Genomic DNA, 54093 nt, shown 5'->3' on the forward strand with positions numbered 1-54093 from the left:
CTGCACCCTGAACGAAGCGGCTCATACCCACCTCCTGAAGACCTCAGCAGGCTAACCTAATTCGCTCGAACGGAAGCTGTTTTCACACAGCCTCGGTCGAAAGCCGTCTTTGATGATTTCGGCCCGTTGCAGGTGGCTAGCCCAACATCACGCTGCCTTGGCGATGATGGTGCGGTTGCGGCCTGCGTTCTTGGCGTCGTAGAGCGCCTTGTCGGCGGTTTCGATCAGCTCGTTATAGTCGGGGTGGTCCTGGAAGGCGGCAAGGCCTAGCGAGGCCGTGACGCGCACGGAGCCGCCAGCGGGCAGGCGGATTTCACGGCTGGCCAGTTGCTCGCGGATGCGTTCGGCGACGACATGGGCTTCTTCTGCCGAGGTTTCGACAAGCACGATCAGGAATTCCTCGCCGCCATAACGGAAGACAAAGTCGCTGAGGCGCACATTGTCCGAAATGATTTCGGCCACCTGTTTCAGGACGGCATCGCCGGTGGAGTGGCCCCACTGGTCGTTGATGGCCTTGAAGTGGTCCACGTCCAGCATCATCAGGCTGAGCTGGGTGCCATTATTGGTGGCCAGCGAGATTTCGCGGCCCAGAATGGTGGGCAGGAAGCGGCGGTTCAGGGCGCGTGTTAGCGGATCACGGCCATTCTCTAGGCCCGAAACGCTCTGGAACAGGTCGGTCAGCAGGAATTTGATTTCCTGCACACTGTTCTTGAGTTCACCCAGAGGGACGGACAGGTCGTCCTTGGCTTCGTGGCTTTGTGTCAGGCGCGGCAGGATGTCGCTATCGACACGGGCGATGCTGGCCTCGATGGCGGCAAGGCTGGGCGAGCCTTCAAAAATCAGACCGGCGCGGTGCGTCAGCCACAGCCCGAAGGGCGAGCTGGACAGCGGCGTCAATTGCAGCAGGCAGCCGTCAAACATCTGGAACAGCACATTTTGCAGCCACTCGAACAGGGCGGCGATCTGGCCGTCGCGTTCGTGGGCGATGTCCTGACCCAGTGCGAACAGACGGTAGGATTCATCCACCTGTGCGCGGCGCATCGAGCCCTGCATATAGGCTTCGCTCATAATGGCGATGGCCTGATCGATAAGGCCGTCGATCTGCATGATGGCGAGGGCCATATCGGCGCGGTCCAGATCGCTTTGCAGCACCAGTTCGCTCATGCGGCTCTTGAGTACGAAGGCCCCGTGCATGACCAGACGCAGCGGCACCTTGATGCGCGCATGGACCTCGCCGATCTTGCGTTGCTGCTGTTCGAAAAGGGCCTTCTGCTCGCCTTCCTGACGGAAGATGTCCTGCACCCACTTCATCAGCGAGGCTTTCAGCCGCTCTTCGACAAGGCTGGAGCTCAGAAAGGTCTGGGCTTCCTCGTCGGTCAGCAGGACGTCGTAGAAGCGGTCAGCCAGATCGGTGGCGTGGGCCTGTGAGAGATTACGGAGCAGATGCTCGATGTGTTCAGAAAGCGGGGGGAGGACGCTATACATGTAGAACTCGAAAATCCGGGTCTAAAAAGGCTGGGGGAGAGACGCTAAAATAAGGTGCCCTCCCTACAGCCAAGTTACAGCAGGGTCACTTTAGACGTGACCAGGTTACGGATACGACGGGTATTTGCGACATTTATGCTTCTGGAAGCGGAATGAATTCCTGATCGTCATCGACAGGTAACTTCATGCGTCCGGCCTGCCAGTCGGCCTTGGCCTGTTCCATGCGGTCCTTCGACGACGAGACAAAATTCCACCAGATCAGACGCTCCCCGAGAGGCTCGCCGCCCAGAACCATGACGCTGGACGGTTGCAGGGCCGTGACGGTGGGCTCGGCTTGCGCGGACAGGACGATCATCTGGCCTTCGTGGAAGGGGCGACCATCAACCTCGATCACGCCCTTGGCGACGAACAGGGCGCGCTCGGTATAGCCGCCCTTGGACTTGGGCGGCGGGGGCGCAGCGCGAACACCTTCGGCCATTTCCCAGTGGATGTAGAAGAGCGGGGATTCCACCGGCGTTCCGGCCTTGGCCCCGAAGGCCTCGCCGGCCACCAGACGGGCAAACAGGCCGCCATTCTCGTAGGTCGGTTGTGCGTCCTCGCCCAGATGGGTGAAGGAGGGCGCAATCTCTTCTTTTTCGACGGGCAGGGCGACCCAGGCCTGCATGCCGTGCATGGCTCCGCCCTGAGATTTTTTCAGCGGATCGGTGCGCTCGGAATGCACAATGCCCGAGCCGGCGGTCATCCAGTTGACCTCGCCCGGTCGAATCGCCTGCGTGTAGCCCAGACTGTCGCGGTGCATGATCTCGCCCTCGAACAGATAGGTCAGGGTCGACAGGCCGATATGCGGGTGCGGGCGCACATTGATGGCATCGCTACCCGGTGCGAACTCTGCCGGTCCCATCTGGTCCAGAAACACAAAGGGGCCAACCATGCGCTTTTGGGCATGCGGCAAAATGCGCGAAACTTCGAAACCGCCCAAATCGCGGCGACGTCCCTCGATGATCCGTTCAATCATGGGTAGCTCCTTGGTTTTATTCAGGAGAGGGGGATAGGACCAAGATAATGCAAAAACGCCGCCCCGAAAGGGCGGCGTTTGCGACTTTATGTCAAACTTGGTGAAGTTTGATCAAGAAACCGTTCAGCTGACGTGCGGGGTAATGATGCTGAGCGGCAAGGTGGTCACATTCTTCACGCCGCGCGTCACGATATGGCTGGCGCAGTCCGAGACGATGCCCAGGGTCAGCAGCTTGTCGCGCAGGAACTTGTCGAAGGTGTGCATGTCGGAGGTAATCACCCGCAGCACATAGTCTTCACGGCCGGTGATGGTCGCGCATTGCACAACCTCCGGCCATGTGGCGACGGCCTTCTCGAAGATGTCGAGGTTCTCGCGCGTCGGCAGAGACAGCTTCACAATGGCATAGACTTCAAAGTCCAGCCCCAGCAAACTGGCATCGAGCAGCGTTACGCGCTTGCGTATCAGCCCGCTATCCTCCAGTCTCTTGATCCGGCGCCAGCAGGGCGATGCCGACAGGCCGACGCGGTCTGCGACTTCGGCAACCGACAATCCGGCGTCTTGTTGCAGGATGTCGAGGATGCGAGCGTCGATAGGATCAAGTTCGTCGGCCAAAGGCGTTCTCCAAAATACGTTTCTGCGCAATAAAATACCCTATTTCACATTATTGCAAGGGTATATTTGGAAGAGCGGTCAGGCATGAGCCATGCTATGCCTCTCTTCCTGAGGAAACGCGTGCGGTTAACCGGACGGGATTAAAATGAAAAATACGCCCCCTTTGTCGCTTCGAGTACCGGAGCCAACAGGTCGCCCCGGTGACAAGCCGGACTTTTCGCATCTGCAGCTGGATGATGCGGGTGCTGTAGAGCGCCCGGAAATCAGCACCGAGCCGTCGCAAATGCGCGACATGGCTTTCCGGCTGATCCGCGTGCTGGATGATAATGGCGAAGCTGTCGGACCGTGGAATCCCAAGCTGGACCCCGACACGCTGCGCCGTGGCCTGAAGGCCATGATCCTGACGCGCACATTCGATGACCGGATGCACCGCGCCCACCGTCAGGGCAAGACCAGCTTCTACATGAAGTGCACCGGCGAAGAAGCCATTGCCGTGGCACAGGGCATGGTCCTGAGCCGCGAAGATATGGGCTTCCCCACCTATCGCCAGCAGGGCCTGCTGATCTCGCGTGGCTATCCGCTGGCGAGCATGATGAACCAGATCTATTCCAACGCTGCCGACCCGATCAAAGGCCGCCAGCTGCCGATCATGTATTCGGCCAAGGACTATGGGTTCTTCACCATTTCGGGCAACCTCGGCACCCAGTATATTCAGGCTGTGGGCTGGGCGATGGCCAGCGCCTATCGCGGTGACAACAAGATTGCCGCCGCATGGATCGGTGACGGCTCGACCGCTGAAAGCGACTTCCACTCGGCCCTGACCTTTGCTGCTGTCTATAAGGCACCGGTGGTGCTGAACGTGGTCAACAACCAGTGGGCCATCTCGTCCTTCCAGGGCGTGGCCGGTGGCATGGAAACGACCTTTGCCTCCAAGGGCATCGGTTATGGCCTGCCTTCCTTGCGCGTTGACGGTAACGACTTCCTCGCCGTCTGGGCGGCGACGTCGTGGGCCGAAGAGCGTGCGCGTACCAATCAGGGCGCAACCCTGATCGAAATCTTCACCTATCGCGGTGCCCCGCACTCGACCTCGGATGATCCGAGCCGCTACCGTCCGGCCGACGAGCACGAGCAATGGCCGCTGGGCGATCCGATCGAGCGCCTGAAGCAGCACCTGATCAAGATCGGCGAATGGTCCGAAGAGCAGCAGACCGCTGCCGAGGCCGAGGCCGTCGAGCAGGTGCGTGCCGCCGCCAAGGAATCCGAAGCCATCGGTACGCTGGGCCAGTCGCGCCCGAGCGTGAAAGAAATGTTCGAAGAAGTGTTTGCCGAGCCGGACTGGCGTCTGGTCGAGCAGCGTCGCGAGGTCGGAGTCTGAGTATGAGCACCACCCCGATGAACATGATCCAGGCCCTGAACTCGGCGCTGGACAACAAGATGACCGAAGACCCGACCGTTCTGTCGTTCGGCGAGGACACCGGTTATTTCGGCGGCGTGTTCCGTGTGACGGACCACCTGCAAAAGAACCACGGCCTGACCCGCAGCTTCGACACCCCGATTTCGGAATCGGGCATTGTCGGTGCCGCTGTCGGCATGTCGACCTATGGTCTGCGTCCGGTCGTCGAAATCCAGTTCGCCGACTACATCTATCCGGCCTACGACCAGATCGTCTCCGAAGCGGCCAAGATGCGTTACCGCTCGGGTGGCCAGTTCACCTGTCCGCTGGTGGTGCGCTCGCCCTATGGCGGCGGCATCTTCGGTGGCCAAACGCACTCGCAATCGCCCGAAAGCCTGTTTACCCATATTTCGGGTCTGAAGGTTGTGATCCCGTCCAACCCGTATGATGCAAAGGGTCTGCTGACCTCGGCCATCGAGGACGACGATCCGGTGATCTTCTTCGAGCCCAAGCGCCTTTATAACGGCCCGTTCGACGGCTGGCACGAAAAGCCGGTCAGCCCGTGGAAGGCGCAGGAACTGGCTCAGGTTCCGGCTGAAAAATACAATGTGCCGATCGGCAAGGCCCGCGTGATGCGCGAAGGCAATGACGTGACCATCCTCGCCTATGGCACCATGGTCTGGGTCGCTCTGGCCGGTGCCGAACATGCCGGTGTGGATGCCGAGGTGATCGACCTGCGCACGCTCGTGCCGCTGGATATCGAAACCATCGAGGCCAGCGTCAAGAAAACGGGCCGTTGCGTCATCGTTCACGAAGCGCCGAAAACCTCGGGCTTTGGCGGCGAGCTGAGCGCACTGGTACAAGAGCGCTGCTTCTATCATCTTGAAGCCCCTGTCGCCCGCGTCACCGGTTGGGATACGCCCTACCCCCACGCGTTCGAGTGGGAATATTTCCCCGGCCCGCAACGTGTGGCCGATGCTCTGAAATCTGTCATGACGGGAGGCCGTTAAGATGGGTCGTTTCGTATTCAAGCTGCCGGACGTTGGTGAAGGCACCGCCGAGGCCGAGCTGGTTCAATGGCACGTTGCCGTCGGTGATGTGGTCACCGAGGACCAGATCGTCGCCGAAGTCATGACCGACAAGGCGACGGTGGAAATCACCTCGCCGGTCGATGGCAAGGTCACGGCTCTGCACGGCGAAGTCGGTGGAATGCTGCCGGTGCGCGGCGCTCTGGTCGAGTTCGAGGTCGCTGGCGAAGGCAATGCCGCCGCCGAGGCTCCCGCTGCTCCGGTCGTTGAAGCCGCTCCGATCGCCGTCGAAGCACCGAAGGCGGAAGTCGCCTCCGAAGTCCCCGCTGTCGCCGTCGCGACCGGTGCGAACCATGTGTTCAAGCTGCCGGACGTTGGTGAAGGCACTGCCGAGGCCGAACTGGTGGGCTGGCACGTCAAGGTGGGCGATATGGTCGAAGAAGACCAGATCGTCGCCGAGGTGATGACCGACAAGGCCACGGTTGAACTGACCTCGCCGGTTGCTGGCAAGGTGGTGCAACTGCATGGCGAGGCGGGGCAGGCCCTGCCGGTCGGTGGACCGCTGGTCAGCTTCTTCGTTGAAGGCAAGGGCGAGGCGGCTCCGGTTGCTGCGCCTGTGGCTGCTGCTGCTCCGGCTCCGGCTAAGGTGGAAGCGCCCAAGCCTGTGGTGGCTCCGGCATCCAAGGCATCGGCCAAGCCGGTTGCTGCTGTCACTGGCCGCAAGGCAGGCGAGCGTCCGCTGGCCTCGCCAGCCGTGCGCCAGCGTGCGCGTGATCTGGGTATTGATCTGGTCTTCGTGCCGGGTACCGGCCCTGCAGGCCGTATCGAACACGCAGACCTTGATGCCTTCGTGGCACGCGGCGGAGTGATCGCGCCGAGTGCAGGTGCGGCTTCGTCGCCTTATGCCAAGGCGGAAGGCACGACCGAGGTCAAGATCATCGGCCTGCGCCGCAAGATCGCGGAAAAGATGGCCGAGAGCGTCCGTCGCATCCCCCACATCACCTATGTGGAAGAGATCGACATGACGGCTCTGGAAGAGCTGCGTGGCCACCTGAACGCCCAGAACAAGGGTTCGGACAAGCCCAAGCTCAACGTCCTGCCGTTCATCGCGCGCGCCATCATCGTGGCGCTGAAGGACCAGCCGAACATCAACGCCACCTATGACGACGAGGCGGGTATCCTGACCCAGCACGCCGCCGTGCATCTGGGCATTGCCGCCCAGACGCCGAACGGCCTGATGGTGCCGGTGGTCCGCCACGCCGAGGCGCGTGATGCCTATGACACCGCCCTTGAAATCACCCGCGTGTCGGGTGCGGCCAAGGACGGTTCGGCCAAGCGCGAGGAACTATCGGGCTCGACCATCACCATCACCTCGCTGGGTACGCTCGGCGGTGTGGTGCACACCCCGATCATCAACCATCCGGAAGTCGCCATCATCGGTCCGAACAAGATCGCCGATCGTGTGGTGGTCAAGGATGGCCAGATGGTCGTGCGCAAGATGATGAACCTGTCCTCCAGCTTCGATCACCGTATCGTCGACGGCCACGACGCGGCTGTCTTCGTTCAGAAGATCAAGAACCTGCTGGAAAATCCGGCAACTCTCTGGATGTGATGCGATGAAGCGCGGCGCGGCTATAGCAGTAGCAGTGGCCGCGCTGTTCGCGGCGTGTGGAGCTGCGGCGTGTGAACCCGTTGAAGCGGGAATGATGTTCCAGACGCCACCTGCTGCATTTCAGGCAAAGATCACTAAGGTCCGTCGCATATGGGATTGGCGAGCTATCTTCGCCAAGAGTTACGAAGCTGAGGTTCAGCTTTTAGGCCCAGTCCGTCCCCGCTCGGTGCTGTATCGCTGGGATGAAGGTAACCATTGCGGTAGAGATTATCCTGTAAGGGAAGATCAGCTTATTGTTGTGTTGCTCGAAAGTGACCCTGCAGGAGCTAAGCGAAAATATGCGGGCATGCTGGGAGATACTGGAATGCTAACTCCCTCGCAGGCCGTAGAAGATTTCGGAGCCGTGATCGCTTATCCCTACACAGATAACCTTTCGGCGCTACGGGATCTTCTCCAAGATTATATGCCTTACGATCTTCGACAATATCCGATGCCACCGCCTCCTCCTCTGAGAGAGCTTGATAACGCGCCCGAGATGACACGATGAAACACGGTGCCGCTATAGCATTAGCAGTGACCGCGCTGTTCGCTGCGGGTGAGGTGGCTGCTTGTACAGTAGACGTCGAGCTTTTTGGGTTGCCAGAGACGCTTCAAAAAGAGCGGCAGTTACAGCAAGCCCTTTGGGATCGCTCCCAATGGGTTTCTCTCGCGAAGGTTGATAAGCAATCTTGGTATTTCGGCCGCGTTTTTAGAATTCGCTACCGAACGATAGTGCCTCTTAAAGGCGAAAATCACCCGAAGTTTTTTAGCAAGACAATCTGGCTAAGCGATTGGGATAGAGAGTGCGGGTTTTTCCCTCCCGAACTCAATACTCACGTAATTATGTACTCCAACCCCAAGAGCGGATTTCAAAAATATTTGCCTTGGGTTCGTCCGGCTTACACTTGGTACGGTACCGAATATGTCACTGATCGGCGCGTAGCCACCAGTTTGCGGTCCGCAGCCAATAGACTGAAGAGTTCGAATAAATGACCCAGAACCTGAAAACAAAAGTCCTGATCATCGGCGCGGGCACGGGCGGCTATGTGGCCGGTATCCGTTGCGGGCAGCTGGGTCTGGAGACCGTACTGGTGGATGCGTCTGCTGGTCTCGGTGGCACCTGCCTGAACGTGGGCTGCATCCCGTCCAAGGCCATCATCCATGCGGCGGGCAAGTATGAAACCGTCGCTAAGGCGGCATCGGACGCTGGCACGCTGGGCATTACCGCGTCCGCTCCGGCCATCGACCTGAAGAAGACGGTCGAGTGGAAGGACGGCATCGTCAAGAAGCTGAACGGCGGCGTTTCGGCCCTGCTGAAGAAGGCCAAGGTCAAGGTCATCAAGGGCTGGGCGACGTTCGAAGACGCCAAGACTTGCATCGTGGCGACCGAGGATGGCGACATCCGCATCAGCGCCGAACACGTCATTCTGGCCACGGGTTCCGAGCCGGTTGAGTTGCCGTTCCTGCCGTTCGGTGGTGACGTTATCTCCTCGACCGAAGCTCTGTCCCTGCCGGAAGTGCCCAAAAAGCTGGTCGTCGTTGGTGGCGGCTATATCGGTCTGGAACTGGGCATCGCCTTCCGCAAATTGGGCGCGGAAGTCGCCATTGTGGAAATGGCTGACCGCATCCTACCGCTGTACGACAAGGCCCTGACCGATCCGGTCGCCAAATGGCTGGAGCGTCACGGCGTCGAGCTGATGCTGGGTGCCCGCGCTGGTGGTTTCGGTGACGGCAAGCTGAACGTCACGGACAAGGACGGCAACCCGCTGCAACTGGCCGCCGACAAGGTGCTGGTGACCGTGGGCCGCCGCGCCCGCACCAAGGGCTGGGGTCTGGAGAATATGGGCGTGGCTATGGACGGCCCGTTCGTGAAGATCGACGACCGCTGCGCCACCTCGATGAAGAACGTCTGGGCCATCGGTGACCTGACGGGCGAACCGATGCTGGCGCACAAGGGCTCGGCGCAGGGCGAGGTCGTGGCCGAGATCATCGCGGGCCACAACAAGCGTTTCGATCCGACCACCATCGCCGCTGTCTGCTTTACCGAGCCGGAAATCGTCTCGGCGGGTCTGGGTGTTTCGGACGTTGAAGGCCGCGACGATGTCATTCAGGCGGTGTTTCCGTTTGCTGCCATCGGCCGTGCGCTGGCCATCGAGGCAGGCGAGGACGGCGGCTTCGTGCGCGTGATCGCGTCTAAGTCCGATCACCGCCTGTTGGGTATCCAGGCCGTCGGCCAGCACGTTAGCGAACTGTCCAACAGTTTCGCCCAGATGCTGGAAATGGGCGCTGTGCTGGAAGACGTCGCCGGCACCATCCACGTCCACCCGACGCTCGGCGAAGCCTTCCACGAGGCCTCCCTGCGCGCGCTGGGCCACGCGATCCATATCTAACCCTTCGCCGTCATCCTCCGGCTTGACCGGAGGATCCAGCGGCGCGCGATAGCGCGAAACCCACGGGCAAGGCGGCGAAAGCTCACCTTCCGGTGCCGTTGGATCCCCCGATCTACGCCCGAAGACGGGCTTCGTCGGAGGATGACGACTGTTTCTCCTCCCTCGCAAGCAGGGGGTGTTGCGATTGCCAAGGGCTGGCAATCATGTTCACTGACTTGAAATGTCGGGGGATGGCTATGTGGCGAAGTGTGTTGGCGGCTCTGTGTCTGCTTGTGCTGGCAGCCTGCGGTCAGGGCACGCAGGGAGCGTCGCAAACGGGTGAGCAAGTCCTGATCGCATCAGTCGCTGTTGCGCCGTATCCAGATGCGGTGGAAGTGCGCGTATTTGTGTCTGATCTTCAAGGTGGTGAGCGGGTCGAGGCGCGTAAACTCTCGCTGCCAGAGCGTCAGGCCTTTGAGCAGACGCTAAAACTCAATAACTACGACCGTGGCCCTGAGTACGCGGCAGCCTGTTTCGTCCCGCACCATTTCTTCCGCTATTTTGACGCGGCGGGCAAACAAGTGGGCGAAATCAGCGTGTGCTTCTGCTGTGGCGGCACCGCGAGCACACCAAACATTGCTGCCCCCTTACCGAAGGACGCAACCTATCAAGTCCTTGGCGTGAAATATGATGCCCTCGAAACCCTGCTCAAGAGCTGGGACGTTGAGAGCGAGATAGGCTGCTAGGGGCATAGAAAAAGCCGCCGGGGTTTCCCTCGGCGGCTTTTCTGCATCGGGCTTGGGCAACCTTAGACGTCGTGTTCGACGCCGTCGCGGATGCGTTTCAGGTCGGGGGCCAGAGCTTCGTCGGTCAGCATGGCGATGGCTTCTTCGATCGTGACGATCGTTTGGGCCTGTGAGCCGAGGCGACGGATGGCGACCTTGCCTTCTTCGGCTTCCTTGCGGCCGACGACAGCGATGACCGGCACCTTGTTCACCGAGTGCTCGCGGATCTTGTAGTTGATCTTCTCGTTGCGAAGATCGATCTCGGTGCGCAGGCCAGCGGCCTTGAACTTGGCGAGAACTTCCTCGGCATAGCCGTCGGCGTCAGAGGTGATGGTGGTCACCACAGCCTGCGTCGGGGCCAGCCACAGCGGGAAGGCACCGGCATAGTTCTCGATCATAATGCCGATGAAGCGCTCGAAGCTGCCTAGGATCGCGCGGTGCAGCATCACAGGACGGTGCTTTTGGCCGTCTTCGGCGATGTAGGTCGCATCGAGACGTTCCGGCAGGACATAGTCCAGCTGGATCGTGCCACAGGTCCATTCGCGGCCGATGGCGTCCTTGACGATGAAGTCCAGCTTCGGCGCATAGAAGGCACCGTCGCCCTCGGTGACGACCGGCTCGGTGCCCGCGGCACGGGAGGCCTCGAGCATTTGAGCCTCGGCCTTGTCCCAGAACTCTTCGGTGCCAGCGCGCGTCTCGGGGCGGGTGCCGAGCGAGATGTATTTGGTTTCCATGCCGAGGTCGGCGTGGACTGAACGGGCCAGCTTGATGAAGTTGGACGTCTCTTCGACGATCTGGTCTTCACGGCAGAAGATGTGGGCGTCGTCCTGCGTAAACCCGCGCACGCGCATCAGGCCGTGCAGCGAGCCGGACGGCTCATAGCGGTGGCAGGCACCGAACTCGGCCATACGCAGCGGCAGTTCGCGGTACGAACGCTGGCCCTGATCGAAGATCTGCACGTGGCCCGGGCAGTTCATCGGCTTCAGCGACAGGGTTTCACCCTCGACCGTTTCGCACACAAACATGTTGGCGCGGTACTTGTCCCAGTGGCCCGAGGCTTCCCAGAATTTGCGGTCTAGAACCTGCGGGGTCTTCACCTCGACATAGCCGGCATCATCCAGACGGCGACGCATATAGGCTTCCAGCACACGCCACAGCACCCAGCCCTTAGGGTGCCAGAAGACCATGCCGCGGCCTTCTTCCTGCATGTGGAACAGCTCCATCGAGCGGCCCAGCTTGCGGTGGTCGCGCTTTTCGGCTTCTTCGATACGCAGCAGATAGGCGTCGAGGTCTTCCTTGGTGGCCCATGCGGTGCCGTAGATGCGCTGTAGCTGCGCACGGTTCGAGTCACCGCGCCAATAGGCACCGGCCAGCTTGGTCAGTTTGAAGGCCTTGCCGACGAACTTGGTGGTCGGGAAGTGCGGACCACGGCACAGATCGGCCCACTCGCCTTGCTTATAGACGGTGATGGTTTCCGATTCCGGCAGGTCGCGGATCAGCTCGGCCTTATATTCCTCGCCGATCTTTTCGAAGTGGGCGATGGCTTCGTCGCGGTTCCAGACCACGCGTTCCAGCTTGGCACCGCGATCAATGATCTCGGCCATCTTCTTTTCGATTTTGGGGAAATCGTCGGTCGAGAAGGGCTCGTCGCGGGCGAAGTCGTAATAGAAGCCGTCTTCGATCGCCGGACCGATAGTCACCTGCGTACCGGGGAACAGTTCCTGAACCGCTTGGGCCAGAACGTGCGCGGCGTCGTGGCGGATGGTTTCCAGCGCCTCGGCATCGTCGCGCATCAGAAGGCGGAAATCACCGTCGCCCTCGATGACGCGGTGCAGGTCGCGCTGTTCGCCATTCCAGACGGCCAGAGCCGCCTTTTTGGCCAGAGACGGGGAGATGGCAGCGGCAACGTCAAAGGCCGTGGAGCCTTGCGGATACTGGCGGACGGCGCCGTCTGGGAAGGTCAGATTGATCATGGTTTGGTCTTAACTGGTGGGACGGGGTCGTAACCCGACCCGCCGAATGGATGGCATTTACAGAGACGGCGTACAGTCAGCCACCCCCCGCGAACCGGACCGTGCTGGATCAGCGCATCGCGTCCATAGTCCGAACAGGTCGGAAGGAAGCGGCACTGCTGGCCGATCAGGGGTGACAGCGTGACCTTATAGCCCCGATGGGCTGCGCGGACGCCGCGTTCATAGAGAGACATATGTCCCTTCGCCGGGGGCTGGTGAGGATGGTTGCCGATCTTATCCCCTTTCAGAGCAGGGGTTTCAACCGCGCATGGCCTCACGCCGCACCGGCGATGTTAGTTCGTGTATCTGTGTGGTGTTTCAGCGCCTGCCGCACAGCGTCCAGCAAAGCCTCGATGGCGACCATCGAAGAGGCATGGCGGGCGGGATAGTCGGCCACCTGTTTGAGGATACGCAAACCCTCGAAGCGGCCCTCCGGGCCTTCGCCGCCGGATTTCAGCATGGCCAGCATGGCGTCGCGGGCGGCTTCGATCTCTGCAAGGCGGCTACCTATGGCCGCTTCGCCGACCACGCCCGCGCCGGCTTGGCCGAGGGCGCAGGCTTTGACGTCCTGTGCAAAGCGGACGACATGGCCGTTTTCATCAAGGTCGACATCGACGATCGCGCGCGATCCGCACAGCTTGGCGATCTTTTCACCCGTACCTTCGGGCGCAGACAGACGTCCTGCATACGGCAGGTTGGCCGCAAGCGACAGGATACGGGCGCTGTAAAGGTCGTCGATCACGGATGAACAGATAGGCCTTTGGGCAAGAAAATTAAAGCCGTTACGGCCTTAGCGGTTTAGCGAATCCCAACTGCGGGCGGTGGAGGGCACCGAGGCCGCGGTCACGGGCGCTTGCGTGCCTTGCGCGGGCTCCTGTGCCTGCTGGGTGCGCTGGGCCAGCCAGGCCAGATTTTGATCGACCAGTTCGGGCGGCAGGTCACGGCGCAAAATGGTTTCGGCCTCCTGCATCTTGCCTTGCAGGCCAAGGGCCAGAGCCAGATTTTGGCGCACCTGAAGCGATGCATTCGGTTGGGCAGCGGCACGGCGCAGCAGGGTCTCGGCCTCGGCCATATTGCCTGATCCCATGCGGGCAATGGCGATATTGGTCAGGACTTCGGGCTGTTCGGGCGACAGGGCCAGCGCGGCGTGCCATGCGGTATTGGCGTCGTCAAAACGGCGGACCTGCTGATAGGCAACCCCCAGAAGCGACAGGGGCTGCCAGTCCCGACGGGTGGCATCGCGGGCGCGTTCCAGTGCGGCAATGCCATAAAAGGCCTGACCGCGGGCAATATGGGCGCGGCCGATTTCCATCATAGCGGCGGTGTTTTGTGGCTGGACCGTCAGTACGCTTTCGGCGGTCTCGGCGGCGCGGTCAAACTGGCCGAGTTCGCGAAGGGCCTGTGCCATCTTCACACCGGCCACGGGGTCCATCGGGTTGATGGCGTGCTCGTTGCCCCAGAAGACCGAGCGGCTGAGCGCATCGGTGCGTTCATAGGCGGCGCGGGTGGCGGCATCGGCAGGCAGTCTGGGCGCGGGGGCTTCGGGTGCCGGTGCGGTTTGCGTGACGGCACGGCTATGGGCCGCAGGTGCAAATGCGGCGGTGACAGCCAGACTTAAGGTTGCAGCGAGGCAGAGTGTGCGCGACATGGAGATGTTCCGGAACCTTGAGGTGTCCAAAGTGCTGTCTGCAAACTGCGGCCACGGGCGCTAAGGTCTAGTTAATGCCCGTTAAGGGACGAAAGAGATGCCAATGACCGTAGATCGTCACCACAACCTTGTGTCCGCCTCGGATCAGGCGCGTCCGATCTGGCGTGTCGAAAGCGATGCGTCCCTGACGGATGCGCATGCGGCATGGGCCACAGCCAATGGCTTCAAGGGCAGATCCGGCCAGTTGCTGGTGGTGCCCGATAGCGCAGGGGCCCCTGAGGGTGCCTATGTGGGAACCGGCAAGGCGTTTGATCCGATGAGCCTTCGCAGCCTTGCGGCCCGTCTGCCGCAGGGAGATTGGAAACTGCTTGGTGTTCCGTCCGATGCCGAGGCTGAACTGGCAGCGGTGGCCTTTGGGCTGGGGGGTTATGTCTTTGATCGCTACAAGCCGTCGAAAGAAAAGCCGCAGGCCCGTCTGGTGGTCGATGAAAGCGTCGATCTGGACGCGGTAAGGCGCATCGTGGCTGCCTGTGCCCTGACGCGTGAAATGGTCGATACGCCGGCGCAGGACATGGGGCCTCTGCAACTGGAAACCATTGCCCGCGAGATCGCCGAGGAAAGCGGTGCGGCTTTCAGCGTGATCATTGGCGATGACCTGCTGGAGCAGAACTATCCGGCGGTTCACGCCGTGGGCCGTGCGGCAACGCCTGCGCGAGCGCCGCGTGTGATCGAGATGGGCTGGAACCTCGACAAGACCGACTGGCCGCTGGTGGCGCTGGTGGGCAAGGGCGTGGTGTTCGACACCGGCGGGCTGGACCTCAAGGGGGCCGCCGGTATGCGCAATATGAAAAAGGATATGGGCGGGGCGGCCCATGCCCTGTCGCTGGGCCGTCTGGTGATGCAGTCGGGTCTCAAGCTGCGGCTAGTGGTGCTGGTGGCGGCGGTTGAAAATGCTGTGTCGGGTGATGCCTTCCGTCCCGGCGATATCTTGTCCAGCCGCAAGGGACTGACCATCGAGATCGGCAATACCGATGCCGAGGGGCGCCTGATCCTTGCCGATATCCTGACCCGTGCGGGCGAGCACAACCCCGATCTGACGGTGGACTTTGCTACCCTGACGGGCGCGGCGCGTATCGCCTTGGGGCCGGAACTTCCGCCGCTTTACACGGCAGACGATGAACTGGCAGCGGGCGTTATGGCGGCGGCGCAGGCTGTGCGCGATCCGCTATGGCGTATGCCTTTGTGGGATGGCTATGCGGCGGCCTTGGATAGCGAGATGGCGGATGTCCGCAATGACAGCGCCGCATGGGCGCAGGCCGGATCGGTGACGGCGGCCCTGTTCCTGCAAAAATTCGCGCCTGAAACCGGATCATGGGCGCATATGGATGTGTTTGCGTGGAATCCACGCAACCGCGCCGGTCATCCCGAAGGCGGCGAAGCCCAGACTCTGCGGGCATGGTTCCATTATCTGCAGCATAGTTTTGCAAATCGCGGGGCGCGTTAACATCCGATTTGTTTTCGGGGCTTAGAAAGGCAGCTCACCTGTGTGAGCTGCATCAGAGTTTCGTTTGTCCGATCTCCAGTCCCTTGTGCCGCCTGGTCCGGCCCTGATCCTTCGGGACGGGGAGAGGACTGTGCTGGCTGAACAGGCTCTTGAGGGACTGGTGCGCGCCGAGGCGTACCGCCACACGACCACCATGTATTGCCGACAGGCGATTGCCGATATTTTTGCCGATGACGGCGAACGTATCGACCAAATCCTGCATGGCGAGATTTTCGACGTGCTGGAATATCGCGGCGATCGCGCTTTCGGGCGTGCGCGTCGTGACGGCATTGTCGGCTGGGTGGCTCTGGAACATCTGGACAAGGGTGCGCCCCTGGCCACGCGACGTGTGGCGTCGGTTTCGGCCAAGTTGCCGCTCAATGCGCTGGTGACCGAAGCAGTCGAAGGCGTTGAGGATCACGACCTGCAACCGGTCGGTGATTTCGAGCAAGAGCCTGTGGCTGTGGCCGAACGCCTGCTGGGCCGACCGCATGCTCTTGGGGCGCGCTCGTCCGTCGAGACAGATTGCTCGGGTCTGGTGCAACAAGCGCTGCTGGCCTGTGGTTTGCCGGGGCCGCGCCGTTCGCATGCTCAGGCCGATCTGGGCCGTGCGGTCAGTCGCGAAGAAGCGGCTCGAGGCGATCTGGTGATCTGGAAAACGATGACCACAGACACGTCATGGACGGGACACTCGGCCATTATGGTGGATGCCGATCAGGTCATCCATGCGACAGACATTCACGGTGGCGTGGTGATCGAGGCCCTTTCGGACGTCGAGACACGTCTGGTGGCAGATGGCTTTGAAAGCGCGATCTTCCGCCGCCTCTAGACATTTTTCACATTTATCACAGGCACAAAAAAGGCGACCCGCAGGTCGCCTTTCTCATAACTGGTATCTGGCTTAAGCCGCCGGAGCCGCTTCCGCAGCCGGAGCTGCCTCGGCAGCCGCGCCTTCGGCCGGAGCCGCAGCAGCATCACCTTCAGCAGCCGGAGCCGCTTCACCTTCAGCCGGAGCCGCAGCGCCCGGTTGACGTGCGGGGTCCGGAGCCGGAATAGCAAAACCAGCCGAACCTTCCGAACGCAGATAGGCGATCAGGTTGATACGGGTCTGCTCGTCACGGATGCCGGCGAACGACATCTTGGTGCCCGGTACATAGCGGCCCGGAGCGGTCAGGAAGTGATCCAGCTCGTCATAGTTCCAGGTCGGTGCCTCGGCCTTGTGCTTGGCCATGGCGTCCGAATAGGCAAAGCCCGCAGCATGCATGACCGGACCGCCGACAACGCCGTGCAGGTTCGGACCGGTGCCCGTTGCGCCACCGGCATTGACCGTGTGGCAGGCCACGCAGCGCGCAAAGGCCGCTTGACCAGCCGCGACGTCAGCCACCGGCAATACAGTTCCCCAGTCGATGGGCAGCACGACTTCGGCGCCAGCGGCGGCCTCGTCGGGCGCATCAACAAAATAGCCCATCTTTTCAGGCGCCTTGGTGTGATACACCGCGCTCGAAACCTGCTGGACTACCAGGATCGCGAAGGCCGTGCCGAGGCACGCGCCCATAATCTTGTTCCACTTCAGATCGCCGCTCATACGCGTCGTCACATCCCGTATTAGATGAGCCCCCCGTCCGCATTGCGGCGTTCAGGCGTTTTCCCTACTTTAGGCGTCTCTGACACGCTAGCGCAGCCTTATCAACCTGTCCGACGACATTGTCGGACCAATCTGGACTTCTTTTTGTCGATGACACCGCTGATTTTGATCCCCGCACGATTGGCTGCGACCCGTCTGCCGAACAAGCCACTGGCGGATATCGGGGGCAAGCCGATGATTGTTCGGGCATGGGAAGCGGCAAGCCAGTCCGGCTTTCGTGTGGCTGTCGCTGCCGGAGATCAGGAAATTGTCGATATAGTTCAATCGGCTGGCGGGGAAGCGGTGTTAACCGACCCCGAACTTCCCAGCGGTTCGGACCGTATTCGTGTGGCCGCAGACCTTCTGGATGCCGAAGGCCGGCACGATGTGATTATCAATGTGCAGGGCGATATGCCGTTCGCCTCGCCCGATCTGGCAAAAATTTGTGGGGCATTGCTGGCAAAAGAATCATCTTGCGACATCGCCACTCTGGTTGCGCCCGAAGCCGATGCCAGCGAGCGGGCCAATCCGGATGTGGTCAAGGCGGTTCTGGCGCTGGACGAAACGGGCCGTGCGGGCCGCGCCCTCTATTTCACCCGCTCGCACCTGTATGGCGAAGGCCCTGTCTGGCACCATGTCGGCATCTATGGCTATCGCCGCGAAGCCCTGAACCGCTTCTGCGCCGCTCCGCCGTCCCCGCTGGAAAAGCGCGAAAAGTTGGAACAGCTAAGGGCGCTGGAAATGGGCATGCAGATCTGGGCCGGTGTCATCGATCACGCCCCTGTCTCGGTCGATAATGCCGAAGACCTAGAGGCCGCCCGCGCCTATGCGGCCTCGCTCTAGCCTCTAGGGCCTATTCATAGGCCCATGTGCGGATCAGCTGATGGGCGATGGCATAGGGCGGCGGGGCCTTGAAAGTGGCATGGGTGCCGGACAGGACAGCCTGTGCCTCTTTGCGGGTCAGCCAGATGACGGCTTCCAGTTCGGTCTGGTCGGGGGTGGCATTGTCATCGGCCACCTCGGCGATCAGGCCGATCATCAACTGGGCCGGAAATGGCCAGGGCTGGCTGGAATGATAGCGCACATCCACCACGCGCAGGCCTGCCTCTTCCTTGACCTCGCGGGCGCAGGCCTCCTCGATGGTTTCGCCCGGCTCCATAAAACCGGCCAGAGCCGAGTGGCGGCCCTCTTCCCAGTGGGCCTGACGCCCCAGCAGACAGCGCGGCTCGTCCCCGCCATTATAGACGGGCAGCATGATGGTGACAGGATCGACGCGCGGGAAATGCTCGGTCTGGCAACTGGGGCAGACGCGCTTCCAGCCGCCCGATGCCTGTTCGGAGGCTTGGCCACAGGCCGCGCAAAAACCGTGACGACGGCGCCAGTCGAACAGACCCTTGGTTTCGCCCGCCATGGCCGCTTCGGCCCCGCTCAGGACAACAGCGGCTTCGCGTAGTTCGATAAACCGCCCCATGCCGTGACAGGGGCCATGCGTCGGATCAATCGAGCCTTCGAATTCGACGGCAAAGACGGGCACGTCTTTCCACAGGCCCAGAAACAGATCGCGGTCACGCACCATGTCCAGCGCGTGTTTGAGCGACAGCCAGACGATTTGTTCCCCGTTGGCGACCGGCTCGACCAGCGGGCGGCCTTCCCAGACCACCATGGCCATGGCGTCGGGGTGATCGCGCTGGGCACCCAGCCATGCGAAGTCATTACGCAGGTCGCCTGCGCGGTCGAGGGGATTACCGGAAAACGCATTTTGAAGAACCATGTCCGACTACATAGTCCCAACCGGTGATAACGGGAATGGTGCATCCCCTCTTGATTTGCGCGCGATCAGGCGTCATATCCCGTCTCGGAGATCGCGGGCGAAGGCTTCGCCAATCTGGTCAGGGCCGGAAGGCAGCAGCCACAACGAATTCACCTTCGGGTCGCGGTCTCCACCCTTTCAGCTTTTAAAGCCGCAGCGGCGTCCTGATTTCGGGGCGCTTTTTTGTTGCCTAAAGCCATTGCCCGAGCGGTGCTGACGCCTCTGTGACCGAGCGTTGCTATATTTACGGGAACTGACTGCCTCCGATAATCGCTTGTGTGGTTCTGACTCCAACCGGATGGGACGTGAACCATGAGCATTCTCGGCAAGATTTTCGGCGGTATCTTTAAAAAGAAGGAAGAGGCGGCCCCTGCGGCAACGGCTGCGCCCGCGCCGACCGCTGCGCCTGCGGCCACACCTGCGCCTGCGGCGGCGGCACCTATTCAGGATGTCGATGTGGCCGGCATCCTCGATTTTATGAACGAGCAGCGCAGCCAGAAACTGAACTGGCGCACCTCCATCGTTGATCTGATGAAGCTGGTGGGCATGGAAAGCTCGCTGTCCGAGCGCAAGGAACTGGCCGACGAACTGGGCTATACCGGCGACAAATCCGACAGTGCCAGCATGAATATCTGGCTGCACAAACAGGTCATCCAGAAAATCCGCGACAATGGCGGCCAGCTTCCGTCGGACCTGTAAAAACTTCTCTGGTTTAAATGCGCGAAGGGGGCTGCGAAAACCGCCGCCTTCGCGCTAAGACTGGAAGTATGAGCGACAACGATCACAATCTGGATGCCCCCCCGTGGGACGTGGACACTCCCGAAGCGGAGGTCGAAGAGCGTGATCCCAATACCGACGACATGTTCGGTGCGCCGCCCGCTGCGGCCCCTGCGCCTGAAGTTGAGCCGGTAGCCGCGCCCGAGCCTGTAAAGGCTGCGCCCAAGCCTGTTGTCGAGGAAGCGCCCGCTGAAGATGGCGAAGCCTATACGGTGCTGGCGCGTAAATATCGCCCGCGCACCTTCGAGGACCTGATTGGCCAGGAGGCTATGGTCCGTACCCTGACCAATGCCTTTGCGACGGGCCGTATCGCCCACGCCTTTATGCTGACCGGCGTGCGCGGGGTGGGCAAGACCACGACCGCCCGCCTTCTGGCCCGTGCGCTCAATAACCAGACCGATACGATCGACCGTCCGTCGCTGGAACTGTCGGCCCATGGTCGCCACGACAAGGCGATCATGTCCGGCCAGCACATGGACGTCATCGAGATGGACGCCGCCTCGCATACGGGCGTCGGCGACATCCGCGAACTGATCGAGAGCGTGCGCTATGCGCCGGTCGAGGCCCGCTATAAAGTTTATGTGCTCGACGAAGTGCACATGCTCTCGACCGCGGCCTTCAATGCGCTGCTGAAGACGCTGGAAGAGCCGCCGCCCCACGCCAAATTCATCTTTGCGACGACCGAAATCCGCAAGGTGCCGGTGACCATCCTGTCGCGTTGCCAGCGGTTCGACCTACGCCGTGTCGAGCCGGATATTCTGTCCGGCCACCTTGGCCGCGTGGCCGAGCGCGAAGGCATGAAGATCGAGCAGGAAGCGCTGGCCCTGATCTCGCGTGCCGCCGAAGGTTCGGTGCGTGACGGCCTGTCCTTGCTGGATCAGGCTCTGGTGCAGGCCGAAAGCGGCCAGACCGTCGAGACGACGACCGTGCGCAACATGCTGGGCCTTGCCGACCGCACCCAGACCATTGCCTTGTTTGAATCCATCATGGCGGGCCGCACCGCCGAGGCGCTGGAAAACTTCCGTACCCTTTATGGCTATGGGGCCGATCCGGTTCAGGTCACCAACGACCTGCTAGAGCATTGCCACGCGGCGTCTGTCTCCAAGATGCTTGGCCCGAATGCCACGCGGCTGCCCAATGATCAGGCGCAGAAGATGGCGGCACTGGGCGCGGCCATTTCGGCGGGCACCCTGTCGCGTACATGGTCGATGCTGCTGAAGGCGCTGGACGAGGTGCGCCGTGCGCCCAATCCGGCCGATGCGGTGGAAATGGCCATTGTGCGTCTTGCCTATGCGGCGGACCTACCTTCACCCGAGGACGCGCTGAAAACCATCCAGAATGGTGGCGTACCGGGCGGTGGGTCGGGTGGCGCTGGCGGTGGTCCGCGCGGCGGCGGCGGTGGCGGTGCCTCGGCCATGTTGGCGACACAGCCTGTAGCGACCCCCAAGATCCCCAACCCGCAGACCTTCGAACAGGTCGTGGCCCTGATTGGTGAAAAGCGCGAAATCACCCTGCAGATGGATGTCGAGCGTTTCGTGCGCCCCGTCAGCTTCAAGCCGGGTGCCATCACCTATGAGCCCGTTGACGGTGCGCCCTTTGACATGGCGCGGCGTCTGGCCTCGCGGCTCAAGGAATGGACGGGCCGTACATGGCTGATCGCGGCCAATGGTCAGGGCGGCGGCGAGACCCTGATCGAAAAAGAAAAGAAGGCCCGCGCGGCCCAAAAAGAAGCGGTCAATAGCGACCCCTTCATTGTCGCGCTGATGACCGCCTTCCCGGGGGCCGAGATCAAGGACATCCGTATTCTTGCACCGGCCATCCAGACGCCGGTCATTCCCGATGATGACGAAGCCGTAGAAGACGACGATTGATACAAAAAAGGCCGCTCCAACCGGAGCGGCCTTTTCATTTGGTTGGGGCGCAGATCAAACGATCTGGGCGGCCTTTTCAAAGCTCAGGCGCGGCGAGCGCGCGAACAGGTTCTCGTCGGTGCCGTAGCCGAGGTTGATGATCATGTTCACCTCGATATCGCCCTCGGGGAAGAATTCTTTCTTCACGGCGTCGAAGTCGAAACCGGTCATCGGGCCGACATCCAGACCCAGAGCGCGAGCGGCGCTGATCAGGTAACCGGCTTGCAGGGTCGAGTTCTTGTGCGCGTTTTCACGACGGCCTTCGCGGGTCGGGAACCAGTCCTTGGCACCCGGAGCGTGCGGGAACAGGTCGATCAGGGTTTCGTGGAAATCGACGTCGAAGCCGACGATCACAGCCACCGGAGCCTGACGGGTCTTGCCCTGATTACCTTCGCTCAGCAGCGGGATCAGGCGATCCTTGCCCGCCTCGGATGTCACGAATACAAAGCGTGCCGGCGAGGCATTGGCACCGGTCGGACCGAACTTGGTCAGGTCGTACAGCTTGCGCAGGGTCTCTTCCGAAACGGGACGGTCGCTCCACGCATTGCGGGTGCGCGCTTCGGTGAACAGTTGGGCCAGAGCCTGATCGGCGAGAGGCTGGCTACGGTCGTGAGCGGTGTCAAAAGCCATGTTGGCCTCCATCAATTAGAACAGTTGTTGTTGCAGATAGCATTCCTGACGCGCAGCGCAAGAGGGCGGTGTGATTTATTTTGCAGCGCACCCACGCGGCAGGGACTGGAGCCTTGAGGCGGAACACCCTATCTAGAGGGGTATGAAAGACCTTAATGCACTGATGCAACAGGCACAGGCCATGCAGCAAAAGCTGCAAGAGGCCCAAGCCAAGATGGCCGATTCCACAGCCGAAGGCACTTCGGGTGGCGGTCTGGTGACGGTATCCCTCAAGGGAGCGGGCGAGATCACAGGCGTCAAAATCGACGACAGCCTGATGGCACCGGGCGAGGGTGAAATCCTGTCCGACCTGATCGTGGCCGCCCATGCCGATGCCAAGCGCAAGCTGGACGACATCAACAACGCCCTGATGCGCGACGCCGCAGGCCCGATGGCCGGAATGAATATTCCGGGCATGCCGAAGCTGTTTTAATGGCGGCGTCTGCCGGACCGGAAATCGAACGCCTCATCTCCCTGCTGGCCAAGCTGCCGGGGATGGGGCCGCGTTCGGCACGGCGTGCGGCGCTGGCGCTGTTGAAACGGCGCGATCAATTGCTGGTGCCGCTGGCGGCCTCGCTGGCGGAAACGGCTGAAAAAGTTTCCAACTGCTCGGTCTGTGCCGCGCCCGATACGCGCAACCCCTGCGCCATCTGCGCGGATACCAGTCGTGACAACGCCCTGATCTGCGTGGTCGAGGAGGCCGGTGCCCTGTGGGCGATGGAACGCTCGGGCGCGTTTCGTGGCAAATACCATGTGCTGGGCGGTCTGCTCTCGGCACTGGATGGCGTTGGGCCGGAACAGATTCGCGTCGGCGAACTGATCGGCCGCGCCAAGGCGGGCGAAGCCAAAGAGGTCGTGCTGGCCCTGCCTGCCACGGTCGATGGTCAGACAACCGCCCATTATCTGGCCGAGAAACTGGCCGGTGCCGGTGTCGAGGTGACGTCTCTGGCGCGCGGCGTCCCTGTAGGCGGGGAACTGGACTGGCTGGATGACGGCACCATTATTCAGGCGCTACGGGCACGCCGCCCGGCCTGACGATAAAACAAAAGCGTCCGCTTCTGACGTAGGGGCAGGCCATATGGCCGAACGGGATATGAGGTCGGTCTGATATGGTTGAAATTCTTCTGTTTGTAGCGGTGGCTCTGGGCGCAGTTTCGGCTGTGCTGGGTTTCCTCGCCTTTAGCGCGGCCAAGCGGGCCGAGAGCGCCGCCGGATCGGATGATCTGGGCGATCTGGTCGAGGCCGCCATCCGTCGCGAAATCGCCCTGATGCGTCAGGAAGCCGACGCCAAGGCCTCGACCCAGCGTCAGGAACTGAACCAGAGCCTGTCGGCCAATGCGGGCGCGGTGAATCTGCAATTGTCGTCCCTGACCACCAGTCTGGATACCCGCCTGACCGGCTTTGCCGAGTTGCAGCAAAAGATCGGCACCGATCTGACCGATGGTCAGCACAAGCGCCTGACCGAAACCAATCAGGGCCTCGCCAAGCTGATCGAGACCCTTCAGCTCCAGCAAAAAGAAGGCCGCGAGGCCATGGCGACGGAGCTGGAAAAAGTTCGCGCCACGGTGGGGGAAAACCTCGAGACCCTGCGCAAGCACAACGAGGAAAAGCTCGAACAGATGCGCGCGACCGTGGACGAGAAGCTGCAATCCACGCTGAACGAGCGCCTCGGCGAAAGCTTCAAACAGGTTTCGGATCGTCTGGAGGCCGTGCACAAGGGTTTGGGCGAAATGCAGACCCTGGCGTCCGGCGTTGGCGATCTGAAACGCGTGCTGACCAATGTGAAAACGCGCGGCGGCTGGGGCGAGATGCAACTTGGCGCGATCCTCGAAGATATTCTGGCCCCCGAGCAATATGCCGAGAACGTCCAGATCGATCCGACTTCCAGCCAGCGCGTGGAGTTTGCACTCATCATGCCGGGCAAGGGCGAGGGCGATCAGGTGCTGCTGCCGATCGACGCCAAATTCCCGCACGAGGACTATGACCGTCTGCTAACCGCACAAGAAGCCGGTGATGTGACCCTGATGGAACAGGCGGGCAAACAGTTGGAGCGCGCCGTCCGCGCACAGGCCAAGATCATTTCCGACAGCTATATCCGCGCGCCCTATTCGACCGAGGTGGCGATCATGTATCTGCCGACCGAGGGGCTTTATGCCGAGGTCGCCCGCCGTCCGGGCCTGATCCGCGACATCCAGAACAAACACCGCGTCATGGTGGCGGGGCCGTCCAACCTTGCCGCCTTCCTCAACAGCTTCCAGATGGGCTTCCGCGCACTGGCGATCCAGAAACACTCCGGCGAGGTCTGGAAGGTTCTGGCCGCGGCCAAGCAGGAATTCGGCAAATATGCCGGCCATTGGGAAAAGCTGGGCGAGCAGTTGGATCGCGCACGCAATACGGTCACACAGGCCGGAACCCGCACCCGCCAACTGGAGCGCAGCCTCAGCAAGGTGGGCACCCTTGAGGGGCATATCGAGGCCCCCGTCATGGAAGTGCCGACGCTTCCCTACGCCGCCGAAGACTAATCCGGACGGCTCCCGATTTTCGACAAGCGTGCTTGACACTGCTCTGAGCGGTTTGTAAAGTCTGCTTGTCTAATTTTGGAGCGCCCTATGTCGGCAAGCAAAACTACCAAGCCGATCAAACCGGCAGGCTATCTTATCGCCCTCTTTATCGTCGGCATGTTGTGCGGCGCCGGCGTTGCCATGCTGGAAGCCGTGACAGGTACAGGATGGTTATCGTCCCGAACGGGTCTGATCGCCATTTTTGTTGTGGCGGCTATTCTCGTGGTTTCCGCATTCTGGCTGGGTGCGCGCTGGATGAAGAGCATCGACGAGGCCGCACAGGAAGCCCACAAATGGTCGTGGTACTGGGGCGGTTCTGTCGGTTTGGCGGCCGGTATGGTGCTGATCTTTGTCGGCAGCTTGCCGATGGGAGCCAGCCTTCAGGTTGCCAGCTGGTTTGACGGTCGCACCGATCCGGCGGCCTATATGGCCACGGGCGCGGTTGGCATCGTGGGGCTGATGATGATCGGCTACTTGCTGGCATGGGCCCTGTGGTGGTTCCAGCGTCGATGATCGGAGCAAGCCATGAATAACCGTCTCAAGGTTTTGCGCGCCGAGCGCGACTGGTCCCAAGCCCATCTGGCGCAGGAACTCAGCGTTTCGCGCCAGACTGTGAATGCGCTGGAAACGGGCAAATATGATCCGTCCCTGCCGCTCGCCTTTAAAATCGCCCGTCTGTTCGATCTGCGTATCGAAGAGATTTTTATCGACGATACGGTCTGACCGTTTGACCCTCTCACGACTGGAAGTTCCGATGATGAAAACCCTGCGCCATGTGATGGCTTCGGCTGCGCTCGTATCGACCCTGTTTGTGGCCCCGCTGGCGGTTGCCCAAACCGCAGCCCCCGCAGCCATTCCTCAGGCCGAGGGACAAGGTCCGGCCATGTGGGTCATCCGCGATGCGGACAGCACCCTTTACCTGTTCGGCAGCTTCCACTTCCTGCGTCCGGACACCAAATGGGGTCAATCCCATGTGGACGCCGCCTTTGCCTCTGCCGACGAAGTCTGGTTCGAAGCGACCGACATCGATGATGCAGCACAGGGCATGCAGTTGATGCAGACCTATGGCCTGTCGCCGGATCGCCCGCTGACCAGCCTGCTGACGCCTGAGGATATTGCGGCGCTGGACGCGGCGCTTGCACCTATGGGGGCCACCGCAGCAGCCTTTGATCCGATGCGCCCGTGGCTGGTCAGTCTGCAACTGGCCATCGTGCAGCTAACGGCGGCTGGTTTTGATCCGAATTCGGGCGTGGACAAGGTCATGCTGGCCCGTGCCGCATCGCTGGGCAAACCGGCCAAGGGTCTGGAAAGCATGGCCGAACAGATCCGCATCTTCTCGGGTATGTCCGAGCAAGGTCAGGTCGAGATGCTGCGCGGTACCCTGAAAGATCTCGACAAGGGGCCAGCCCAGGTCGAGGCCCTGCTGGCCGCATGGTCCACGGGTAATACCGATGTCATGGGCCATGAAATGATCGACGAGATGAAGGCCGAGCAGCCCGAAGCCTATGAAGCGCTGTTCACACGTCGCAACGCCAACTGGACCCGTCAGATCAAAACCATCCTCGACGGTTCGGGCACCACATTTATCGTCGTCGGTGCGGGACACCTTGTCGGTCAAGACAGCGTCCAGTCCATGCTGGCCGTCGAAGGCATCACCGCCGAGCGCGTGACGCAATAAACACCGGATAAATCCAAAAAATCCAAGGCCCGACCCCGCGTCGGGCCTTTTCTTTGACCGAACCACTGCTATGTTCGCCCCCATACCAAGGGCGGGTATAGTTCAGAGGTAGAACGTCAGCTTCCCAAGCTGAATGTCGCGAGTTCGATTCTCGCTACCCGCTCCAGTTTCCTTCATAATCTGCGACGATGTGGCGTGCATATTTTTGCGCATTTGCGCGTTGTGTAGGCACGACGGTTCGATGTGGCTGACTACAAGAGGAATGTCCGGATGAAAAAATCGGTTTATATGCTGGCGTCGGTGGCCTTGTTGGGGCTGGGCGCGTGCGGTCAGGAAGCGGCCAAACCGGTCGAACAGCCGAGCGCGCCAGTCCAAGCGGCACCCGAAGTATTGCCCGCGCTAGAGACGGCAAATGCACAGCAGTTCGTGCCCGAGGGTGGCTCGCTGGTGCCGCTGGAACTCGGTTCTGAAGGAACTGTCAACGTAACAGGCACCGTGACCGGCTATGCCGCGCCCGTATATGCGGTGGCTGTGGCGCAGGGCCAGACCCTGACGGTGGATTTCAAAACCGACAGCACAAATCTTTATATGAACATTAGCGACGCCGCCGATCACAGCGGCGCGGCCCTGCATCGCGGGGAAGTAGAAGGTGCCAAGGCTACGCTGGTGGCCCCGCGCAACATGACTTTCGTTATCGTCCCTTACCAGCCGAGAGCCACGGCCCGCCGCAACGAGAGCGGTGATTTCAGCCTGTCGGTGACGCGCCACTAAGACCGCTTTTGGCGAGGCGTTACAGGATTTGAAACCGTTGGTTGCGGTTGTTGAGCCGGGGGTGTCTCGCCTTTGTCATTGTTTTCCGCTAGAGGAGGCCATGACAGATAAGATGACCCCCCAGGCGGTAATCGACCGCCTCGAAACCCTCTACAATCAATCCGTGGCCAACCTTCGCGATGCGGTGAAGGTGTTTTTGGAAACCGGCGAACGCGCCGATGCCGAAGCCCGCGCCAACGGCCTCTTCTCCTATCCCAAACTGACGATCAGCTGGTTCGGCGACAAGCCGCAGAACCTCGAGACACGCGCCTTTGGCCGCCTGTCGCGTCCGGGTATCTATACCACCACGATCACGCGTCCCGACCTGTTCAGCAACTATCTGCTGGAACAGCTGACCCTGCTGGCCGACGAATATGACGCCACCTTCGTGGTCGGCCCGTCGGATCAGGAAATCCCGTTCCCCTATGTGCTGGACGGTTCGGGCGTGGTGCTGGATAGCACCATGACGGCCTCGATTGCCCGCTGGTTCCCGACCACGGATCTGGCCCATATCGGCGATGAAATCTCGGACGGCCTGTTCGATCCGGACAAGGATTTCCCGCTGTCGCAGTTCGATGGCCTGCGTACCGACTTCTCGCTGGCCCGTCTTCGTCACTATACCGGCACGCCGGTCGAGGCGGTGCAGAGCTATATCCTGTTCACCAACTATAACCGCTATGTCGACGAGTTCGTGCGCTGGGCGGCCGCCGAGCTGAAAAAGCCCGACAGCCCCTATGACAGCCTGACCTGCGCCGGTGGTGTGGTGGTGACCAAGGATACGGTCGACGCCGAAATGACGGTGATGGACTCGGCCTGGCGCAAGCACCAGATGCCGGCCTATCACCTGACCCGTCCGAACGGTCAGGGCATCACGCTGGTCAATATCGGTGTCGGTCCGTCCAACGCCAAGACCATCTGTGACCACCTTGCGGTCATGCGTCCGCATGTGTGGATGATGATCGGTCACTGTGGCGGTCTGCGCGGTAGCCAGACCATTGGTGACTATGTGCTGGCCCACGCCTACCTGCGTGACGATCACGTTCTGGATGCCGTGCTTCCGGCCGACATTCCGGTGCCGTCGATCGCCGAGGTGCAACGCGCCCTTTATGACGCCACCAAGCAGGTGTCGGGTGCCACCGGTGAAGAAGTGAAGAAGCGCCTGCGTACCGGCACGGTTGTGACGACCGACGACCGCAACTGGGAACTTCGCTATTCCAAGTCGGCCCTGCGCTTCAACCAGAGCCGCGCGGTCGCCATCGATATGGAAAGCGCCACCATCGCCGCCCAGGGCTATCGCTTCCGCGTGCCCTACGGCACCTTGCTCTGTGTGTCGGACAAGCCGCTGCACGGCGAGATCAAGCTGCCGGGTCAGGCCAACCGTTTCTATGAGGGTTCGATTTCCGAACACCTTCAGATCGGTATTCAGGCCGTGGAACTGCTGCGTGGCGAGGGCGCTGCCCTGCACTCGCGCAAACTGCGCGCCTTTGACGAGCCGCCTTTCCGTTAAGCTGGAAGCGCCCGTCGCGAAAACCTTTAAGGCCGCCCTTCATGGGCGGCCTTTTTCGTGCCTCGAAGGCTCGCATAACGGCGATTGAAAAAGTACTTTACAAAATAAAGTAAGTGGGAGATAAAAGTACCAACAGGAGGAAACACCCATGTCCCAACACCCTCAAGCCGATGTCCATGGCGACATCGCCTATTTGAAATCTCTGGCCGAGGAGGGGCGCCATGCCCCCGTCTTGGTCGGCCCCATCCTTGTGGCCGCAGCTATATGGTTTGGCGCAGCCACGGCAGTACAGTGGCTGATTGCTCTGGGGCGTGTGCCCTTGTCGGGCTGGGGGGTTATGTGGATGTGGGTTGGGGCCGGTGTCGGATTTGCCGCTCTGCTCTATGTTCTGATCCGCAAGGTTGATGCTCGCTCGGGCAGCCAGACCAAGGACAATGTGGCCATTGGTGCGGCATGGTCGGCCTGTGGCTACAGCATTTTCGGACTGTGGCTGGTGCTGATGGCATTCGGTCTCAGCACGGGGAACTGGGCGACGATGTCGCTGATGCCCGCGGTGGTGATGATCGCCTATGGTGCGGCATGGATGATTACCGGTCAGGTCGTGCGTCAGGGCTGGATGATGCTGACGGGCGCGGTCTGTTTTGCGGGGGCGGCGGCCTTGGGCTGGTTTGCCTTTACCCATTGGACCTATGTCATCTATCTGGTGCTCTTGATCTGCGTGGCCTTGCTGCCGGGTCTCCATTTGATGAAACTGGCCGCCAGAGCGCGAGGCTGAGATGACGGCGCAAGCTTCGGATGACTTCGACATCAATCGCATCGACGAGGTCATCCATGGCCGTATCCGGCTCGGTATCATGGCCTATCTGTCCAGCGCCGATGTGGCCGAGTTCAGTGAGCTGAAAGCCCGATTGCAGACCACGGACGGCAATCTTTCAGTTCACCTGCGAAAACTGGAAGAAGCGGGTTTTGTGATCGTCGAAAAGAGCTTTCAGGGACGAAAACCCCTGACGCGGGCGCGTCTCAGCGATAGGGGCCGCGAAGCCTTTATCGCCTATCTGGACCAGATTTCGGCTCTGGTAGCACAACGCTAGATGGCGAAACCGGGCAATCAGTTTAAGGAAGGCGGTCATGAGCGACCGCCTTCTTTCTTTTGAAGCCATCGAGAATTTCCGTGACTTTGGCGGCTATGCCGGTGCCGAAGGGCCGGTGGCGCGTGGACGCCTGTTCCGCTCGGGCCAGTTATCGCGCACGACCGAGGCCGACCTTCAGCAGTTACGGGCGCTGGATATCCGCTATGTGGTGGACCTGCGTCGCTCCAGTGAACGCATCAAACAGCCCGACCGCATGCCTGAAGACTGGCAGGGCCAGACCCTGTCCAGCGATCTGGGCGGCGAGGGACTGGCCCCGCATATCCAGTTTCTCAAAAGCGGAAAACTGACCGGGGATTCGGGCCGCGATTATATGGCGGGCACCTATGGCCGCATGCCTTATGAGCCATCGCATGTGGAACTGTTCAAAGCCTATTTTGCCGCGCTGATACGCGATGATGGCGCATCGCTGATCCATTGTGCGGCGGGCAAGGATCGTACAGGGTTGCTGGCCTCTCTGGTCCATCGGGCGCTGGGCGTACACGAGGATGACGTGATGGCCGACTATCTGGCCACCAATGCCGCCGTAAATCTCGAAGCCCGCGCCGAGGAAATGGGCCAGTGGCTGGGCAAGATGACCGGCCATCCGGTGTCGCGCGATGCGGTGGTGGCGTTCCTCGGGGTGGATGCCGATTTCCTGCATCACGCCTATCGCACCATCGAGGTCCGAAGCGGTTCGGTGGATACCTATATGGAGCAGGTTCTGGAACTGGATGGCGCGGCCCTCGGCAAGCTGCGTCAGGTCTTGAGCATCTGAATATGTTTGAAGTCCGAAAACCCCTTTTGTGGTGTGATCCTGTTGCCGTGGCGGCGGGTCTGGCAAAAGAGACGTGGCCGCTGGCTATGGTCGCAGGGGCGGGAGCGCCGCAAAAACATGGTGGTCGCTGGTCGTTCGTGGCCTGTGCTCCGGACAAACAGGCGGTGATCCCGCTGAGTGACGAGGCATTCACTGCGCTTGACCATACCGACTGGTGCGACGGACCGGTGGTCGGTCTGGTGTCCTATGATGCAGGGGCGCGGCAGGCGACAGGAATGCGAGAGCCTGTCTGGCCCGATCTGATCCTGGCCCGATATCCGGCATGGCTGGCCTTTGATCATTTGGAACAACAGGTCTGGGCCTGTGGCTGGGCGCACAGCCATGCCTTGGCGCAGGACCACGCTGGCATGGCCGAAGGATGGATGGCCAAGGCGTTACGGCCGGATCTACCCGCGCCGCCCTCAATGGATTTTGTGACGGAAGCTGAACCGCAAGCCTATTGCGATGCCGTCGCCGAAGTGGTGCGCCGCATAGGCGAGGGCGAGCTGTTTCAGGCCAATATCGCCCGCGCTTGGCACGGACAGCTTTGGCCACAGGCGGACCCTTTCGATGTTTTCCTGCGCCTGTCCGAACAACGCGGCGCAGCCTATGGCGCGTGGTGGGGGGCTGGTGATTATGCGCTGGTGTCCAACTCGCCCGAACTGTTCCTGTCTTGCGATCTAAAGACACGACGGATCGAGACGCGCCCGATCAAGGGCACCTCGGCCCGCTATGAGGATCCGGTACAAGACGCGACCTCTGCCAAGGCCCTGACCGACAGTCTCAAGGACAGGGCCGAGAACCTGATGATTGTGGATCTGATGCGTAACGATCTGGGCCGTGTGGCCGAGGTGGGCAGCGTTACGGTCGAACGCTTGTTCGAGCTGGAAAGCCATCCGACCGTGCATCACCTGACCTCGGTGGTCAGTGCGAGCCTGAAGCAGGGTTTTGGCTGGGGCGATATCGTGCGGGCCACCTTCCCGCCGGGCTCGATAACCGGTGCTCCAAAGCATCAGGCCATGAAGGTGATTGCCGAACTGGAGCCGTCACGCGGCGCATGGTGCGGCACCCTGTTCGTGCACGGCATGGCGCATCGGGATCATGTGTCTGCGTCGGTCCTGATCCGCAGCGCCAGTTTCGAACGCCGGGTCGGCCACTGGCACTGGCGCGCACAGGCAGGGGCGGGCATTACTGCCGACAGCAACCCGCAAGCCGAACTGGCCGAAACCGACGCCAAGATCAGTGCGCTGTATGAAGCCCTATTTGGGGCGCGGGCAACTGGTGCAACTGACTGAAGCCACTTCACGCGGGCGCAGATAGAACTGGCGTTTGAAGGTGGTAATATCCGACAGGAAATCACCAAACCCCGGCACTGAAATGTCGAACGGGGAGTTATACTTATAGACCGTCTCGGCCAGAATGACGCTGTCGCCTTCTTTTTCGAGAATACCCGCAGGGACAGGCACAACCGTATTGTATTTTAACGGCGTGGCCTTGCTGCCATAACTCCAGTCGACGCGGGCCTCACCCTTGTCATTGAGGATGAGGCTGGTGACTGTCCCCTCCAGCGGCTCGGAGGAATAGGGCACCATTATCAGGCCACCGACCGCGAAAAAGTCTGACAGTTGGGTGGGGGTCACGGTTCCGGCCTGCGCCACAATATCGGCCATCATCGAGGCCGAGTGGCTGGCGCGGCGCTGGACCATAAAGGCCTGTGTGAACTCGATCACACCGATATAGAGCACCAGAAACAAGGGCAGCAGCAGTGCAAACTCGACGGCGGCAACGCCATCCTGATTGCGACGGAACCGGTTGCCGAAATGGCGGAGGCTGAAGAGCATCTGCATCAGAACGGCTCGTTTCTAAAGGCCGTGGCCGCGTGAAGAATGGTGTCACCATTACCCAGCCGGATCATGGCGTGGCCAAGGAAGGGGCTGACGATGGGTTGTTTGTACCAGACCCGCATCAGCATGAAGCTGCGCGCTGTGCCGATATTGAATTTGAGGTTTTCGGGCTTGAACTCGCCATCCACCACAGGATCGGAAATGCCGGGATTGGTAAAGGATGCCACCGGCTGGACGTCGATCTCGATGCGGCTCAGGCAGGCAGATTCAAAAAAGGCCATACGGCCGCAGATTTCTTTTTTAAAGTCTGCGGCTGTGGCGTCTTGGGGTAACTGGCCTGTGCGGATCAGGCGACCACTGTTCAGCACAGCGGTTTCCAGAAGTGCACTGACGCTCAGGATGATCGCGACTTCGAGAATGGCCAGTAACAGCCCGAAAAAGGGAATGGCAACCAGCGCGAATTCCACGGCTGTTGCGCCCTCGCGGGACGTCATGCGTGCTGTACGGGCGTCGCGTGTGCGGAACACCTTCATGGCCTGACCCTCTGAACTGAGTGCGGCGGGCAATGGAACCGCACTACATTTATACGGTCCTATCGCCCTGCATGGGGTTTTCCTAAGACAAATTTGTAAAGCAAATACCTAAGCCAAACGGTGTTTGGTTACTTCTGGTCAAATGGTAACGACTTGGTAACTACGATTCCGCCTTGCGGGGTGACAGAACTTTACTTGCGTTTAAGGTATAATCTGCAAAGTCGCATGGCATTTGGGCGCAAGGAACACTGCGCGGCCCATCGCGGGGGAGCGCTGCTGTTTCCTCCCGCTCAACGAGAGAGGACTACACATGCGTAATCTGCTGAACCGTTTCGCCAAGGATGAATCCGGCGCGACCGCAATCGAATACGGCCTGATCGCTGCCCTGATCGCGGTTGTCATCATTGGCGCTCTGCTTGCCATCGGTCCGAAACTGGAACAAAAATTCCGTGACGTTGAAAATGGCCTGGATGGTACTGCACCGGGCGCATAAGCGACCCAGTCGGTAAGTTAATGGAAAGGCCGGAGCGATCGCTCCGGCCTTTTTTCATGCTTAATGGCGCAACTATGGCTTAACCAAATTGTGTCACCGTCCGAGCATGTATTATGTCGCGAGCGCACTTCTGTTTGTATTCCCCGCCCTGGTGATCTTGGGTGGTGTCTATGATGTGACCACCATGACAATCCCGAATTGGATATCGGTCGTGCTGGTTGGTGCCTTTATTCCGGTGGCCCTGATGCTGGGTCTGTCATGGCAGGATATGGCCGTGGCGCTGGTTTTGGGCTTTGCGGCTCTGGTTATCGGTATTGCCCTGTTTGCCTTCAAGGTGCTGGGCGGTGGTGATGCCAAACTTATGGCGGCTTCTGTGATCTGGCTGGGGGTTTCGGGGGTCTTGCCTTTTCTAGCCATTACGGCCCTTGCGGGTGGAGCCTTGGCGTTACTTCTGCTCAGCGCGCGGAAATGGGGGGCTGTCCTGCCTGTTGTGTTTCCCGAGTGGATGAAGTGGTTGCTGCAACCGAAAGGTGACATCCCATACGGCGTCGCCATTGCCGTGGGCGCGGTGTTTGCATTTCCGTATTCGCAAATGTTGTTGAAGTTGTCGTAACCACATTTATTAGCAACATCCTTCGGATGTTCTGGTTGTGTGGCTTCAGAATAATAGCTTTTGGCGGCTTGGGCGCAGACTTCTGTAGCCCGACAACCGCCGGAGAACATCGATGAAACCTGCAAAGATTGCTGTAATCTGTGTCGCTGCACTGGCGGCTGTGGGCCTCGCGCTTGTTGTGCGATCCATGGGGGCATCTGACGACAAGAAGGCCGCAACCGAAGTGTCTGCGCCGGCTGCGGCAACCGCAAAGGTTCTGGTCGCGGCGGTGGACCTGAATCCGGGCCGTGTTTTGACTGCTGAGGACATGGCCTGGAAGGACTGGCCCGTGGCCGATCTGCATCCGGCTTTTGTGACGGATGGCTCTGTGCCGCTGCCCTCCGCTGGAACCGAGGCACCGGCCGCCGAACCGAAAAAAGAAGACGGTGCCGTTACCAAGGTTGTCGATGCTGTCACCTCGCTGAACACGCCGACCGCCCGCGACCATCTGGCCGGATCGGTCGTGCGTGAAAGCATTCTGGCGGGCGAACCCATCCAGACGCGCAAACTGGTCCGCGCGGGCGAGAGTGGTTATCTGGCCGCCTTCCTCGATCCGGGCATGCGCGCCATGAGTATTCCGGTGTCTGCCGATACGGCGGCGGGCGGTTTCATCCTTCCGGGCGACCGCGTGGATGTGCTTTTGACCCGCGAGGTCGATGTGCCGTCCGGCGACGATACGGTGAAGCGCACCGTGACCGCCACAGTGCTGCAAAACCTCAAGGTTCTGGCGGTCGATCAGGCCACCCAGGCACCGACCGAAGAAAAAGCTGTCGTCGGGGCCACCGCCACTCTGGAGGTCAACACCCGTGATGCCGAGACGCTGGCACTGGCGCGCGCACAGGGTGATCTGACGATTGTACTGCGTTCCTATGCCGATGCCGGCGGTCCGCGCGGCTTGATCCCCGGGGCTGTGCGTCGCGGCGAGGGTGGTGTCCGCCCTGCTGTTCCTGCGAGTGCCGGTGGCGATGCCCGTTCCGTGCGTATCTTCCGCGGTGATGCCACCCCCGAAGTGGTGGTGCTGCAATGAGAGATCTCGACATGACATCGACCCAAGGCCGCATGGGCAATCCGGTGGTGGTGCTCGCAGCGATGGCGCTTATGGCCGGTCTGACGGCGGTGACGCCTTCCGTACAGGCCCAAACCCAGTCTGTTGCGGCCAGCCATACGGCCACCGTGACTTCCGGCTCGGCCCCGCGCCGCATCAACCTGCCCAAGGGTTCGTCCTTTGCGGTCGATCTGCCCGCCGATGTGCGCGACATTGTGGTGACCAATCCCGAAGTTGCCAATGCCATGCTGCACACACATCGCCGGATCACCATTGTCGGCCTGACGCCGGGTGAAACTGATGCGGTGTTTGTTGGTGCCAATGGACGTGTGATCCTGACACTGAAAGTGCGTGTGGATGCCGGTGTATCCGCCCTGCAGGACTCGCTGACACGAACCTTCCCCGGTTCCAATCTGCGTGTCGAGGCGGTCAACGACAACATTGTCCTTAGCGGTACGGCCGCCAATATGGGCGATGCCGAGCGCGCGGCCCAACTGGCCCGCGCCCATGCCTCCGGCCCCGACAAGGTCGTCAACATGATCTCGATCAGCGGATCGGATCAGGTGACCCTGCGCGTACGTGTGGTTGAGGTGCAGCGCAATGTCATCAAGCAACTGGGTTTTGATACCCAGGCCTTGATCAACGGCAATGGCCGTCACCCGTTTAATATCTCGACGGGTATGAGTTTCTCGATCAATTCGGGCATTCAGGGCGGCATCAGTGCCGACTGGAACCGTCTGCCCGATCCGGGCAGCGACCTGACCTCGGGACGTCTGGGCTTGGCGGCATTCGAGCGTGTGGGTCTGGCCCGTACTTTGGCCGAGCCGAACCTGACCTCTGTAAATGGCGAGGCAGCCAGCTTCCTTGCCGGTGGTGAGTTCCCGGTCCCTGCCAGTCGCGACAGCGAAGGTCAGATAACGGTCGAGTATAAACCCTATGGTGTGGGTTTGGCCTTCCGCCCAGTCGTCTTGTCCGAAGGGCGTATCAATCTTCAGGTTAAGGTCGAGGTCTCTGAGCTAAACCCGACATCGGGCCTGACGATCGGTGCAGGTACGCCATCATCGATTACCTTGCCAGGTTTGACGGTCCGCCGCAGCGACACAACCGTGGAAATTCCGTCGGGTGGGGCAATGATGATTGCAGGCCTGTTACAGGAAACCTCGCGTCAGGCTGTCGACTCGCTGCCGGGTATGACGAATCTACCCGTGCTAGGTACACTATTTCGCTCGCGGGACTACTTGATGGGCGAGACCGAACTGGTGGTGATTGTCGAGCCCTATATCGTCAATCCGACTTCTCCGGCTCGGATGCAGACACCGGCAGATGGCTTGCGTATCGCGACCGATGCCCAGTCTATTTTCTTTGGCCAGCTGAACCAGGTCTATGGCGCACCGGCCCCGAATGTTTCGGGTGCAGGATGGCAAGGCCCGGTCGGCTATGTGATCGAGTGACCCCGATGATGAACCGATCCTTCTATACCTGCCTGATGATGGGCGCGGCCCTGGCTCTGGGCGCCTGTGTCGGACCGGATGCCAATCTGGACATAACCACGGCCAGTCGCACGCCGCTGTCGCGTTACATGCTTCAGGTCGAACCCGATCAGGACCGTATCGCGCTGGCGGTCCGCACCGATGCCCTGTCTGCCAACCAGCAATCGGCTGTGGCGGCTCTGGCCGGTCGTTACCGCGCCAGCGGTGCCGACAGGCTGCTGATCGAGGTGGTGGACCAGTCCGACAGCGCCAATGCGCGCATGGTCGGCCATGTGATCCGGACGCTGGAAACCTATGGCGTGGCGCGTCACCAGATTAGTGTGGCCAACTATGAGGCCCCTGCGGCCAATGCGCCTCTGGTGGCTGGTTTCGCAACCGTTCGCGCACAGGTGCCGCAATGCGGCAGCCAGTGGGGCAATCTCAGCCGCACGGGCAATAATAACGGCGCATCCAATTTCGGCTGTGCGGTAAACGCCAATCTTGCGGCGCAGATCGCCGATCCGAGGGATATTGTCGCCCCGCGCGCCATGACCTCGCCCAGTGCCCAGCGTCGCACGGTTGTGTTCGACGCCTATCGTCAGGGCCAGACCACTTCTGCCCAGCGCGAACAGCTACTGTCTGCTGCGCGTGTTTCCGACGTTGTTGAGTAAGTTATGACCAAGTCCCCCCCCGCAATCGATCCTCTGGATGGCTTCGAGATCGATGACGATTTTTTGGAAACGATCTCCAACCTGATTGCGGAAGAGGGTGCGGGCGACGTCACGGTCGGCAAGGGGGCAACTGCACCGCAGCCCCCCAATTTTCTTGAGAGTGCGCTTAGTCGGGTCGAGGAATCTTTTTCGGTATCGACGGAGAACTCCGAGCCACTGGCCCGGGCCTCTGCCGAACCCCTTGAGGCATCTGATATGTCTGCATTGAAGTACGCTGCCAATACGTCGGCCTATGACGAACCGGTCACGACGTTCGAACTGGAAGACATCGAGGTTGTCGAGGTTTCGCCTCGCGCATCAGCGACGCCGTCCGGCGCGTCTGTGGTGGATATGCCGGTGGCAAATGCCGTGAACGAGGACGCTCTACAGTCGCGGACACCGATCCAGATGGAAACGGCCCCTGTGTCGGCACCCTCGACCATGCCGGTTCTGGCCGGCGGCGGACTGGATTTTGATGCACAGGCCGTGGACGTGTCCATTCCGCGCATTGCGGTTCACATCTTTGCCGAGCGCCAGGATACCCTGGCCGCCGCCGAACGCGCCGCGCAGGACCGTCGAATGTCCCGCGCCACCACGCAGGTTCGCGTGGGCGGTATCGCAGCGGCCATCGAGACCTACCAGCACGAACCGACGCCGCCGCTGATCCTGGTCGAGTGCATGAAGGATGCGCGCAGCCTGCTCGCCGAGATCGACCAACTGGCCGAGGTTTGCGATGCGGGCACCAAGGTGGTCGTCGTCGGTGCCACCAATGACATCCTGCTCTATCGCGAACTGATGCGTCGCGGCGTCAGTGAGTATCTGGTGGCTCCGATCCAGCCGCTGCAACTGATTGCGGCCATTGGCGGCCTGTTCAACGATCCGGACCAGCCCTTTGTCGGGCGTACCGTGGCCTTTGTCGGCGCGCGCGGCGGCTCGGGTTCGTCCTCGGTGGCACACAATACCGCGTTTGCCATGTCCGAGCGCATCGGCGTGAACACGGTCATCGTAGATTATGATCTGCCGTTCGGTACGTCGGGCTTGAACTTCAACCAAGACCCGCTGGGTGGCGTCGCCGATGCCCTCAGCCAGCCACAGCGTCTGGATGCGACCCTGTTGGATCGCATGATGGTGCGCTGCTCGGATCGTCTCAGCCTGTTTGCGGCCCCCGCCACCATCGATAATGATTGGGATATCGACGCCGACGCTTTTGACGAGGTGACGAACCGTATCCGCAGCACGGCCCCGTTTGTGGTGCTGGACCTACCGCACATGTGGTCGGGCTGGATGCGCCAGCAACTGATGTCGGCGGACGAAGTGGTTCTGGTGGCAACGCCCGATCTGGCCTCGCTGCGCAATGCCAAAAACCTGATCGACCTGATCCGTCAGGCGCGTCCCAATGATACGCCGCCGCGTGTGGTGCTCAATCAGGTGGGCATACCGGGGCGTCCTGAAATTCCGGCCAAGGAGTTCGGTCAGGCCCTGGGCATCCATCCGTCACTCAGCATCCCGTTCGACGCCAAGGTGTTCGGCACTGCGGCCAATAACGGCCAGATGATTCTGGACAGCGCCGCCAAGACCAAGGCCGCCGAGGCGTTCGAGACGCTGGCCCAGATCGTATCCCAACGCCAGATACCGGCCACCTCGGCCACCAAGGCGCGTAAAACATCTGCGGGCCTGTCTGGCCTCTTCAAAAGGCGCTGATAGATGTTCGGCAAGCGGCAAACGGCAGTTAATCCTCAATCCGGCGTCATGGCACCGGAGGAGCCGGTTGCTGCGCGCGTAGAGCCTACTTCGCCGCAGCCCTTTGATGCCGGTCAGCCGGAACCGGCTCCGGCTCCATCCCAACAGGCTCGCCCGAAGAAACCTGCCGCGTCTGCGCTCGACGGGTTCGGCCTCGAGGAGCTGGAAGGCCAGATGGCCGCCCCCGCGCCCGAGAAAAAGGCGGGGAGCCGCAAGTCTGCCGGTCTGGAGCAGATCAGGAAGGCGCAGGCCGTCACCGAGATCGTGCGAGAGCAGAGCGACTATTATCACGCCACGAAGACCACCATCTTCAATGCGCTGATGAACACGATCGACCTGTCGCAACTGGCCCAGCTGGACCAGAAGGCCGCACAGGAAGAAATCCGCGACATTGTTGCCGAACTGGTGGCGATCAAGAACGTCTCCATGTCCGTGGCCGAGCAGGAGCATCTGGTTCAGGACATCGTCAACGACGTTCTGGGCTATGGGCCGCTGGAGCCTCTGCTGGCGCGTGACGATATCGCCGACATCATGGTCAATGGTGCCAACCGCGTCTTCATCGAAGTGGGCGGCAAGGTGCAGCTGACCAATGTCCGCTTCCGCGACAACACGCAGCTGATGAATATCTGCCAGCGCATCGTGTCGCAGGTCGGCCGTCGCGTGGACGAAAGCTCGCCCATCTGCGACGCGCGTCTTCCGGATGGTTCGCGTGTGAACGTGATCGCTCCGCCACTGGCGATTGATGGTCCGACCCTGACCATTCGTAAGTTCAAAAAAGACAAGCTGACTATGCGTGATCTCGTCGAGTTTGGCTCGATGAGTCCCGATGGTGCGCGCGTCCTTGGTGTGATTGGCGCGGCGCGGTGTAACGTGCTGATCTCGGGCGGTACGGGTTCGGGCAAGACCACCTTGCTCAACACCATGACCGCCTTCATCGATCCGACCGAGCGCGTCATCACCTGTGAAGACGCTGCCGAGTTGCAACTTCAGCAACCACACGTCGTGCGTCTGGAAACCCGCCCGCCGAACCTCGAAGGGCAGGGCCAGATTACCATGCGCGATCTGGTCAAGAACTGTCTGCGTATGCGCCCCGAACGCATCATCGTCGGCGAAGTGCGTGGCCCCGAAGCCTTCGATCTGCTTCAGGCCATGAACACCGGCCACGATGGCTCCATGGGCACGCTGCACGCCAACTCCCCGCGTGAAGCCATCAGCCGTATGGAATCCATGATCACCATGGGCGGCTATGGCCTGCCTTCCAAGACGATCCGCGAAATGATTGTCGGCTCGATCGACATCATCATTCAGGCCGCCCGTCTGCGCGATGGTTCGCGCCGCATCACCCACGTCACCGAGGTCGTCGGCCTCGAAGGCGATGTGATCGTAACGCAAGACCTGTTCGTTTATGACATCACCGGCGAAGATGCAGCCGGTCGTGTGGCGGGGCGACACCGCTCCACCGGTATTGCCCGTCCGCGCTTCTGGGATCGCGCCCGCTATTACGGGCTGGAACGCGAACTGGCGGACGCCCTGGACGCCTCGGAGTAACGGCTATGATGATGGTCTTGGCGGCTGTTCTGGCCTTTGTCACGATCGGCGGGATCGGTTGGGTTCTGGTCGGCGGAGACGACAGCGCCAGCGATGGTGTCAAACGCGCCAAGGCGCTGACGGCTGCCCGTCCGGCGACGGTACAGGGTAAGCGCACCAATGCGCCGGTCACGGCGGAGGTCCGTCGCAAGCAGATCCTCACCCAGCTTCAGGAAGTTGACCGCCGCGAACGCAAGGCCCGCGTTAGCCTGACCTCGCGTATCCGTCAGGCAGGACTGACCCTGTCGGTGCGGACCTTTATCATTTTCAGCGTGCTGGCGGGCCTGATCGGCTTTGCCCTGCCGTTTATCATGGGAATGAACATCTTCCTGTGTCTGGGGGTGATGGTCATTCTGGGTGTCGGCCTGCCGCGCTGGGTACTGGGCTTTCTGGCCAAGGGCCGGATCAAGAAATTTTCGGCCTCGTTTGCCGATGCCGTTGATGTGCTTGTGCGCGGTATCAAGACCGGTCTTCCAGTCAATGACTGTTTCAAGATCATCGCCCGTGAAAGCCCCGAGCCTCTGGGGGGCGAGTTCCAGCGCCTGCTCGAAGGTCTCGGCGTCGGCATGTCATTGGCCGAGGGACTGGAGCGCATGTACGAGCGCATGCCGACGCCGGAACTGAAGTTTTTCAGCATCGTCATTGCTATCCAGCAAAAGACAGGCGGTAACCTTGCCGAAGCCCTGACCAATCTGACCACAGTGCTACGTTCGCGCCGTCTGATGCGGGAAAAAATCAAGGCGATGTCGTCCGAAGCCGTGGCCTCGGCCCTGATTATTGGCTCGCTGCCGCCCTTGGTCATGACCATCGTGATGGTGTTCAGTCCTAGCTATATGATCACGATGTTCATCGATGTGCGTGGCCAGTTCTTGCTGTTGGGAGCCGCTTGCTGGATGGGCATGGGTGTCATGGTCATGAAGCAAATGATCAATTTCAAGATCTGACGGGGACACGATATGGAAGATTTCATCCGTTTCATGACCACGCCGCAGAACCTGCTGTCGATCGGTGTGGGCGTCGCGGTCTTTGCCTCGCTCTTTACCCTGCTGAGTGGTATGGGCGGTGGTCAGAGTTTCGAGAAGCGCATCAAGCATGTGGCGGATCGTCGTGCCGATCTGCGCCGTCGCTCGCGAGCCTCTATGCAGGGCAGCAATACCCCTTCACTGCGTCAAACTGACGAAGGCTTTAAAAAGCGAGTCGTTGACCGCCTGAACATCTCGACGCTGCTCGAAGATCCCAAGATCACCGAACAAATTATGCAGGCGGGATTCCGTGGGCAAAGACCTGTCACGACCTTCTATTTCTTTCGTGTCTTCACCCCGCTTATATTGGCGGCCGTGGTGGCTTTCTACCTGTTTGTAGTGACCGATTTTAATGCCCCGCTGATGACCAAGATTGCGGGCGTGGCGGTGGCGATTGCCATCGGTTTCTATGGTCCGAATATCTATCTGTCGAACCACATTCAAAAGCGCCGCCAAAAGATCGTCGAGGCCTTCCCCGACGCGCTCGACCTTCTGCTGATCTGCGTGGAATCGGGCATGTCCATCGAGGCGGCCATCCAGAAGGTCAGTCAGGAAATCGGCAGCCAGTCGCTGGAGCTGGCCGAAGAGCTCAGCTTGATGTCGGCGGAACTGTCCTATCTGCCGGATCGCCGCATGGCCTACGATAATCTGGCCAAGCGGACCAACCATCCGGGTATCAAGTCCGTGGCTACGGCCATGACACAGGCCGAAACCTACGGCACACCGCTCAGCACCGCCTTGCGGACCATGGCCAAGGAAAACCGCGAACTGCGTCTGGCGACGGCCGAGAAGAAGGCTGCCGCTCTTCCGGCCCAGCTAACTGTGCCGATGATTATCTTCTTCCTGCCGGTATTGTTCGTGGTCATCATGGGACCGGCGGTCATCAGCATCATTGATATGATGGGCTGATAAGGTCCTTAACCTTCCAGCAGGGCTTTCAGTCTCTCGTTCATGTCCGTGAATGCCGGACGGATACGCGCGCGGTGCTTGTCATGGAACAACTCGCCGCGCAGGCCCGAAAAGGTGATGCCGTTGGTGACGATGGTGGCACCCTTTTCCACTTCGTCCAGCAGGATGAACCGCGTCGAAGCCGACAGGAAACCGCGCTTCTCGCTCCAGATCAGCTTGCCCGCCGGAATCCATTCCGAGACGCTGGCCTGTACATGGCGCTCGCGCAGGTCGGGAAAGACTTCGCGGAAACGCAGCGGCGTCGAAAACCCGAACGAGCCTTCGATATCGCGCTCATACGGGTTCCATCTTTGCCAGCCGGTCAGGTCTTCGATCACTTCCCAGATCTGCTCTGCCGAAGCGCGAATGCCGATACGGTTATCGATACGGGTGCTTTCCATGACCTGCCTGTGACACGACCTGACGGAGGATGAAAGTGGCTATGCGGGCCACGCGCTTAAAAAACCAGCGGGATCATATCGACGCAATCGGCGTTTGAGTGGCGTAACGATGATGTTCGAGGCCCCGAATGAGCAAGATACCCGTAGACCTGCCACCGGATCTGTATCCGCAACCCGTGGCCCGGCGCAAACAGGGCAGCAGCAATGTCCTTTTGTTTGCACTGTCCTTTGTCGCCACCTTTGCTCTGGTTTGGTTGTTACTGGAAATCTTCTAGGCCCGCGCGCAAGAGGCGGTTATGGCAGGGCAAACGAAAGGTCTTTAGCCATGATCAAACGCATCCAGCCTGACGCCCGCATGAGTCAGGCCGTTGTCCATAATGGCGTTGTCTATCTGGCCGGTCAGGTCGGCGAACCGCACGAGGATGTCGCGGACCAGACGCGCACGGCGCTTGCCGAAATCGAGGCCCTGCTGGCCGAGGCCGGTAGCGACAAGTCGAAAATCCTGATGGCGACCATCTGGATGGCCGATATGGCCGACTTTGAAACCATGAATACGGTCTGGGATGCGTGGGTCGATACGGCCAACCCTCCGGCCCGTGCCACGGGCGAGGCCAGGCTGGCCACGCCGGACTATCTTGTAGAAATCATTGTGACGGCGGCTGTGTGATGAACGACCAATCCGAACTGGAACGCTTCCGCGCGGCGCGTGTCACGGCGCTTTATCGCCTCGACCTGATCGAGAAGGGCGCACAACTGCATTACGAGGACGGTTCGCCGGTCGATATGCAGTCCGAGGCCCAGCGCCTGAAAGATCAGGTTGCGGACATGGACCGTCGCATCCGCAATCTGGAAGACAAGCTCAAGCGTCATGCCCTAAACTAGAGCCTGAACGAGAGCCCGGAAGCGGCCTTAAGGGGCGGTGGTGCCAGCAGGCTCTGCCGCCGCCGCGCCGCGCTCGACTGGCTGAAGGCGCATAGACGACTGGTCGTCCGCAGCAGCCTCGCTTGCGGGCATTTCACGGGCGCTGGCCGGATCCATCAGCAGCGGGGCCAGTGCGAATACCGCCACCAGCGCGCCCAGCAACAGTGCCAGAATCGCAACGCCCAACATCACCATGCCCGTGCGACGACGGCGGCGACCAATGCCCGTACGGACATTGCGGACGATGATGTACCGCGTGCCGCTAAAGGCCTCGGAACCGATGATATTGTGTTGGGACATAACAGGCACGCTCCCGATCTACTGAGTGCTTCTGACTCTGCGGATCGGTGCGGCCAAACAATGTCCGTGAAATGATCGTCATGTGTTCGCCGACACACAAGTGCGGCATCGGGGTTTTACAACGACAGGTTGATCGTGCGGCCGTTGCGGATATGCACCTGTTGCATCAGCACCGTGACCGGTCCCTGACCTGCCCGCACCGGTGCAATCACATACCAGCGCCCGTCCGGCAGGTTGGCAAAGTCAAAGCGGTTATTCTCGCAAGCGGTCGAACGCAGGAAGTCGCTATAGTCGGCGCTGGGGTCCGGCACAGTGCGGGCGCGTACCACTTCAGCGGGAAGCTGGGCGCGGGAATTGGAACCGTACAGGGTCTGGAAACGGGCATCCGTATAGGGGGTGGCGGGCGTCAAACCGACCGAACCGATGCAGGAAAAGGCTGTGCCGTCCTGTGTCGAGGTCACCTGTCCCTGAATGCCGCCACGGCCCTGTGCGCTGGACCAGACAAAATCGGCACGGTCAAAAGCCCCCGAGGCCACGGGCGCAGGTCCGCTGCCCACGGGTACGGTCGAACAGGCCGCCAGAGCCATGGTCCCCAGCAGGGCTGTAACCGTCAGGGACTGGCCAGCGGCTTGGCGGGCGGCTTGGAAGGCTTTGCGCGACATGGGAACCTCGTTCGCAGGGGGGTGATCCAAGGATTATTCCTATTCGATGACCTGTATGATGACGCAGTGTCAAGCTTGTCCGCAGCCTTGGGCTGGTTCACAACAGCGCAAAGCGTCGTCGGCAATTACGGTGCCTGCACGACAAGATAAGAGGAAGCCCCCGTTCAACCATGACAGTCCGTTTTGAAGATATCCGCGAGGCACAGAAGCGTATCGCCGGACAGGTCGATCGCACGCCGGTCCGCTATTCGCGCCGCCTGTCGCAACTGACCGGCGTCGATATCTGGATCAAGTTCGACAACCTGCATTTTACCGGCTCGTTCAAGGAGCGCGGTGCCCTGAACCGCCTGCTGCAACTGACGCCGGAAGAGAAAAAGCGCGGCGTTGTCGCTGCTTCGGCAGGAAACCATGCTCAGGCCCTGGCCTATCACGGCGGTCGCCTCGGCGTGCCCGTCACCATCGTCATGCCCGAGGGCACGCCCTTCGTGAAGGTGGACGGCACCCGCGCCCACGGGGCCGATGTGGTCATCCACGGCCTCGACTTTTCGGCCTCGACAGAGGAAGCCCACCGCCTGCGCGATGAAAAGGGTTTCATCTTCGTCTCGGCCTTTGACGATGAAGGCATTGTCGCGGGCCAAGGTGTCTGCGGTCTGGAATTCGTCGAGGATGTGCCGGAGCTGGACGCCCTGATTATCCCGATCGGCGGCGGCGGTCTGATCGCCGGTAGCGCCATCGCGGCCAAGGGGCTGAAACCCGACATCAAGATTTTCGGTGTCGAGGCTGCCCGCTATCCGTCCTTTACCGCGCGCCGTGCGGGCAAGCCGCCGGTTTGCACCGGCCAGACCATTGCCGAGGGCATTGCCATCAAGGCCGTGGGCGATATTCCGTTTGCTCTGGCCGACGCCCTGATCGACGAGGTGTTTGTCTGCGAGGAAGCCGATTTTGAAAAAGGCGTGGCGCTGTTGGCGACGCTGGAAAAGACGGTCGCAGAGGGGGCGGGGGCCGGTGGCCTTGCCGCTATTCTGGCCTATCCCGAACGCTTCAAGGGTATGAAGATCGGTATCGAGCTGACCGGCGGCAATATTGATGCGCGTATGCTTGCCGTGGTTCTGAACCGCGAAATGGTGCGCGAGAAACGCCTGATCGTTTACCGCATTCTGGGCGATGACCGCCCCGGCATGTTGTCGGCAATGGCGGCGGTGATCGGTGGCCTTGGCGGCAATATTATTGATGTGGTCCACAACCGTCTTGCGCTAGACGTTCCGGCCAAGGGGGCCGAGTTCGACATCATGGTTGAAACCCGCGACGCCCGTCACGCCGAAGAGATCGGCCAAGCCTTGAAGGACAAGGGTTATGAACTTCGCATGGGCTAAGCCCGCAGGTGTCGCCGTGATCGCGGCACTGGCTCTGGCGGCCTGTGGCCGTTCGGATAATGGTTCCAGCGCTGATGCCGAGGCCGCCAAAAAGGCCGCGCAGGAATTCCTGATCGAGAACAGTAAGGCCGAGGGCGTTACATCCCTGCCGTCGGGCCTGCAGTACAAGATCGTCACCTCGGGACCGGCGGACGGCAAGTCGCCGGACAGCAATGATCTGGTCAGCGTCCATTATGAAGGCACGCTGACGGACGGCACAGTGTTCGATTCCTCGTTCGGACGAGGCTCGCCCGCCGTCTTTGCCCCCGATCAGGTGGTGAAGGGCTGGACCGAGGCCCTGCAGCTGATGCGCAAGGGTGACGAGTGGTACCTCTATGTACCGCCGGAACTGGGCTATGGTGAAAATCAGGCCGGACCGATTCCGGCCAATTCGGTGCTGGTGTTCCGCCTTCAGGTGCTGGACGTCGCCGATGTACCGGGTGGCCATAAGGGCGGTACAGCCGCCAACGGCTAAACGACTTTTACGCCTGCCATTCGCTCCTGACCGCAGCCTCCGGCTCGGTCGGGAGCTTTTCTTTTTTGAGCGCCGCAAAACGGGCGGGGGCCAATGCCTTTAGCGCCCAGATGGCGGTGCCGCGCACCACCACATCCTCGTCATCGACCAGTTGCTCGACCAGAGGCACCAGAGCGTCATCGCCGGAATTGCCCGCCGCATGCAGGACATTGCGGATAAAGCGATTGCGCCCGATCCGCTTGACCGGACTCTTGGTGAACAGGGCACGGAACGCCGCATCATCCAGCGCCAATAGATCGGCCAGCTTGGGCGTGATGAAATGCTCGCGCGCTTGTAGGCGTGTCTCGGATGCGGCCTGTGCGAACTTGTTCCACGGACAGGCGGCCAGACAGTCATCACAGCCATAGATGCGGTTGCCGGTCGCCGTGCGGAATTCTTGCGGCCACAGGCCCCCATATTCGATGGTCAGATAGGACAGGCAGCGCCTTGCATCGATCTGGAACGGGGCCGGAAAGGCTTTGGTCGGGCAGGCGTCCAGACAGCTACGGCACGAGCCACAGCTTTCCTTGCCTTGCACATCCGGTTTCAGTTCGGCGGTGGTCAGGATGGTGCCGATAAAGAACCAACTGCCCAGATCGCGACTGACCAGATTGGTGTGCTTGCCCTGCCATCCCATACCGGCCCGCTCGGCCAGCGGTTTTTCCATCAGGGGCGCGGTATCGACAAACACCTTCACATCCTGACCGAGGCGCGCGGCGATCTGTCCGGCCAGTATTTTCAGGCGACCCTTGATGATCTCGTGATAATCGTCGCCGCGCGCATAGACGGAAATATAGCCGTCCGAAGCCTGTTCCAGTTCGGGGCGAGGATCATGGTCGGGCCCATAGTTCATGCCCAGAACTATGGCGCTGACGGCCTCGTCCCACATGCCATTGGGGTGGCGGCGGCGCTCTAGAGTCGTCTGCATCCACTCCATGTCGCCATGGCGCTGGGCCGCGACAAACTGTTCCAGCCGCTCGCTAGCGGGCCATGCCTCTCGGACATCGGCAAAGCGGCACACGCCGAACCCCAGTTCAGCGGCGCGTTTGCGGATAAAGTCTCTAGGATCGGCGGCCATACCCGCCCTTTAGCCCTGACAGGCGTTAGAAATCCAGATCGGTATACCAACTGGCAGGGGACACCCCCGGCAGACGGTCCGACAAAAGCGCACGGAAACAGGGCCGCGACTTGATCTTGGAATACCACAGCTTGAGCGAGGGAATGACGCCCCACGGCATTTCGCCAAAATAGTCCAGAGCCGAGATATGGCCCGCAGCGACCAGATCGGCCTGACTGAGGCGACGCCCCGCCAGCCATTCGCGTGTCGATGCAAGGTCTTCCAGCATGGCCAGATGTTGCTTCAAGGCCTCGCGGCCTTCGCGCAACTGGCGGGCATCGGGCGGACCAAGACGCAGGAGCGGCTTTTCCACCCGTTCATGCAGCAGGATGGAATCGACATCGTCCGAAAACCGGCGCGTGAACCATGTGGTCAGGCGACGGGCCTCGGCGCGTTCGAATACATCGGACGGCAATAGAACATCGCCTTTGGTGCGATCCTCGATCCAGCCCAGAATGGCGTCCAGCTCGCACAGGTTCAGCGGCTTGCCGCGTTCCGTCACCGCCAGAACCGGCGGCATGCCCGACGCATTCAGATCGAACAGCGGACAGTTTTCATCCCACGGACGCACGGGCTCTTCGGCCCATTCAACCTTGGCTTCGCCCAGCGCCAAACGCGCCGCACGCGAGGCGGGGTGGAAGGCGAAATGATACAGGATGGCGGGTGTGGACATTTGCCCCACTCAATGCATAAGGCGCGTTAAGAGTGCGTTTACTGAAAGCGGCGCCGCACAAAGATTTCACAGGAAAAATCAAAGATACGTCGCGGCCGTGGATCTAGCCCCAAGGTCCGCTGGTTGGTGCCGCATTCGCTTCCGTAGCGGGGGCCACCGCCGGTGCCGGATCGGCATGGATGATGATGTCGGCGTGGGGGTAGCGGGCCAGAACGCGCTTTTCGGCGGCATCCACAATGTCATGGGCCTCGGCCAGACTGAGGCTGGCATCCAGATCGACATGCATCTGCACCATCAGGGTATTGCCCGAAATGCGGGTGCGCAAACGGTGGACATTGCGGATACGGCTATCGTCCAGAACGGCAGAGGTGATCCCGTTGCGATCGTCATCGGGGGCTGCCGCATCCAGCAAATGGCCGGTGGCCGTTTTCAAAAGCCCGACAGCGCCCCAGCCCAGCCAGACCGCAACCACCAGACCCGCCGCTGCATCCAGACCGGGCGCTTTCAGCAGGCTGCCGGAAATAATGCCGATCAACACCACCACATTGGCCGCCAGATCGGCAGAATAGTGGGCGCGGTCGCCCGCCACTGCCACCGAGCCGGAGGCCTTGATGGCGCGGGACTGCTGCCAGATCAGCCAGCCGGTCAAACCGATCGACAGCACCATGACGCCAATCGCCCATCCGCCACCGCTGACCGGCTCGGGGCGGAAAATGCGGCGCACGGCCTCAAGTCCGATAAAGACTGCGGACGCCATCACCAGACCGGACTGGACCAGCGCGGCCAGACTTTCGGCCTTGCCATGTCCATAGCGATGCTCGGCATCGGGGGCGGCTGCGGCCCAGCGTACGGCAAAAAAGGTGCCCAGCGATGCCACCAGATCCAGCGCCGAATCCGTCAGGCTGGCCAGAATCGACACCGATCCCGATGCGCCATAGGCAAAGGCCTTGAGGGTCACCAGCACCACGGCCACGCCGACGCTGAGGGTGGTAATGCGGCGATTGGTGGCGGCGTGATCGGCTATGGGCTGTGTCATTTTGCTGTTGTCGCGCAAAAGGTGTTTTTCGCCAATGGCGGCTAAGGCCGCAGGGGGCTAAGACGATCAGGTTTAACAGGTTTGGCCGCATGGATGCCAAGCCCAATTTCGGCGAGGACAGATGGCAGATTGGCTGATTGCGATCCTGATGGGGATTGTCGAGGGATTGACGGAATTCATTCCGGTCTCCTCGACGGGGCATTTGCTGTTGCTGGGGCATTTCCTCGGCTTTGAAAGCACGGGCAAGACGTTCGAGATCGTCATCCAGCTCGGCGCGCTTTTGGCGATCATCAGCCTGTATTTCAAAAAGTTGTGGCATCTGGCGACGCGCTGGCCGTTCGACCCTGAGGCCCGTCGTTTCATCATCGGCCTGCTGGTCGCCTTCCTGCCTGCGGTGGTGATCGGTTTTGCTGCCTATGGCTTTATCAAACAGGTCTTGTTCGAGACGCCCGCTGTCGTCTGTGTGGCCCTGATTATCGGCGGCTTCTTGCTTCTGTGGCTGGACCGCATGAAGAAGATGCCAACCTATCTGGATGCCGACAAATACCCGATCCGCATCTATTTCCTGATTGGCCTGTTCCAGTGTCTGGCCATGATTCCGGGTGTGTCGCGCTCGGGTGCCACCATTGCCGGTGGTCTGCTGCTGGGCACCGATAAACGTTCGGCCGCCGAGTTCAGCTTCTTTCTGGCCCTGCCGACCATGGGGGCGGCGGTCGCCTATGATCTGTTCAAGAACCGCGCGAACCTGAATTTCGACGATATGGGCCTGATCGTGATCGGCTTTGTCTCGGCCTTTATCGCCGGTCTGGCGGTGGTGAAACTGCTGCTGGACTTCGTGTCGCGTCGCGGCTTTGCTCCGTTCGCATGGTGGCGGATCGTGGTCGGTGTGGCGGGCCTGATCGGCCTTGCCCTGACCGGCGGCCTCTAAACGGCAAAAGAAAAGGGGCTCCGGTTGGAGCCCCTTTTTTATGTCTGTAATCCAGACCTATCCGGCGATCTGGGCCGCGTACTGGCCACCATCGCGATAGCGCCACAGATAGCCCTCGGCGACGGCCTTCATGCCGGTCGGCTCGATGCCCAGTTCGGCAAAGCCCTTGGCACCGTCAGCCACCACATTGTCCTTGGCCAGCAGCTTGACCTGATCGACCGTCACAACCGGCGTCAGACCGATCGCAGCCGGAATCTGTGCAAAGCTGGCAATGGCACGCGCCGCCACGGACGGCAGCGGCAGGACCATACGGTCACGACCGGTTTCTTTAAGCACGTAGTCGATGATGTCTTTCATCGTCCAGACAGCCGGGCCGCCCAGTTCGAAGGTTTCACCGGCATAGCGGCTGTCGCTGGCCAGACGGCTGATCGCCTCGGCCACGTCGGTCACATGCACCGGCTGCATACGGGTTTCACCACCCACCAGCGGCATGACCGGCATACGCGCCGCCATATTGCCAAAGCGGTTCAGGAAGCCGTCCTCGCTGCCGAACATCACCGAAGGGCGAACCACGATGGCGTTCGGGAAGGCGGCGCGGACAGCCGCCTCGCCTTCGCCCTTGGTGCGGGCGTACAGCGCATCGCCATCTACATCTGCACCGATGGCCGAGACATGCACCAGTTGCTTGACGCCAGCGGCGGTCGCGGCCTCGGCAATATGGCGCGCGCCATCGACGTGCAGGGCCTGGAATTTACGGCCACCCGTTTCGAACAGGATACCAACCAGATTGATGGCGGCATCGGCACCGACCATTGCGGCGGCGACATCGGCGGGATTATTGATGTCGCAACGGGTCAGTTGCACCTGACCGACATCGCCGGTCATACGCAGTTCATAGGCCAGCGCAGGCTTGCGCACGGCAATACGGACGCGCCAGCCACGACGGGCCATGGCACGAGCAACCTGGGTGCCGACAAAGCCCGAGCCACCGAAGATGGTCACAAGACCGGGGGCGAGTTCAGCCATTCTATGCGTGCTCCAACACCATGCCGGGGCCGCGCCTCTGGCGGCCCGCAGCGAATTCTCTGCGCGGGGCTTAACCGATGACAGCCGCGCCCGCAACAAAGGCCCGCTATATGGGCGCGAAACTCGACCTTTGGAGACGCAAAAGCGACCGGCCACCGGCATGGGGCAACAGACGTGTCTCTTTCGTCACGCGAGAACAGATTGTGGCGCGAAAGGGAACAAAACTGGACATAACCGACTCTCGAAGACGCAAGGATGTGGCATGGGGGGCTGTGCGAGCTCCAGATTGCGCCTGTCTTCTGTCGGGCATCTCCCCACCCCCTCGGGAACGAAAGGTTTGAGTGATGATTGCGGCTTTGACCTTGCTGTTGCTGGCGGGAACAACCCCTTCTGGACATTCGGACGTCCGCGCACCGATGGTTGCGAGGGCGCAATCCGCGGCCTCTAACAGAGCGCCCGTTACCCCTCCTGCGCTTACGCCTGAACGTCCCGCACCGGCGGCCCCGCCGGTGGCGCGTGTGCGCCCGCCGACCTTTGCTGCGGGCACCTTGGATACGATTGATCCGCCACTGCGCGAAGCCGTTGTTTGCGCCGCGCACATGGAACTGCTGATGGAAAGACTGTCGGCCCGCGGACAGGATGCCGAGGCACCGGTGATCCTGATCGAGGAATATTGGCAGACCAAGCTGCCCGACCCCGACGGTCCCGACCCTGTGCCGGTGGCAACCTTTGTGACCATCAAGGACAGGCTGGATGCCAGTGCCAGCGAAACACCCAGCCAATATCTGCGCGGCCTGCAAGACTGCGTCATCAGCGCGGCGCGCGGCGGTGCGTTGAGCGACTAGGCCTTTCGCTATCCATACTAAAAAAGGGCCGCCCTTCGCATGAAAGGCGGCCCTTTTTGTTTTAACCGCAGATGCCCTTACGGACGTCCCACCACGGCATCGACCGAGTTGGTCGTGACGGGGTGATACAGCGGCCGCGCCTTGGCATAGATGCTCTTGGCAATCGTCTGGCCCCATTCGCCCTGATCCCACAGGGTCTGGAACAGCGGCAGCACGAATTTGCGACGGCCCATGTGGCTGAGGAAGTCATCTGCCGTCTGCACCGCAGGTTGGTAACGGTGGGCCAGCGCCACCTGCAACCATGCGAACTTCACCTCGGCATTACCCTCGGCATTAAGGTTCAGGGTCGATTGCAGATCGGCCAGTTGCGCCTCGGTCAGCCATGTCTTGGCCCCGTCCTTCGGACGCCATGACAGGAAATGCTGGCGCTGCTGCGTGTTCCAGCTGGCCCAGGGAAGGGCGCTGGCCGGACCCTTGTCACCATAGAAGGCGCTCGCGGCAGCATCGACCACCGTAAAGGCGTTCGAGACCGGAGCCACGGCATTGGACGGCAGGCCCGGCTGATAGATCCATTGATCCATCATCAGGGCGCTTTCCATCGCCGTATCACCCTTCACAAGATGGGTGCGGATATCTTCAAGGAAGCGTTCGGTGGTCATCGGACGCCACGCATTGCGCTCGAAGTAGCCGCGCATCCACGCATCGAACTTCTCGCGTCCGGCGATGCGCTCGATGGTGCGCAGGAAGGCCGCGCCCTTGTCATAGGCGATGGTATTCATGCCCTCGTCGGGATCGCGCCCTTCAAGCTCCAGCTTCAGACGGGTGTCTGCCGGATCGAGACTGGCCAGCTCTTCCTGCAGGCCGGTCCATGCCAGAACCTGTTCCTGAACGGCGGCATCGTGTCCGTAGACGGACTCCATGATGCGGTTCTCGAAATAGGAGGTGAAGCCTTCGTTGAGCCAGAAATCGTCCCATGTCGCATTGGTCACGAGATTGCCCGACCAGCTATGCGCCAGTTCGTGCGCCACCAGCGAGACCAGCGAACGGTCGCCGGCAATAATGGTGGGTGTGGCAAAGGTCAGCATGGGGTTTTCCATGCCGCCGAACGGGAAGCTGGGCGGCAGGACCAGCAGGTCATAGCGACCCCACTGATACGGGCCATAAAGTGCCTCGGCCGCATCGACCATTTCGGCGGTCGGGATCAGTTCCTTGTGCGAGGCTTCCAGCTGGTTCGGTTCGGCCCAAACGCCGGTGCGCTCGTCAAAGGCTTCAAAGGCAATGTCGCCGACGGCCAGCGCGATCAGATAGGGCGGGATCGGCTTGTCGAGGTCGAAGCGCCACGCCTTTCTGCCATTACCGGCATCCTCGCCTTGCGGTGTCAGGT

The 54093-nt window shown here is 61.1% G+C and carries 60 protein-coding genes, 1 tRNA gene and 1 other RNA gene (1 of these 62 only partly in view); 42 read left to right on the forward strand and 20 right to left on the reverse strand.

Translation table 11 applies throughout. The features are described from left to right. Positions 1-147: 147 nt before the first annotated feature. The 3 genes from FHS64_RS11240 to FHS64_RS11250 form a co-directional block, all read right to left on the reverse strand. Positions 148-1485 carry a GGDEF domain-containing protein gene (locus tag FHS64_RS11240; protein WP_167178326.1) on the reverse strand — a complete coding sequence of 446 codons (1338 nt, stop codon included), beginning with the start codon at positions 1483-1485 and terminating at the stop codon, positions 148-150. 133 nt (positions 1486-1618) lie between these two features. After that, positions 1619-2500 carry a pirin family protein gene (locus FHS64_RS11245; RefSeq protein ID WP_167178328.1) on the reverse strand — a complete coding sequence of 294 codons (882 nt, stop codon included), beginning with the start codon at positions 2498-2500 and terminating at the stop codon, positions 1619-1621. 123 nt (positions 2501-2623) lie between these two features. Beyond that, positions 2624-3112 (reverse strand): Lrp/AsnC family transcriptional regulator, encoded by a 489-nt coding sequence (locus FHS64_RS11250; RefSeq protein ID WP_167178330.1) that lies wholly within the window; start codon positions 3110-3112, stop codon positions 2624-2626. Positions 3113-3257: 145 nt separating this feature from the next. Here FHS64_RS11250 and FHS64_RS11255 point away from each other — a divergent pair, with 145 nt between their 5' ends. From FHS64_RS11255 to FHS64_RS11285, 7 genes are all read left to right on the forward strand, one after another. Then, positions 3258-4487 carry a 3-methyl-2-oxobutanoate dehydrogenase (2-methylpropanoyl-transferring) subunit alpha gene (locus FHS64_RS11255; RefSeq protein ID WP_167178332.1) on the forward strand — a complete coding sequence of 410 codons (1230 nt, stop codon included), beginning with the start codon at positions 3258-3260 and terminating at the stop codon, positions 4485-4487. A gap of 2 nt (positions 4488-4489) precedes the next feature. Next, positions 4490-5515, forward strand: a complete 1026-nt coding sequence (locus FHS64_RS11260) for an alpha-ketoacid dehydrogenase subunit beta (protein WP_208380926.1) — start codon at positions 4490-4492, stop codon at positions 5513-5515. Between the two features lies 1 nt (position 5516). Beyond that, on the forward strand, positions 5517-7145 hold the full coding sequence (locus FHS64_RS11265; RefSeq protein ID WP_167178334.1) for a 2-oxo acid dehydrogenase subunit E2: 1629 nt from the start codon (positions 5517-5519) through the stop codon (positions 7143-7145). A gap of 4 nt (positions 7146-7149) precedes the next feature. Next, a complete protein-coding gene (locus FHS64_RS11270) occupies positions 7150-7692 on the forward strand; it encodes a hypothetical protein (protein WP_167178336.1) in 543 nt (180 codons plus the stop codon). Then, the gene (locus tag FHS64_RS11275; protein ID WP_167178338.1) at positions 7689-8177 is read left to right on the forward strand and encodes a hypothetical protein; all 489 of its coding nucleotides are present in this window, start codon (positions 7689-7691) and stop codon (positions 8175-8177) included. The genes FHS64_RS11270 and FHS64_RS11275 overlap by 4 nt, the downstream gene beginning before the upstream one ends. Continuing rightward, a complete protein-coding gene (lpdA, locus tag FHS64_RS11280) occupies positions 8174-9574 on the forward strand; it encodes a dihydrolipoyl dehydrogenase (protein ID WP_167178340.1) in 1401 nt (466 codons plus the stop codon). Before FHS64_RS11275 ends, lpdA begins: the two co-directional genes overlap by 4 nt. Before the next feature lie 203 nt (positions 9575-9777). Beyond that, positions 9778-10299, forward strand: a complete 522-nt coding sequence (locus FHS64_RS11285) for a hypothetical protein (RefSeq protein ID WP_167178343.1) — start codon at positions 9778-9780, stop codon at positions 10297-10299. A 62-nt stretch (positions 10300-10361) separates the two neighbouring features. On the opposite strand, the gene thrS is transcribed toward FHS64_RS11285, so the two are convergent. The 4 genes from thrS to FHS64_RS11305 all read right to left on the reverse strand — a co-directional run bounded on the left by thrS (position 10362) and on the right by FHS64_RS11305 (position 13998). Then, a complete protein-coding gene (gene thrS / locus FHS64_RS11290; RefSeq protein ID WP_167178345.1) occupies positions 10362-12311 on the reverse strand; it encodes a threonine--tRNA ligase in 1950 nt (649 codons plus the stop codon). After that, the gene (gene yidD, locus FHS64_RS11295) at positions 12308-12544 is read right to left on the reverse strand and encodes a membrane protein insertion efficiency factor YidD (RefSeq protein WP_167178347.1); all 237 of its coding nucleotides are present in this window, start codon (positions 12542-12544) and stop codon (positions 12308-12310) included. Before yidD ends, thrS begins: the two co-directional genes overlap by 4 nt. An 80-nt stretch (positions 12545-12624) precedes the next feature. Further along, positions 12625-13092, reverse strand: a complete 468-nt coding sequence (locus FHS64_RS11300) for an iron-sulfur cluster assembly scaffold protein (protein ID WP_167178349.1) — start codon at positions 13090-13092, stop codon at positions 12625-12627. 48 nt (positions 13093-13140) lie between these two features. Further along, positions 13141-13998, reverse strand: a complete 858-nt coding sequence (locus FHS64_RS11305; protein ID WP_167178351.1) for a tetratricopeptide repeat protein — start codon at positions 13996-13998, stop codon at positions 13141-13143. A gap of 103 nt (positions 13999-14101) precedes the next feature. Here FHS64_RS11305 and FHS64_RS11310 point away from each other — a divergent pair, with 103 nt between their 5' ends. Together FHS64_RS11310 and FHS64_RS11315 are read left to right on the forward strand one after the other, a co-directional pair. Further along, entirely contained in the window at positions 14102-15502 is a 1401-nt protein-coding gene (locus FHS64_RS11310; protein ID WP_167178353.1) for a leucyl aminopeptidase family protein, read from the forward strand. A gap of 64 nt (positions 15503-15566) precedes the next feature. After that, complete coding sequence (locus FHS64_RS11315; protein ID WP_167178355.1) at positions 15567-16370, forward strand: C40 family peptidase; 804 nt, start codon at positions 15567-15569, stop codon at positions 16368-16370. A 72-nt stretch (positions 16371-16442) separates the two neighbouring features. Here FHS64_RS11315 and FHS64_RS11320 read toward each other — a convergent pair whose 3' ends face one another. Next, positions 16443-17126: a c-type cytochrome gene (locus FHS64_RS11320; RefSeq protein ID WP_167178357.1), complete on the reverse strand. Its 684-nt coding sequence runs from the start codon at positions 17124-17126 to the stop codon at positions 16443-16445. Positions 17127-17276: 150 nt separating this feature from the next. Between FHS64_RS11320 and FHS64_RS11325 the strand changes: the two genes are divergently transcribed. Further along, complete coding sequence (locus FHS64_RS11325; RefSeq protein ID WP_167178359.1) at positions 17277-18008, forward strand: 3-deoxy-manno-octulosonate cytidylyltransferase; 732 nt, start codon at positions 17277-17279, stop codon at positions 18006-18008. 10 nt (positions 18009-18018) lie between these two features. Here FHS64_RS11325 and nudC read toward each other — a convergent pair whose 3' ends face one another. Further along, on the reverse strand, positions 18019-18936 hold the full coding sequence (gene nudC / locus FHS64_RS11330; protein WP_167178361.1) for an NAD(+) diphosphatase: 918 nt from the start codon (positions 18934-18936) through the stop codon (positions 18019-18021). A gap of 83 nt (positions 18937-19019) precedes the next feature. Between nudC and ffs the strand changes: the two genes are divergently transcribed. The 3 genes from ffs to FHS64_RS11345 all read left to right on the forward strand — a co-directional run bounded on the left by ffs (position 19020) and on the right by FHS64_RS11345 (position 21623). After that, positions 19020-19113: signal recognition particle sRNA small type (ffs, locus tag FHS64_RS11335), an RNA gene on the forward strand. A 174-nt stretch (positions 19114-19287) separates the two neighbouring features. After that, positions 19288-19674, forward strand: coding sequence for a DUF3597 domain-containing protein (locus FHS64_RS11340; RefSeq protein WP_167178363.1), 387 nt, complete (start codon positions 19288-19290; stop codon positions 19672-19674). Positions 19675-19742: 68 nt separating this feature from the next. After that, positions 19743-21623: a DNA polymerase III subunit gamma/tau gene (locus FHS64_RS11345; RefSeq protein WP_167178365.1), complete on the forward strand. Its 1881-nt coding sequence runs from the start codon at positions 19743-19745 to the stop codon at positions 21621-21623. Between the two features lie 54 nt (positions 21624-21677). On the opposite strand, the gene FHS64_RS11350 is transcribed toward FHS64_RS11345, so the two are convergent. Next, positions 21678-22292, reverse strand: coding sequence for a malonic semialdehyde reductase (locus tag FHS64_RS11350; protein ID WP_167178367.1), 615 nt, complete (start codon positions 22290-22292; stop codon positions 21678-21680). Positions 22293-22434: 142 nt separating this feature from the next. Here FHS64_RS11350 and FHS64_RS11355 point away from each other — a divergent pair, with 142 nt between their 5' ends. The 13 genes from FHS64_RS11355 (at position 22435) to FHS64_RS11415 (ending at position 32126) form a co-directional block, all read left to right on the forward strand. Beyond that, a complete protein-coding gene (locus tag FHS64_RS11355; RefSeq protein WP_167178369.1) occupies positions 22435-22764 on the forward strand; it encodes a YbaB/EbfC family nucleoid-associated protein in 330 nt (109 codons plus the stop codon). Further along, a complete protein-coding gene (recR, locus tag FHS64_RS11360) occupies positions 22764-23366 on the forward strand; it encodes a recombination mediator RecR (protein WP_167178371.1) in 603 nt (200 codons plus the stop codon). The genes FHS64_RS11355 and recR overlap by 1 nt, the downstream gene beginning before the upstream one ends. A 74-nt stretch (positions 23367-23440) precedes the next feature. Beyond that, positions 23441-24853, forward strand: a complete 1413-nt coding sequence (locus tag FHS64_RS11365; protein WP_167178373.1) for a DNA recombination protein RmuC — start codon at positions 23441-23443, stop codon at positions 24851-24853. 87 nt (positions 24854-24940) lie between these two features. After that, complete coding sequence (locus FHS64_RS11370; RefSeq protein WP_167178375.1) at positions 24941-25405, forward strand: hypothetical protein; 465 nt, start codon at positions 24941-24943, stop codon at positions 25403-25405. A 12-nt stretch (positions 25406-25417) separates the two neighbouring features. Continuing rightward, positions 25418-25615, forward strand: coding sequence for a helix-turn-helix transcriptional regulator (locus FHS64_RS11375; protein WP_167178377.1), 198 nt, complete (start codon positions 25418-25420; stop codon positions 25613-25615). A gap of 31 nt (positions 25616-25646) precedes the next feature. Then, positions 25647-26570, forward strand: coding sequence for a TraB/GumN family protein (locus tag FHS64_RS11380; protein WP_243862950.1), 924 nt, complete (start codon positions 25647-25649; stop codon positions 26568-26570). Between the two features lie 91 nt (positions 26571-26661). Next, a tRNA-Gly gene (locus FHS64_RS11385) sits at positions 26662-26736 on the forward strand. A gap of 104 nt (positions 26737-26840) precedes the next feature. Next, positions 26841-27341, forward strand: coding sequence for a hypothetical protein (locus FHS64_RS11390; protein WP_167178379.1), 501 nt, complete (start codon positions 26841-26843; stop codon positions 27339-27341). 100 nt (positions 27342-27441) lie between these two features. Further along, the gene (locus FHS64_RS11395; RefSeq protein WP_167178381.1) at positions 27442-28887 is read left to right on the forward strand and encodes an AMP nucleosidase; all 1446 of its coding nucleotides are present in this window, start codon (positions 27442-27444) and stop codon (positions 28885-28887) included. A 148-nt stretch (positions 28888-29035) separates the two neighbouring features. Then, the gene (locus FHS64_RS11400; RefSeq protein ID WP_167178383.1) at positions 29036-29662 is read left to right on the forward strand and encodes a hypothetical protein; all 627 of its coding nucleotides are present in this window, start codon (positions 29036-29038) and stop codon (positions 29660-29662) included. 1 nt (position 29663) lies between these two features. Next, on the forward strand, positions 29664-29978 hold the full coding sequence (locus FHS64_RS11405; protein WP_167178385.1) for a winged helix-turn-helix domain-containing protein: 315 nt from the start codon (positions 29664-29666) through the stop codon (positions 29976-29978). 37 nt (positions 29979-30015) lie between these two features. Continuing rightward, positions 30016-30792, forward strand: coding sequence for a tyrosine-protein phosphatase (locus FHS64_RS11410; RefSeq protein ID WP_167178387.1), 777 nt, complete (start codon positions 30016-30018; stop codon positions 30790-30792). Positions 30793-30794: 2 nt separating this feature from the next. Then, positions 30795-32126: an anthranilate synthase component I family protein gene (locus FHS64_RS11415; RefSeq protein ID WP_167178389.1), complete on the forward strand. Its 1332-nt coding sequence runs from the start codon at positions 30795-30797 to the stop codon at positions 32124-32126. Here the strand turns inward: FHS64_RS11415 and FHS64_RS11420 are convergent. Continuing rightward, positions 32091-32678, reverse strand: coding sequence for a TadE/TadG family type IV pilus assembly protein (locus FHS64_RS11420; protein WP_167178391.1), 588 nt, complete (start codon positions 32676-32678; stop codon positions 32091-32093). The two genes, FHS64_RS11415 and FHS64_RS11420, sit on opposite strands and share 36 nt — an antisense overlap. After that, positions 32678-33208, reverse strand: coding sequence for a TadE/TadG family type IV pilus assembly protein (locus FHS64_RS11425; protein ID WP_167178393.1), 531 nt, complete (start codon positions 33206-33208; stop codon positions 32678-32680). The genes FHS64_RS11420 and FHS64_RS11425 overlap by 1 nt, the downstream gene beginning before the upstream one ends. Positions 33209-33518: 310 nt before the next feature. Here FHS64_RS11425 and FHS64_RS11430 point away from each other — a divergent pair, with 310 nt between their 5' ends. From FHS64_RS11430 to FHS64_RS11470, 9 genes are all read left to right on the forward strand, one after another. After that, positions 33519-33701: a Flp family type IVb pilin gene (locus tag FHS64_RS11430; protein WP_167178396.1), complete on the forward strand. Its 183-nt coding sequence runs from the start codon at positions 33519-33521 to the stop codon at positions 33699-33701. 106 nt (positions 33702-33807) lie between these two features. Then, complete coding sequence (locus FHS64_RS11435; protein WP_167178398.1) at positions 33808-34314, forward strand: A24 family peptidase; 507 nt, start codon at positions 33808-33810, stop codon at positions 34312-34314. 112 nt (positions 34315-34426) lie between these two features. After that, complete coding sequence (gene cpaB, locus FHS64_RS11440) at positions 34427-35380, forward strand: Flp pilus assembly protein CpaB (protein ID WP_167178400.1); 954 nt, start codon at positions 34427-34429, stop codon at positions 35378-35380. Positions 35381-35391: 11 nt separating this feature from the next. After that, a complete protein-coding gene (locus FHS64_RS11445; RefSeq protein WP_243862952.1) occupies positions 35392-36849 on the forward strand; it encodes a type II and III secretion system protein family protein in 1458 nt (485 codons plus the stop codon). Positions 36850-36854: 5 nt separating this feature from the next. After that, complete coding sequence (locus tag FHS64_RS11450; protein ID WP_208380928.1) at positions 36855-37538, forward strand: CpaD family pilus assembly protein; 684 nt, start codon at positions 36855-36857, stop codon at positions 37536-37538. Positions 37539-37541: 3 nt separating this feature from the next. Continuing rightward, positions 37542-39278: a CpaE/TadZ family protein gene (locus FHS64_RS11455; protein ID WP_243862953.1), complete on the forward strand. Its 1737-nt coding sequence runs from the start codon at positions 37542-37544 to the stop codon at positions 39276-39278. A gap of 3 nt (positions 39279-39281) precedes the next feature. Beyond that, a complete protein-coding gene (locus FHS64_RS11460; RefSeq protein ID WP_424945243.1) occupies positions 39282-40865 on the forward strand; it encodes a TadA family conjugal transfer-associated ATPase in 1584 nt (527 codons plus the stop codon). Positions 40866-40870: 5 nt separating this feature from the next. After that, entirely contained in the window at positions 40871-41848 is a 978-nt protein-coding gene (locus tag FHS64_RS11465; protein ID WP_167178402.1) for a type II secretion system F family protein, read from the forward strand. Between the two features lie 12 nt (positions 41849-41860). After that, positions 41861-42835, forward strand: coding sequence for a type II secretion system F family protein (locus FHS64_RS11470; protein WP_167178404.1), 975 nt, complete (start codon positions 41861-41863; stop codon positions 42833-42835). A gap of 8 nt (positions 42836-42843) precedes the next feature. On the opposite strand, the gene FHS64_RS11475 is transcribed toward FHS64_RS11470, so the two are convergent. Next, positions 42844-43275, reverse strand: coding sequence for an SRPBCC domain-containing protein (locus tag FHS64_RS11475; protein ID WP_167178406.1), 432 nt, complete (start codon positions 43273-43275; stop codon positions 42844-42846). 128 nt (positions 43276-43403) lie between these two features. On the opposite strand from FHS64_RS11475, the gene FHS64_RS11480 reads away from it, so the two are divergent. From FHS64_RS11480 to FHS64_RS11490, 3 genes are read left to right on the forward strand one after another with little or no spacing between them, the layout of a single operon-like run. Beyond that, positions 43404-43550 carry a hypothetical protein gene (locus tag FHS64_RS11480; RefSeq protein ID WP_167178408.1) on the forward strand — a complete coding sequence of 49 codons (147 nt, stop codon included), beginning with the start codon at positions 43404-43406 and terminating at the stop codon, positions 43548-43550. 50 nt (positions 43551-43600) lie between these two features. Beyond that, positions 43601-43942, forward strand: coding sequence for a RidA family protein (locus FHS64_RS11485; RefSeq protein ID WP_167178410.1), 342 nt, complete (start codon positions 43601-43603; stop codon positions 43940-43942). Next, a complete protein-coding gene (locus FHS64_RS11490; RefSeq protein ID WP_167178412.1) occupies positions 43942-44157 on the forward strand; it encodes a hypothetical protein in 216 nt (71 codons plus the stop codon). The genes FHS64_RS11485 and FHS64_RS11490 overlap by 1 nt, the downstream gene beginning before the upstream one ends. 27 nt (positions 44158-44184) lie before the next feature. On the opposite strand, the gene FHS64_RS14195 is transcribed toward FHS64_RS11490, so the two are convergent. Both FHS64_RS14195 and FHS64_RS11500 read right to left on the reverse strand, forming a co-directional pair. Then, positions 44185-44496, reverse strand: coding sequence for a hypothetical protein (locus FHS64_RS14195; RefSeq protein WP_208380930.1), 312 nt, complete (start codon positions 44494-44496; stop codon positions 44185-44187). A 116-nt stretch (positions 44497-44612) separates the two neighbouring features. Next, positions 44613-45158, reverse strand: a complete 546-nt coding sequence (locus FHS64_RS11500) for a hypothetical protein (RefSeq protein WP_243862954.1) — start codon at positions 45156-45158, stop codon at positions 44613-44615. Between the two features lie 170 nt (positions 45159-45328). Between FHS64_RS11500 and FHS64_RS11505 the strand changes: the two genes are divergently transcribed. Both FHS64_RS11505 and bamJ read left to right on the forward strand, forming a co-directional pair. Next, positions 45329-46531, forward strand: a complete 1203-nt coding sequence (locus FHS64_RS11505; RefSeq protein ID WP_167178414.1) for a threonine ammonia-lyase — start codon at positions 45329-45331, stop codon at positions 46529-46531. Then, positions 46512-47045 carry a BamJ family beta-barrel-assembly machinery protein gene (bamJ, locus tag FHS64_RS11510; protein WP_167178416.1) on the forward strand — a complete coding sequence of 178 codons (534 nt, stop codon included), beginning with the start codon at positions 46512-46514 and terminating at the stop codon, positions 47043-47045. Before FHS64_RS11505 ends, bamJ begins: the two co-directional genes overlap by 20 nt. Before the next feature lie 7 nt (positions 47046-47052). Here the strand turns inward: bamJ and queG are convergent, their stop codons facing one another. The 3 genes from queG to FHS64_RS11525 form a co-directional block, all read right to left on the reverse strand. Beyond that, the gene (gene queG, locus FHS64_RS11515) at positions 47053-48162 is read right to left on the reverse strand and encodes a tRNA epoxyqueuosine(34) reductase QueG (protein ID WP_167178418.1); all 1110 of its coding nucleotides are present in this window, start codon (positions 48160-48162) and stop codon (positions 47053-47055) included. A 25-nt stretch (positions 48163-48187) separates the two neighbouring features. After that, positions 48188-48874: an FtsZ-binding protein FzlA gene (gene fzlA, locus FHS64_RS11520; RefSeq protein ID WP_167178420.1), complete on the reverse strand. Its 687-nt coding sequence runs from the start codon at positions 48872-48874 to the stop codon at positions 48188-48190. A gap of 103 nt (positions 48875-48977) precedes the next feature. After that, positions 48978-49910, reverse strand: coding sequence for a cation diffusion facilitator family transporter (locus FHS64_RS11525; RefSeq protein WP_167178422.1), 933 nt, complete (start codon positions 49908-49910; stop codon positions 48978-48980). A 121-nt stretch (positions 49911-50031) separates the two neighbouring features. On the opposite strand from FHS64_RS11525, the gene FHS64_RS11530 reads away from it, so the two are divergent. Then, complete coding sequence (locus FHS64_RS11530) at positions 50032-50838, forward strand: undecaprenyl-diphosphate phosphatase (RefSeq protein WP_167178424.1); 807 nt, start codon at positions 50032-50034, stop codon at positions 50836-50838. A 57-nt stretch (positions 50839-50895) separates the two neighbouring features. Here the strand turns inward: FHS64_RS11530 and FHS64_RS11535 are convergent, their stop codons facing one another. Next, positions 50896-51864: a complex I NDUFA9 subunit family protein gene (locus FHS64_RS11535; protein WP_167178426.1), complete on the reverse strand. Its 969-nt coding sequence runs from the start codon at positions 51862-51864 to the stop codon at positions 50896-50898. A gap of 344 nt (positions 51865-52208) precedes the next feature. On the opposite strand from FHS64_RS11535, the gene FHS64_RS11540 reads away from it, so the two are divergent. Continuing rightward, positions 52209-52709, forward strand: a complete 501-nt coding sequence (locus FHS64_RS11540; protein ID WP_167178428.1) for a hypothetical protein — start codon at positions 52209-52211, stop codon at positions 52707-52709. Positions 52710-52786: 77 nt separating this feature from the next. Here FHS64_RS11540 and FHS64_RS11545 read toward each other — a convergent pair whose 3' ends face one another. Next, on the reverse strand, positions 52787-54093 hold the 3' portion of the coding sequence (locus FHS64_RS11545) for a M1 family metallopeptidase (RefSeq protein WP_167178430.1). Its footprint extends 676 nt past the window's final position; 1307 of the gene's 1983 nt are visible here — the last part of the coding sequence; its start codon lies beyond the right edge, outside the window; the stop codon is at positions 52787-52789.

The organism is Brevundimonas terrae (genome assembly GCF_011761985.1).
Lineage (GTDB): Bacteria > Pseudomonadota > Alphaproteobacteria > Caulobacterales > Caulobacteraceae > Brevundimonas > Brevundimonas terrae.

What these genes read in the sequence shown, in the direction of transcription:
- FHS64_RS11240 (WP_167178326.1), bottom strand. Translation starts at nt 1,485, where the DNA reads ATGTATAGCGTCCTCCCCCCGCTTTCTGAACACATCGAGCATCTGCTC.
- FHS64_RS11245 (WP_167178328.1), bottom strand. Translation starts at nt 2,500, where the DNA reads ATGATTGAACGGATCATCGAGGGACGTCGCCGCGATTTGGGCGGTTTC.
- FHS64_RS11255 (WP_167178332.1), top strand. Translation starts at nt 3,258, where the DNA reads ATGAAAAATACGCCCCCTTTGTCGCTTCGAGTACCGGAGCCAACAGGT.
- FHS64_RS11260 (WP_208380926.1), top strand. Translation starts at nt 4,490, where the DNA reads ATGAGCACCACCCCGATGAACATGATCCAGGCCCTGAACTCGGCGCTG.
- FHS64_RS11265 (WP_167178334.1), top strand. Translation starts at nt 5,517, where the DNA reads ATGGGTCGTTTCGTATTCAAGCTGCCGGACGTTGGTGAAGGCACCGCC.
- FHS64_RS11270 (WP_167178336.1), top strand. Translation starts at nt 7,150, where the DNA reads ATGAAGCGCGGCGCGGCTATAGCAGTAGCAGTGGCCGCGCTGTTCGCG.
- FHS64_RS11275 (WP_167178338.1), top strand. Translation starts at nt 7,689, where the DNA reads ATGAAACACGGTGCCGCTATAGCATTAGCAGTGACCGCGCTGTTCGCT.
- lpdA (WP_167178340.1), top strand. Translation starts at nt 8,174, where the DNA reads ATGACCCAGAACCTGAAAACAAAAGTCCTGATCATCGGCGCGGGCACG.
- FHS64_RS11285 (WP_167178343.1), top strand. Translation starts at nt 9,778, where the DNA reads ATGTTCACTGACTTGAAATGTCGGGGGATGGCTATGTGGCGAAGTGTG.
- thrS (WP_167178345.1), bottom strand. Translation starts at nt 12,311, where the DNA reads ATGATCAATCTGACCTTCCCAGACGGCGCCGTCCGCCAGTATCCGCAA.
- yidD (WP_167178347.1), bottom strand. Translation starts at nt 12,544, where the DNA reads ATGTCTCTCTATGAACGCGGCGTCCGCGCAGCCCATCGGGGCTATAAG.
- FHS64_RS11305 (WP_167178351.1), bottom strand. Translation starts at nt 13,998, where the DNA reads ATGTCGCGCACACTCTGCCTCGCTGCAACCTTAAGTCTGGCTGTCACC.
- FHS64_RS11310 (WP_167178353.1), top strand. Translation starts at nt 14,102, where the DNA reads ATGACCGTAGATCGTCACCACAACCTTGTGTCCGCCTCGGATCAGGCG.
- FHS64_RS11320 (WP_167178357.1), bottom strand. Translation starts at nt 17,126, where the DNA reads ATGAGCGGCGATCTGAAGTGGAACAAGATTATGGGCGCGTGCCTCGGC.
- FHS64_RS11325 (WP_167178359.1), top strand. Translation starts at nt 17,277, where the DNA reads ATGACACCGCTGATTTTGATCCCCGCACGATTGGCTGCGACCCGTCTG.
- nudC (WP_167178361.1), bottom strand. Translation starts at nt 18,936, where the DNA reads ATGGTTCTTCAAAATGCGTTTTCCGGTAATCCCCTCGACCGCGCAGGC.
- FHS64_RS11340 (WP_167178363.1), top strand. Translation starts at nt 19,288, where the DNA reads ATGAGCATTCTCGGCAAGATTTTCGGCGGTATCTTTAAAAAGAAGGAA.
- FHS64_RS11345 (WP_167178365.1), top strand. Translation starts at nt 19,743, where the DNA reads ATGAGCGACAACGATCACAATCTGGATGCCCCCCCGTGGGACGTGGAC.
- FHS64_RS11350 (WP_167178367.1), bottom strand. Translation starts at nt 22,292, where the DNA reads ATGGCTTTTGACACCGCTCACGACCGTAGCCAGCCTCTCGCCGATCAG.
- FHS64_RS11355 (WP_167178369.1), top strand. Translation starts at nt 22,435, where the DNA reads ATGAAAGACCTTAATGCACTGATGCAACAGGCACAGGCCATGCAGCAA.
- recR (WP_167178371.1), top strand. Translation starts at nt 22,764, where the DNA reads ATGGCGGCGTCTGCCGGACCGGAAATCGAACGCCTCATCTCCCTGCTG.
- FHS64_RS11365 (WP_167178373.1), top strand. Translation starts at nt 23,441, where the DNA reads ATGGTTGAAATTCTTCTGTTTGTAGCGGTGGCTCTGGGCGCAGTTTCG.
- FHS64_RS11370 (WP_167178375.1), top strand. Translation starts at nt 24,941, where the DNA reads ATGTCGGCAAGCAAAACTACCAAGCCGATCAAACCGGCAGGCTATCTT.
- FHS64_RS11375 (WP_167178377.1), top strand. Translation starts at nt 25,418, where the DNA reads ATGAATAACCGTCTCAAGGTTTTGCGCGCCGAGCGCGACTGGTCCCAA.
- FHS64_RS11380 (WP_243862950.1), top strand. Translation starts at nt 25,647, where the DNA reads ATGATGAAAACCCTGCGCCATGTGATGGCTTCGGCTGCGCTCGTATCG.
- FHS64_RS11390 (WP_167178379.1), top strand. Translation starts at nt 26,841, where the DNA reads ATGAAAAAATCGGTTTATATGCTGGCGTCGGTGGCCTTGTTGGGGCTG.
- FHS64_RS11395 (WP_167178381.1), top strand. Translation starts at nt 27,442, where the DNA reads ATGACAGATAAGATGACCCCCCAGGCGGTAATCGACCGCCTCGAAACC.
- FHS64_RS11400 (WP_167178383.1), top strand. Translation starts at nt 29,036, where the DNA reads ATGTCCCAACACCCTCAAGCCGATGTCCATGGCGACATCGCCTATTTG.
- FHS64_RS11405 (WP_167178385.1), top strand. Translation starts at nt 29,664, where the DNA reads ATGACGGCGCAAGCTTCGGATGACTTCGACATCAATCGCATCGACGAG.
- FHS64_RS11410 (WP_167178387.1), top strand. Translation starts at nt 30,016, where the DNA reads ATGAGCGACCGCCTTCTTTCTTTTGAAGCCATCGAGAATTTCCGTGAC.
- FHS64_RS11415 (WP_167178389.1), top strand. Translation starts at nt 30,795, where the DNA reads ATGTTTGAAGTCCGAAAACCCCTTTTGTGGTGTGATCCTGTTGCCGTG.
- FHS64_RS11420 (WP_167178391.1), bottom strand. Translation starts at nt 32,678, where the DNA reads ATGCAGATGCTCTTCAGCCTCCGCCATTTCGGCAACCGGTTCCGTCGC.
- FHS64_RS11425 (WP_167178393.1), bottom strand. Translation starts at nt 33,208, where the DNA reads ATGAAGGTGTTCCGCACACGCGACGCCCGTACAGCACGCATGACGTCC.
- FHS64_RS11430 (WP_167178396.1), top strand. Translation starts at nt 33,519, where the DNA reads ATGCGTAATCTGCTGAACCGTTTCGCCAAGGATGAATCCGGCGCGACC.
- FHS64_RS11435 (WP_167178398.1), top strand. Translation starts at nt 33,808, where the DNA reads ATGTATTATGTCGCGAGCGCACTTCTGTTTGTATTCCCCGCCCTGGTG.
- cpaB (WP_167178400.1), top strand. Translation starts at nt 34,427, where the DNA reads ATGAAACCTGCAAAGATTGCTGTAATCTGTGTCGCTGCACTGGCGGCT.
- FHS64_RS11445 (WP_243862952.1), top strand. Translation starts at nt 35,392, where the DNA reads ATGACATCGACCCAAGGCCGCATGGGCAATCCGGTGGTGGTGCTCGCA.
- FHS64_RS11450 (WP_208380928.1), top strand. Translation starts at nt 36,855, where the DNA reads ATGATGAACCGATCCTTCTATACCTGCCTGATGATGGGCGCGGCCCTG.
- FHS64_RS11455 (WP_243862953.1), top strand. Translation starts at nt 37,542, where the DNA reads ATGACCAAGTCCCCCCCCGCAATCGATCCTCTGGATGGCTTCGAGATC.
- FHS64_RS11460 (WP_424945243.1), top strand. Translation starts at nt 39,282, where the DNA reads ATGTTCGGCAAGCGGCAAACGGCAGTTAATCCTCAATCCGGCGTCATG.
- FHS64_RS11465 (WP_167178402.1), top strand. Translation starts at nt 40,871, where the DNA reads ATGATGATGGTCTTGGCGGCTGTTCTGGCCTTTGTCACGATCGGCGGG.
- FHS64_RS11470 (WP_167178404.1), top strand. Translation starts at nt 41,861, where the DNA reads ATGGAAGATTTCATCCGTTTCATGACCACGCCGCAGAACCTGCTGTCG.
- FHS64_RS11475 (WP_167178406.1), bottom strand. Translation starts at nt 43,275, where the DNA reads ATGGAAAGCACCCGTATCGATAACCGTATCGGCATTCGCGCTTCGGCA.
- FHS64_RS11480 (WP_167178408.1), top strand. Translation starts at nt 43,404, where the DNA reads ATGAGCAAGATACCCGTAGACCTGCCACCGGATCTGTATCCGCAACCC.
- FHS64_RS11485 (WP_167178410.1), top strand. Translation starts at nt 43,601, where the DNA reads ATGATCAAACGCATCCAGCCTGACGCCCGCATGAGTCAGGCCGTTGTC.
- FHS64_RS11490 (WP_167178412.1), top strand. Translation starts at nt 43,942, where the DNA reads ATGAACGACCAATCCGAACTGGAACGCTTCCGCGCGGCGCGTGTCACG.
- FHS64_RS14195 (WP_208380930.1), bottom strand. Translation starts at nt 44,496, where the DNA reads ATGTCCCAACACAATATCATCGGTTCCGAGGCCTTTAGCGGCACGCGG.
- FHS64_RS11500 (WP_243862954.1), bottom strand. Translation starts at nt 45,158, where the DNA reads ATGTCGCGCAAAGCCTTCCAAGCCGCCCGCCAAGCCGCTGGCCAGTCC.
- FHS64_RS11505 (WP_167178414.1), top strand. Translation starts at nt 45,329, where the DNA reads ATGACAGTCCGTTTTGAAGATATCCGCGAGGCACAGAAGCGTATCGCC.
- bamJ (WP_167178416.1), top strand. Translation starts at nt 46,512, where the DNA reads ATGAACTTCGCATGGGCTAAGCCCGCAGGTGTCGCCGTGATCGCGGCA.
- queG (WP_167178418.1), bottom strand. Translation starts at nt 48,162, where the DNA reads ATGGCCGCCGATCCTAGAGACTTTATCCGCAAACGCGCCGCTGAACTG.
- fzlA (WP_167178420.1), bottom strand. Translation starts at nt 48,874, where the DNA reads ATGTCCACACCCGCCATCCTGTATCATTTCGCCTTCCACCCCGCCTCG.
- FHS64_RS11525 (WP_167178422.1), bottom strand. Translation starts at nt 49,910, where the DNA reads ATGACACAGCCCATAGCCGATCACGCCGCCACCAATCGCCGCATTACC.
- FHS64_RS11530 (WP_167178424.1), top strand. Translation starts at nt 50,032, where the DNA reads ATGGCAGATTGGCTGATTGCGATCCTGATGGGGATTGTCGAGGGATTG.
- FHS64_RS11535 (WP_167178426.1), bottom strand. Translation starts at nt 51,864, where the DNA reads ATGGCTGAACTCGCCCCCGGTCTTGTGACCATCTTCGGTGGCTCGGGC.
- FHS64_RS11540 (WP_167178428.1), top strand. Translation starts at nt 52,209, where the DNA reads ATGATTGCGGCTTTGACCTTGCTGTTGCTGGCGGGAACAACCCCTTCT.